We start from the raw sequence: 57,671 nt of genomic DNA, 5'->3' as shown, positions 1-57,671 counted from the left end.
CAGTCACGAGCTGAATCTGCGAGGCAGTGAACGGCTCCCACGTATAGCCCGTTAGCGTGCGTTGATAGCCTGCGTTTTCGATCTCAATACCAATCGAGGAATTATTCAGTCGACTAAATCCACGCCAGCTACTGGCTCCCGCATGCCAGGCAGCCTGAGACTCCGGCACCAGTTGCCAGGCAAGCGGCTTGCCGCGCCGCAGAGGTGGGTGTGCTGGAATCAGATAATGGGCGCTGACGTGATCATCCGTCAGAATATTCAGTGAGGTGGCAAAATCTTCCGCCGTATAGTGAATCACCAGAAAGCGGATACGGGATTCCTGCGCCCGAGATTGCAATGCGGTCTCCAGCACATAATTATTCTGTTCTTTCAGCGAGGAAGCTGATTGGCAACCCGCCAACAGCCCCAACGCTATGCAGACCATCCATTTCAACATCGTTATTCCACTCTATACGTTCTTCCACACCATCTCTTCGCCAACTCACCCTCTTATCCAGGCGATTCTCGCTGCTAGCGACGAACTTTTACTGCGGTACCGCTAACGGTCACCATCAGCATGCTGCCATCCTTCCCGACAGTTTCATAGTCAAGATCGATGCCCACAATGGCATTCGCTCCTAAATCTTCGGCCTGCTCCTGTAACTCTTTGAACGCAATTTGCCGCGCCTTACGTAGCTCCTTCTCATAGGCACCAGACCGGCCGCCGACGACATCGCGAATACTGGCAAAAAAGTCACGGAAGATGTTCGCGCCCAGAATGGCTTCGCCAGTCACGACGCCACAATATTCAGTAATGGTGAAGCCTTCCAGATTCGGCGTAGTGGATAATTGCATGTCGTCTCCTTTCACTGCTTTTTAATGTCAATGCTCAGCGCTGCTGATGAGAAAGCGCGAGCTCAGCGGTAAGTCACTATTTTGTGCTATTATTTAACCAACAAATCGCTTATTGGCAAATTTTAACCCACGGTGATTGCATAACTATTCTGCCGACGTTAACATTCGCCGCATCAATGTCTATTCAATTCTTACGCATGAGTATTCAACTAAACGGCATTAACTGTTTCTACGGTACATACCAGGCGCTATTTGATATCACCCTCGATTGTCCTGCGGGTGAAACGCTGGTTCTTCTTGGTCCCAGCGGTGCGGGAAAGAGCTCGCTGATACGCGTTCTTAATCTGTTGGAAATGCCACGTTCTGGCAAGCTTTCCATCGCCGGTAATCAGTTTGATTTTCAGCGCACGCCATCTGACAACGCGATCCGTGAATTGCGTCAGAATGTCGGGATGGTGTTTCAGCAATATAATTTGTGGCCGCATTTGACCGTGGTGCAGAACCTGATCGAAGCGCCCTGCCGCGTGCTGGGGCTGAGTAAGGAAGAAGCGAAAGCGCGGGCAGACAAGCTGCTCACGCGCCTGCGCCTCAATGACTTTGCCGATCGCTTCCCTCTTCATCTTTCTGGCGGACAGCAACAGCGTGTCGCGATTGCCCGTGCGCTGATGATGGAACCTCAGGTTCTACTGTTTGATGAACCGACTGCCGCGCTGGATCCAGAAATTACCGCTCAGGTTGTCAACATCATCCGTGAATTGGCAGAAACCGGGATTACGCAGGTGATTGTGACCCACGAAGTTGAATTTGCCCGTAAAACGGCCAGCCGTGTGGTGTATATGGAAAACGGCCGCATCGTTGAACAAGGGGATGCGACGCACTTTACCCAGCCGCAGACGCCTGAATTCGCTGGCTATTTGTCACATTGATTACTATCAGGAAAATGATAATGAAAAAATTGATTGTTGCAGCCTTATTCGCCGTTGGTGCGGCCTCTGCTAATGCCGCAGACACTATCCGTTTCGCGACTGAAGCCTCCTACCCTCCGTTCGAATTTGTCGATGCCAATAACCAGATCCAAGGTTTTGATATCGATCTGGCGAATGCACTGTGCAAAGAAATGCAGGCGACCTGTACGTTCAGCAATCAGGCTTTCGACAGCCTGATCCCCGGCCTGAAATTCCGTCGTTTCGAAGCTGTCATCGCGGGAATGGATATTACCCCTGAGCGTCAGCAGCAGGTGTCGTTCACCCAGCCTTACTATGACAACTCCGCTCAGTTTATTGCCCAGAAAGGGAAAGTGGCCGATATCGCCGCGCTGACAGGCAAACGCGTTGGCGTACAGAATGGCACCACCCACCAGAAATACCTGATGGAAAAGCATAGCGATATTAAAACTGTGCCTTACGACAGCTACCAGAATGCCGTGCTGGACCTGAAAAATGGTCGTCTGGATGCCGTGTTCGGTGACACCGCTGTGGTTAACGAATGGCTGAAACAGAACGATGCGCTGGCAACCGTGGGTCAGAAAGTGACGGATAAAGGTTACTTCGGTATCGGTCTGGGCATCGCCGTGCGCCAGAACAATGATGAGCTGCTGAAGAAATTCGACACTGCGCTCAACAAAATCAAGCAGGATGGCACTTACGAGACCATCTACAAAAAATGGTTCCAGCAGTAATCTGACGCTCAATGATTGAATTTCAACCTCTTGCAAGCGCCGCTGGGATGACCGTCGGCCTTGCCGTTTGTGCACTGGTGCTCGGCCTCGTGCTGGCGATGCTGTTTGCCGTTTGGGAAACTGTCCGCTGGAAAGCTGTTAGCTGGACGGGAACCGCCGTCGTGACGCTGCTGCGCGGCTTGCCAGAAATTCTGGTCGTGCTGTTTATCTATTTCGGCTCTTCTCAGCTGCTGATGATGCTGGCAGACGGGTTTACCCTGAATCTCTTCATCGTGCAGATTCCGGTAAAACTGGATATCGGCATGTTTGAAATCAGCCCATTCCTGTGCGGCGTGATTGCGCTGGCGCTGCTGTATGCTGCCTACGCCTCCCAAACGCTGCGCGGTGCGCTGAAAGCGGTTCCGCAAGGGCAATGGGAATCAGGTCAGGCGTTAGGGCTCAGTAAATCCGCGATCTTTTTCCGTCTGATCATGCCGCAGATGTGGCGGCACGCCCTGCCGGGATTGGGCAATCAGTGGCTGGTATTGCTGAAAGATACCGCGCTGGTATCGCTGATCAGCGTGAACGATTTGATGCTGCAAACCAAAAGTATTGCGACACGGACGCAGGAGCCCTTCACTTGGTACGTTGTCGCGGCGGCGATCTATTTGATTATTACGCTGTTAAGTCAGTATGTGCTGAAACGCATTGAACTGCGCACCACGCGTTTTGAGCGGAGGCCTTCCTGATGCTCGCTTATTTACCTGAGCTAGTAAAAGGCCTGCATACCAGCTTGACCTTAACCGCTGTCTCCATCGTCGTGGCGCTGGTGTTATCACTGCTGCTGACTGTGGTGCTGACGCTCAAAACGCCGGTCATATCGCTGTTGGCGAAAGGCTACATTACGCTGTTTACCGGTACGCCGCTGCTGGTGCAAATCTTTCTGATTTACTACGGGCCAGGGCAATTTACCTCTATCCAGCAAATCCCCTGGCTATGGAGCCTGCTTTCGCAGCCGTGGCTGTGTGCAATGGTGGCGCTAGCGCTCAATAGTGCGGCTTATACTACGCAGCTGTTCTATGGTGCGGTAAAAGCGATCCCCGCCGGACAGTGGCAATCCTGTGCCGCGTTGGGCATGGATCAGAAGCAGACATTGCGTATTTTGCTGCCGTTCGCGTTTAAACGCGCGCTGTCTTCTTATTCAAATGAAGTGGTGCTGGTGTTTAAGAGTACCTCACTGGCTTACACCATCACGTTGATGGAAGTCATGGGCTACAGCCAACTGATGTACGGCCGGACGTATGATGTGATGGTGTTTGGTGCCGCTGGGATTATCTACCTGTGCGTCAACGGGTTACTGACACTACTGATGCGCTGGGTCGAGCGTCGTTCTCTGGCATTCGAACGCCGTAATTAATCCTTATCGTATTTATCCACTTAGAAAGCAGGCTTTGATAGCCTGCTTTTTTTATGGCGAGCCATCCCTGCCCATTACCTTCTGATGTAAAAACATACAACAAACCGACTTATTAATCATTTTAATTGCATATAAATTCAATAAATGGCATGGTAATCGCCATGACGTCGGAACTCTTCCGCACATATATTCATACCCTAAATAATTCGAGTTTCAGGAAGGCGGCAAGAGAAGGCATCCCGATGAGCTTACTCAGGTAAGTGATTCGGGTGCGTGAACGCAGCCAACGCACATGCAACTTGAAGTATGACGGGTATGCACTATAAGAAAAACAGACAGGAGTAGGTAATGAAAAAATTAGTGCTCGCCACGTTACTGGCAGGAATCGCCTTCAGCGCCACCGCCGCAGACACCATCCGTTTTGCATCATCAGCTACCTACCCGCCATTTGAGTCATTGGATGCCAGCAACGAAATCGTCGGTTTCGATATGGATCTGGCGAAAGCGCTGTGTAAGCAAATGCAGGCGACCTGTACGTTCACCAATCAGGCGTTTGACAGCCTGATCCCTGCTCTGAAATTCCGCCGCTATGATGCGGTGATTTCCGGTATGGATATCACCCCAGAGCGCAGCAAGCAGGTCGCGTTCACGCAGCCTTACTATGCCAACTCAGCCGTGGTTATCGCGCAAAAAGGGAAATTCAGCGACTTTGCCGCGATGAAGGGCAAACGCATTGGTATGGAAAACGGCACGACGCACCAGAAGTACATGCACGATAAGCACCCGGAAGTGCAAACCGTTTCTTATGACAGTTACCAGAACGCGGTACTGGATCTGAAAAACGGTCGTATTGATGGTGTATTCGGTGATACCGCTGTCGTCAACGAGTGGATCAAGACGAACCCTGAACTGGCAACGGTTGGCGAACACGTGACTGATGCGGAATACTTCGGCACCGGATTAGGTATCGCCGTTCGTCCTGATGACAAAGCGCTGCTGGAGAAACTGAATAAAGCGCTGGACGCCATCAAAGCGGACGGCACGTACAAAACCATCAACGACAAGTGGTTCCCGCAATAAGGTTCACTTCGCGTAGCGCGGTGTGAATGCACCGCGTTAAGATGTCGATAAAGTGCGTAGCGCGGTGATAATGGATAGATCGTAAAGACGCTGTAAATACGTCCCTGTACGCTCGGATTGCGCAGATATGAATCTCATCCCTGAGATTCACCCTTGCAGGGCCGTCGCTAGCTACGTTCAAAAACGTTCCTGACGTTTTTGTCCATGGCGCAAATGCTTTACTCTTCTATTCCATTATCACCGTTCTCGTTCCGCAAATGGTTTTATCAATACGGTTCTACACTTCCACTTTTTACGCCTACGGTAGCAAACACCGTAAAGTATTCAGATGTCCTGACTTTGCCTTAGCCATCCTCACGCTTCAATAACGTCAGAACTTCGTAGTGCGCCGTATGCGGGAACATGTCGAACAGCTGTACGCGCAACGCACGGTAATTCGTCAGCTCGGTCATGTCTTTCGCCATGCTTTCCGCGTTACAGCTGGAATAGAGAATATAGTCCGGTGCCATGCGACTCAGGTAGGCGCACAGTTCACTACCAATACCGCGGCGTGGCGGATTGACTAATACCAGATCTGGAATTTCCGCTTTAGCTATCGCGAACTGCGTCGAATCCAGCGCCTGAAACTCCACCTGCTTCAATCCTAACTGTTCCGCAGAGCGACGCGCGCAGGCTATCGCCTCGGCGCTGATTTCAATGCCCGTCAGACGCATCTCCGATGATGCACAGTGCAGACCAAAACCCCCGACCCCGCAAAACAGATCCCACATGCTGGTAATATTCAGCTCTGCCACCCAATCGCGCGCCGTCGCATACAGCGCGGCTGCCATCTGCGGGTTCGTCTGGAAAAAACTTTGTGGACGGATATACAGCGGCACCTGATTGAACTGTTCAGCCAGCGCGGCGGCATCACTCAGGATAATCTCCGTATTCCCTTCCATAATCGCCTGATGCACAGGCTGAATATTGGCGGATATCACCTCAAGCTGGGGCAACTGCTGCTGTAGCCAGGGCAATGCGGCACGCAGCTGAACCAGCTTGGTTTCCGAGCGTAAGACAAAGCGCAGCATGAACGTACCGTGCTGCGTACTTTCCGTCAGCAGCAGGTATTTCAGCTCCCCGCGGCGTCGAGCCACGTTATAAGGCGTCAGTCCCGCCCGAGCGATGAAGACTTTAAGCACGTCGAAAATCGGTGCGAAGCTGGACGGATAAAGCGGGCAATCGCAGAGATCCACCGCCGTTCCATCACGATGCAGCATCCCCAGCAGCGGGCGTTCCACGCTGCCGCTCACCACCATTTTGGCTTTATTACGAAATGCAGACTGCGCAGAAGGTTGCACGGGCAACCAGCACTGCACGGCGTGCGGTTGCAGCAAACCTTCAAGGTGCTGTTGCTTATCAGACAATTGCTGCGGGTAGGCTTTTTCCAACCATTGGCAGGAACGACAGGTTCCCGTGCTGTAGCGGGCACAATGCATAGAAATCTAACTATTAAAATAATACGGAATGCGAGGATTATATCACTCTGATGGCGTCACCCTGCGACCTTTTGCCGATTTATGGGCGACGCCAGCGGCCAGATTGGCTTATAAGAGAGAAATGTCTATTTCTGACGCATAAAGAAACGCTTACTGCGTCGTGGCAGAAACAGTAAAACAATCACCAGAAGATCTGGGATCTTTTGCAACAGAAGTTGATGCAGTACGGCAGCGTTGTTCTCTCCTGAGATATGGAATATCGCCGGCATAAATTCACTCAGTGATGCCAGCAGCAGGTAACACACCACGACGGCCTGACAGACCACATAGCCCCATCGTCCCCCGTTCACTCCGGCCAAAACGGCAAAGCCACAGCGAATTTCAACACCGACGATAACCAGCGACAGCAGTAACACCAGCGTCGAATCCCAAGACTCCGCGTTACTGCCAATCCAGCCGCTCAAATCGCTGAACCCTAGCTCCCAGACAAGCAGCAGAATCCCCAAAATACGGGTAGCAATAATCGCAATCCCCGCCACCATCACAGGTACCGGGGCATAAACTTTGCGTTGCGTTATTTCCTTCTTCATATACAGAATTTCAACGCTCTCCCTTCATGCGGCATTTACCCGCTAAAAATACAGCATCAATATAAAGTCTGATGCCAATATAAAACTTGCTCGTCATACAAAACTTGATTGCCATACAAAACTTGATTGCCATACAAAACTTGATTGCCATACAAAACAGCAACGCCCCCATACTCTGGCGGCGTTGCTGGAAATCTTCGCTAGGCTAACAAATTACGATGAGAGATCGAATCAGCCGCGTCTCGCTTTTTGCATATCGCGATAGCGCTGCTTCTCTGCTCTCGCCATAAACCACCAGGCGATAAATCCAATAATACCAACGACTAACAATATCAGGGAAGCCAACGCGTTAATTTGTGGATTAACGCCCATTCTGACGCTGGAGAACACCAGCATTGGCAGCGTTGTCGAGCCGGGCCCTGCAACGAAACTGGCGATAACCAGATCGTCCAGCGACAACGTAAACGCCAGCAGCCAGCCGGAAAACAGCGCGGGAGCAATCATCGGCACCGTAATAATGAAGAACACCTTGAGCGGATTCGCACCCAGATCCATCGCCGCTTCTTCAATCGAACGATCCAGCTCACGCAGGCGAGCGCTGATCACCACGGTGACATACGCGGTACAGAACGTGACGTGCGCCAACCAGATGGTGAACATCCCCCGCTCTGCTGGCCACCCAATGGCATGCCCTAATGCGACAAAGAGCAACAGCAGCGACAGACCGGTAATCACATCTGGCATGACCAACGGTGCCGTCAGCATAAAAGCAAACCCATTGGAGCCACGGAAACGACCAAAACGCACCATGACCACGGCGGCGATCGTCCCAAGAATCACGGCCATGGTGGCCGATGCGGCAGCAATCGTCAGGCTCAGGAGCACCGCGCTGATCATCGCCGTATTGTGGAACAGCTCGACGTACCAACGTGCCGACCAGCCAGCCCATACAGTCACCAGCTTGGAGCTGTTGAACGAGTAGATCACCAGCATCAACATCGGCGCATAGAGGAACGTAAAGCACAGCACCAAAATCACAATACGCCACGGTGAGCGAACGACAGGTAAATTATTCACGCTTCACCCTCCGCCGTTTTACTCTGATGTTTGTGGAACCAGATAATCGGCATAATCAACAGCAGCAGCATGACGACGGCAACGGCAGATGCCACTGGCCAATCGCGGTTATTGAAGAATTCCTGCCACAGGATACGGCCAATCATAATACTGTCCGGCCCGCCGAGCAGTTCTGGAATCACGTACTCCCCCACCGCAGGGATGAAGACCAGCATCGAGCCCGCAATGATTCCGCCTTTCGTTAAGGGGACGATCACGCTGAAGAAGGTTTTCAGCGGCCGCGCGCCCAGATCCAACGACGCTTCCACTAACGAATAGTCCAGACGCATCAGCGCGGTATAGATAGGCAGCACCATAAACGGCAGATAGGAATACACAACGCCGATATACACCGCCAAATTGGTATGCAGAATAACCAACGGTTCATCGATCACGCCCAGCCACAGCAGGAAGTTATTCAAGATACCGTTATTTTTCAGAATCCCCATCCAGGCATAGACGCGAATCAGGAATGACGTCCACGATGGAAGAATCACCAGCAACAACAGGATATTACGCGTTGACGGTTTACTGTGCGCCACCGCCCAGGCTAGCGGGTAGCCGATAAACAGACAGCACAGCGTCGACACGGCAGCAACCTGAAGCGATTGCATATAGGCATCGAAATACAGCGGGTCGTCCAACAAATGCAGGTAGTTCCCAAGGTTCAGGGAAATATCCAGCTTGCCGTCCAGCCACGAGACCAGATCGGTATAAGGCGGGATCGCCCGCGCCATCTCTGCAAGACTGATTTTGAACACGATCAGGAATGGCAGCATGAATAGCAGCAGCAGCCATAGATATGGCAGTGCGATGACTAGCTTGCGCCCATGTTTTTGACGCCAGCGCGCCATCAGTACACGAAGCCAGAGTCTGGCCTTGCCTGGTGGTTCCGCCGTGTTATGTTCGGGAAATAAAGTCATGACATTCTTCCTCGCTACACCGTCAGAACCACACAGCTATCCGCATCCCAACATAACCGAACCTCATCTCCCCAGGTCGGCATGCCTTTGCGATAGCGGTAGGCATTTTGTAACTGCGCGCTGATGATTTGCCCGCTGTTGAGCCTGACGTGGTAAATCGACAGGTCGCCCAGGTAGGCGATATGGACCACTTCCCCTACCGCGAAGTTACAACCGTCGGCCGGCACCTCTTCGCACAGCATGATTTTCTCAGGACGCAACGCGATGTAGACCGGAACGCCATCGACCACCGAGACATCCGAATCCACCTTCAGCGGATGCACCAATCCGGGGCTTTTGATGATCAGCGCATCATCCTGACGTTCCTGTAAGATCCCTTCAAACATATTGACCGAGCCGATGAACTCCGCGCTGAAACGCGTGTTCGGGTGCTCATAAATCTCTTCCGGCTCGCCAATCTGTACGAATTTACCGCGATTCATAATGGCAATTCGACCCGCCATCGTCATCGCTTCTTCCTGATCGTGCGTCACCATCACGCAGGTCACGCCCACGCGTTCCAGAATATCGACGACTTCAAGCTGCATGCGGTCGCGCAATTTTTTGTCCAGCGCGCCCATCGGTTCGTCCAGCAGCAGCAGTTTGGGACGCTTCGCCAGACTACGAGCCAACGCAACACGCTGACGTTGACCGCCGGAAAGCTGATGCGGTTTACGGTTAGCGAACTCTTGCATGTGCACCAGCGACAGCATCTCTTCCACACGATCTTTGATTTCCGCACGCGGGAGCTTGTCCTGCTTCAGACCAAACGCAATATTCTTTTCCACCGTCATGTGTGGGAACAGCGCATAAGACTGGAACATCATATTGATGGGGCGCTGGTAAGGCGGCACCAATGACAAATCCTGACCATCCAGAACAATCTGCCCCTGCGTGGGGAGCTCAAAACCTGCCAGCATACGCAGCAGCGTGGATTTCCCACAGCCAGATGCCCCCAGCAGCGCAAAAATTTCGCCTTTATAAATAGTCAGACTGACATCATCGACGGCGGCCTGGCCGTCGAACGACTTCGTCAGGTTACGCACTTCCAGCAGCGGCGTGGCCGCTTTGGGAGGTTTTGATTGAGGGCGGGGGATCGCGTCATTCACTTCGCATTGCTCTCCGGCAAAAGCAGAACAAGCCACACCGCAGATGCCGCCATTTGGCGCTTTTTGCATTCAGCGGTGTGACACAATATAGAGCGCGAACAGGCGGATTATCCGCCTGTTCGCCACATTTTATACCCCTCCATTCTCCGGTTGCCGACACCAGCAACCGTCAAGCGAGTGGGTAACGATTCAGATCAAAGAGGCTATTTGCCGCTTTTAACCTTAGTCCATGCGCGAGTACGCGTACGGTCAATCTGAGGAGATTGCACTTTGAGCGTAAACAGTTTGGCACGCACATCCGCTGGCGGATAAACGCCTGGGTTATTACGAATCTCTGCGTTCACCAACGGCAAGGAGGCCAGGTTTCCGCTCGCGTAATACACGTGGTTACTGATTCCCGCCATCACTTCCGGCTTCATCAGGTAATCCAGAAACGCATAGGCTTCATCCAGATTTTTAGCATCTTTTGGAATAGCGAGGACATCAAAGAATGCCAGTGCGCCCTCTTTCGGAATGCTGTATTGGATATTCACCCCGTTCTTAGCTTCTTTCGCACGGTTTCCTGCCTGCAGGATATCGCCCGCCCAGCCGACTGCGACGCAGATATCGCCGTTTGCCAGGTCGTTGATGTACTGAGACGAATGGAAGTAGCGAATGCTCGGACGCAGTTTCAGCAGCAGGTCGGTTGCAGACGTGGTGTAATCACCTGGTTTGGTGCTGTTCGGATCTTTACCCTGATAGTTCAGCACGGTCGCAAAGATCTCTTCCGGTGCATCCAGGAAGGAGACGCCGCAGCTTTTCAGTTTTTCCAGGTTCTCTGGCTTCAATACCAGATCCCAGCTGTCAACCGGTGCATCGGCACCCAGCGCGGCTTTCACTTTCTCAACGTTATAGCCGATGCCCGTGGTCGCCCACAGGTAAGGCAGGGCATATTTATTGTCTGGATCGTGCTGTGCGATCAATTTCATCAGCTCAGGATCCAGATTTTTGTAATTCGGTAACTTGCTCTTGTCTAATGGCTGAAACACTCCCGCAGAGAGCTGGCGCTCCAGGAAGCTGGCAGAAGGCACCACCAGATCAAAACCCGTGCTGCCCGCCATGAGCTTGCCTTCCAACACTTCGTTGGAGTCAAACACGTCATAGACGACTTTAATACCGGTTTCTTTCTGGAAATTGGCTAACGTGTCCGGCGCGATATAGTCGGACCAGTTATAAACATGCAGCGTTTTCTCTTCCGCAGATGCGGTGACGGACGCGGCCATCAGCAAGCCGGTAACAACACCCGATAGCCATTTTTTACGTTGGGTGAACATCCGTTCCTTCCTCCATTCAAGGGGGTGATTCATGGGAGTTAATCTGTATCGTTCCGATACAAAATATGTCCTGCCGCGCTCTCCAATCGGTGAATGAGTATGCACCGATTTTTATTCGCCCAGACACAGACATAGCCCTGATTCCGCTGTCTGTGTCTTACAGGAATAAAGCATAACCCCACAACATCATGTGCACCATACTTGAACGTAAAAAATGGGTTTTAACGATTATTTATTCACATTTTATCGATGTGATGAAGGCGTTTAGCGGCAAACAAAGAGAAATATCTGGCAATAATGCGAAATAACCAGAATAAATGGCGGTGAAAGGAAAATAAGTAAAACCAATTGCTGCCGTTGGCAGCAACCGTATCAATGCAGATGAGAGGTGGTGACTCTCGCAGCAGAGCCCTCTTCTTCCTCACCGATAAACAGCAGATTATTAGCGCCAGCCTCAAGGATCACCATTGAGATTTGTTCTTCGGACTGCTGCATGAAATGTCTGAATTGTTCCAGCGTCATGCCAGCGGCCACGCTAAATGACTGGCAGACAATCAACTTCGGCAAATTATCGTCCTGAACGTCGATAAACGCCTTAACGGTCAACGAGCTGGCATTGATTTGGCTCAGGTCACCGACCAGAGGAATCAACGCGCTGGGCTTCACTTCGGCAAGGGCAGAAAACAGGATCACGTTGTCTACCAGATCAACTTTCGCATCGAACACGCCATCAAAATTTTGCATATGAGGAAGATGGAGCGCCTGACAGGAATCACATTCGAAATACAGAATGTTCAGTTGATCCAGCCACCGCCGTAGCATAGCCAAATCAGGAACGATGAGTGAATCCATCATGTTTGCCTCATACCTGCCGCCGTACAGACAGCGTTGTTGAAAAGAAAACACCGTTTACGCAGAAGCGATGTTAAAACAGAAAGAGCCTTAAAAACGGCCCATAGCTTACGGAATATTGCGCGCCGATGCCATGATAAAAGCGCCCCGCCACCCGCTTTCCTCGTCCCGCTGCACGGTGACACATCGGATAGCGCCGCTGTCCGCTGCCTGTACGTCAAAATAAGGAACATCATATTTTACGGCGCTGTCCCTGTTTCAGAAAGCTAACTTTTGCTTATTGTTGCCGGTATTGCGAGACGCCTCTGGGTATTTTGCTCAATAAATTCAATCATCATGTCAGCAATATCGAGTCCGGTCGTCGTTTCAATCCCTTCCAACCCCGGCGAGGCGTTGACTTCCATCACCAGCGGCCCCCGATCGGCACGCAAAATATCGACGCCCGCGATATTCAGCCCTAGTGTTTTTGTCGCCTTGATAGCAATCGCACGCTCCTTCGCCGTAATTTTCACTTTATTCGCCGAGCCGCCGCGATGCAGGTTTGAACGGAACTCCCCCGCTTTCGCCTGTCGCTCAATCGCCGCAACAACGCGGTTGCCGATCACAAAACAGCGGATATCTTTACCCTGCGCTTCATGCACATATTCCTGCACCAGAATGTGCGCATTCAGCCCGCGAAAGGCATCAATCACGCTTTCCGCCGCCTGTCGCGTCTCGGCTAATACCACACCAATCCCCTGTGTGCCCTCCACCAGTTTTACGACCAGTGGCGCACCGCCCACCATCGCAATCAAATCGCCAGTATCATCCGGCGAATGAGCAAATCCGGTGATCGGCAGGTCAATTCCCTCACGGGCAAGCAGTTGCAGAGAATGCAGTTTGTCGCGGGCGCGAATGATGGCGACAGAATTATTCAGCGGGTAGCTGCCCAGCATTTCAAACTGGCGTAATACCGCCGTACCATAGAACGTGATCTGTGAACCGATACGCGGAATAACTGCATCAAATTTATCCAGCCGACGCCCGCGATAATGCACCGACGGCGCTGCCGAATTGATATTCATGTAGCAGGAAAGCGGGTCAATAATTTCAATGCTGTGCTGGCGCGCCTCAGCCGCTTCACGCAGACGTTTGCAGGAATATAACGACCCATCACGAGACAGAATGGCTATCTTCATAAATATCCTACGGATACTAGCGTATCGCCCATCCTTGTTGATGTAAGTAGTCCAGCATAAATGGACGTAACTCTTTTTTCAGCGTCCGTTCCACGTGCTCGCTCCAGCTTTCACGACGGCTGCCAGTACGTTCCAGATAATACTCCACCATTTGCTGGTCATATTGTGCCAGCACATCGCGGTCAAGCGGCTGATAGACATTCTCATGCAGCATCATCGCGGTTGGCATGCGCGGTTTTAGCATGGGTTCCGCGTCTGGGTGCCCCAGACACAGGCCAAACAACGGCAGAACTAACGGTGGCAGTTGCAACAGCTGCGTCACGTCAGCGATTCGATTACGGATCCCGCCGATAAATACCCCACCTAACCCCAGCGACTCGGCGGCAATTAGCGCATTCTGCGCCATGAGCGCGGTATCGACGCAGCCAATCAGCAATTGCTCAGCCAGCCCGGTTTCTGCCTGTGGGAAGATCTCTACATGCCGATGAAAATCGGTACAAAAGACCCAAAATTCTGCCGCCTGCGCCACATAGCCTTGCTCGCCGGTATAATGAACGAGCGTTTCACGCACCGCAGGATCGGTAATACGGATAATTGAGCTGCATTGTAAAAAGCTGGAGCTGGACGCACTTTGTGCGGCGGTAATGATGGCGTGGCGTTGCTCATCCGTTATGGCCTGAGACGTAAACGCGCGAATAGAACGGTGGCGCTGTAGCAAATCAATCGTTGGTGTCACACTGGCATCCTTCAGTCGGTAAAGTACATCTCATAGGCAGCTTGAAGTATGACGGAATTATATCGTAGCTCAGGCGGAATCTGCATTACTCCACCACCTAATCGCTTCGGCAAATCGTTGTAACAGGTAATGACTACTTTTTTTCATCAATGAATACAGGCATAGTAGCGCGATTCGCAGTAACCTCATTAACCGTAACACTTTTAGCCGTGACCTTGTTTGTAATAGGCGTCACGCTATACGTTTCAAGAATGAGAACATTTTTCTAATTTTACAAAGGAGTTTACATGTTCGCTGTAATTTTCGGGCGCCCAGCTTGCCCTTATTGTGTACGTGCGAAAGAACTGGCAGAGAAATTGGCCGAGCAACGTGATGACTTCAGCTTCCGCTATGTAGACATCCACGCAGAAGGCATTTCGAAAGAAGATTTGTCCAAGACGGTAGGAAAGCCGGTTGAAACCGTACCGCAGATTTTTCTGGATGAAAAACACATCGGCGGCTGCACCGATTTTGAAGCCTATGCCAAAGAGCACCTGGCTCTGTTCCAGTCATAATCACCCGATTGGCAGAACACCTAGATCATCGAACTGACAAACAATAGCGCGGCGACAGTCCGCGCTTTTTTATGGGTTCGGAATAGAACCCATTCAACGAAGATAGCGCCGATACAGACTCCGTAAACACAACACGCCCATCGCCCCCAACACACACCAAAAGACTGCACTCATCACGTAAGCCAGCTCTTGCCAGAAAGAGCGCATTGGGGTATTCCACAGGTGGAGCACCAACAAGCACACGGGCATTGCCGCCAGCGCGCCAAACAGCGGGTAAAGCAGGCGACCGCGCGCAGAAAGAAAACAGGCCACCATGCCGGGCAACAGAAAAAGCAACATCCCTGGACTACCGCGTAACCCATCACTCACCGCAACTTCTGATGCCTCAATCTTTTGACTCAGAAACACGACGGTGAACAATAAAAAACAGCAGGTCGCACCCACCCAACCTTTATTTCTTGCCATAAATCGCCCCCACTCAATATGCCTCCCAACCTGCATCAACCAGATACCGAAAATATGCGGCATGGTAAAAATGATTGGTGTATCTATTCCCCGATATGAAAAACATGAGGCTTCGCTACGATTTATTCGACACGCTGGCCGTCCACAGAAAAAGACGATAACCCGACGCATTTCGTCAACAGCGACACCACAATCATTAAATTAAACAATAATTACACTGAACAATTTTTATCGGATAAATTATACTGAACGAGGCTGATTCCTTTCAGCTGACGCGTATTGATACCGTCACGGGAATTCATGCATTTCATGGCTAAATCTAGCCGCTATAATGAATAACATCAAGAACTTACTGGTAAACAACAAGTTACATTCCATGAATATAAACGTCGCTGATTTGTTAAATGGGAATTACATTCTACTTTTATTCGTGGTTCTTTCATTAGGACTCTGCCTGGGGAAATTGCGCCTTGGGCCAGTACAACTCGGTAATTCCATTGGAGTTTTAGTTGTTTCTTTATTACTCGGCCAGCAGCATTTTTCGATTAATACCGAAGCGCTGAGCCTCGGCTTTATGTTATTTATTTTTTGCGTGGGCGTGGAAGCCGGGCCGAATTTCTTTTCTATTTTCTTCCGTGACGGAAAGAATTATTTCATGCTAGCGCTGGTGATGGTCGGCAGTGCCATGTTACTCGCGTTAGGCTTAGGCAAATTCTTTGGTTGGGGCATTGGCCTGACGGCGGGGATGCTGGCCGGATCCATGACCTCAACGCCGGTGCTGGTCGGTGCGGGTGACACGCTGCGCAACACCGCCAGCTTGGGTAACCAGCTCGGTATTGAGCAAGATCATCTGAGTTTGGGCTATGCGCTGACGTATCTGGTCGGACTGGTCAGCCTCATTTTTGGCGCACGCTACCTGCCCAAACTCCAGCACCAGGATTTGCCTACCAGCGCTCAGCAGATTGCACGCGAACGCGGATTAGACCCAGACAGCCAGAGAAAAGTGTACCTGCCGGTGATTCGCGCCTATCGCGTCGGGCCGGAATTGGTTGACTGGGCGGACGGCAAGAATCTGCGCGAACTGGGAATTTATCGCCAGACCGGCTGCTACATCGAGCGTATCCGACGCAACGGGATTTTGGCTAGCCCTGACGGTGACGCCGTCTTGCAAATCGGCGATGAGATCGCGCTGGTCGGCTATCCCGACGCCCATTCTCGCCTGAACTCTAATTTCCGCGATGGCAAAGAGGTTTTCGACCGCGATTTGCTGGATATGCGCATCGTAACGGAAGAGATTGTCGTCAAGAACCACAATGCCGTCGGCAAACGCCTGAGCCAATTGAAGCTGACCGATCACGGCTGTTTCCTCAACCGTATTGTCCGTAGCCAAATTGAAATGCCGATTGACGATAACGTCGTGCTGAATAAAGGCGATGTCTTGCAGGTCAGCGGGGACGCGCGACGGGTAAAAAGTATTGCTGACAGAATCGGGTTCATTTCTATTCATAGTCAGGTCACCGATCTGCTGGCCTTCTGCGCCTTTTTCGTCATCGGCGTGATGGTCGGGCTGATCACTATCCAATTCAGCAACTTCACCTTTGGCATCGGTAACGCGGCTGGGTTGCTGTTCGCCGGTATCATGCTGGGGTTCCTGCGCGCCAACCACCCGACCTTCGGCTATATCCCGCAAGGCGCACTTAACATGGTCAAAGAGTTCGGCCTGATGGTTTTTATGGCCGGCGTTGGCCTGAGCGCAGGTAGCACCATCAACAGTAGTCTGGGAGAAGTCGGTATTCAGATGCTGGCTTCAGGGCTAATTGTTAGCCTGCTGCCAGTGGTGATTTGCTTTCTGTTTGGTGCGTATGTGCTGAAAATGAACCGTGCACTGCTGTTTGGCGCCATGATGGGTGCACGAACCTGCGCCCCCGCGATGGAAATTATCAGCGATACGGCGCGCAGTAACATCCCTGCGCTCGGCTATGCGGGTACCTATGCCATCGCTAACGTGCTACTTACCTTAGCAGGTTCACTTATCGTGGTTATCTGGCCTGAACTGCCCGGCTGAGAAAGTGTAAAAAATCGTCAATATTATTTTCTAAAAGCCAGAACTTTTTCTTTGCCCTACAGTCTGAATAAGTGCCACTGCTTTTCTTTGATTCCCCTTATTGAGGAGCCCATCGTTCCCGCCTTTCAGGTTCAAGAACGATGGGCGTTTTCTTTTCTGCTCTACGTCAGCCAAAACACCTCCTCTTCTCACTCATCATGCACCCACTATCACATCCGCTTCATTTTTTGTTATTAAAATAACAAAAATTAATTTCATTGTTATTTTTGTGACATAAAAATCATTGAGTGTCATAATCACGCTATATGATTTCTTATCGCTACCTCTAAGGATTTGCCATGACTGACTACGCTCGCTATATCGACCACACACTGCTGGCAGCCAATGCCACCGAACAGCAAATTGCCACCCTGTGCGATGAAGCGATCGCTCACCGTTTTTATGCAGTCTGTGTTAACTCAGGTTACGTTCCCTTAGTGGCCGAAAAGCTGAAAGGCACTGAAGTACAGGTATGTTCTGTTATCGGTTTCCCTCTTGGTGCAGGCCTGACATCCAGCAAGGCGTTTGAAGCGAAAGCCGCGATTGATGCCGGTGCGCAAGAAATCGATATGGTGATTAACGTTGGCTGGCTGAAAAGCGGGAATGTTGCCGCCGTCAAAGCGGATATTCAGGCCGTGCGTGAGGTTTGCGCCGCTATACCGTTGAAGGTAATATTGGAAACCTGTCTGCTTGATGACGAACAGATTGTCCTGGTGTGTGAAATGTGTCGTCAGTTGGATGTCGCATTCGTCAAAACGTCTACCGGTTTCAGCACGGGCGGCGCTCGTGAAGAACACGTTCGACTGATGCGTAGCACCGTCGGCAGCGAGATGGGTGTCAAAGCATCCGGCGCGGTTCGCGATCGCCAAACGGCACAGCGTATGATCGAAGCAGGCGCCACACGTATCGGCACGAGCTCAGGCGTCGCTATCGTTTCAGGTGAAACGGCCGCAGCAGGAAACTACTAACAACAAAAATATAGCTTACTAGCAGGGAATTTTATGGAAACGCGGCGCGACGAACGAATCGGCAGACTGGCTCAGGCATTAAAGAAAACCGATAAACTCCATCTTAAAGACGCCGCACAGCTACTCGGCGTGTCCGAGATGACCGTGCGCCGCGATCTGAATGCAGATTCCACCAGCGTCATGCTGCTCGGCGGCTACGTCGTAAGCGACCTGAAGAATAACGGTGTCACAAATTATTTTGTCTCCGACCAGCAGACCAAACACGTAAGAGAGAAGCAGGCTATCGGTATTGCGGCTGCCTATTTGGTGGAAGCAAACGATACCGTTTTTTTCGACTGTGGCACCACAATTCCCTTCATCATTGATGCCATTCCTGATGAGTTACCCTTTACTGCGATTTGCTATTCCCTGAACACCTTTTTAGCGCTACAGGAAAAAAAGGCGTGCAGAGTAATTTTGTGCGGCGGGGAATACCATCCTGATAACGCGATCTTTACCCCGCTCAACCAGAGAAGCGAGCTGGACAACGTCTGTCCGAATAAAGCCTTTATCTCTGCGGCGGGTATCGAACTGACTGCGGGCGCCACCTGCTTTAACTTTGCCGAGCTGGGCATGAAGCAACGCGCGATGGCGACCGCACAGCGAATCATTATTGTGGCGGACAGCAGCAAGTTCGGTCAGATTAAACGCGCCTGCATTGGCCCGATGACGCTGTTTGATACCGTCATTTCCGACAGCGCCCCGAACGATTCCTACTTACGCTATTTTTCCAACAACGGCATTCAGTTAATCCACCCTGGAAATTAGAGTCTGTCCGAGTAGGCGTTATTAGTGCAGCCAGTTTGGACACGGACAGCGCGCAAAAACCGGAGCGTACACGTAGTACGTGAGGATTTTGAGCACTGCCCAGGTTCAAAATGGCAAATAAAATAGCCCTAATGGGATAGACTCTTAACCGAATATCCCGCCGAACCACTGCTGCACCTTCATCACCACCGTATCCCAGAGGCGGCTAAAGAAACCAGCCTCGGGGATATCATCCATCGCGACTAGTTCGCGCTGTCCGATGCTCTTACCGTCCAGTTGGAAGTCAATAGTGCCGACAACCTGATTCTTGGTCAGTGGTGCGGAAAGCTGCGGCTGATTTAGCGTAAAGCTGGCTTTCAGGTTCTTCATTTGCCCTTTCGGGATGGTCAGCGCAGCATCCTGTGCGACGCCGAGCCGGGCCTCTTTCTCAGTACCAAACCAGACCCGTTGCGTGGTAAAAGGCGCATCCGTCTTGATAGGCGTTACCGTTTCGAAAAAGCGGAAGCCCCAGGTGAGCAGTTTTTCACTTTCACGGAAGCGAATGGCATCTGTTTGCGCCCCCAGCACCACGGAAATCAGGCGCATATTGCCTTCGGTGGCCGAGGCTACCAGATTGTGCCCCGCGCCGTTGGTATGGCCGGTTTTCACACCGTCTACATTCAGATTAGTGCTCCACAGCAGACGGTTACGATTAGGCTGGCGAATGTTATTGAAGGTGAACTCTTTTTCTTTGTGCAATGCGTATTCTTCCGGCACATCGCGAATCAGCGCCTGCCCTAACAGGGCCATATCACGTGCGGTGCTGTATTGCCCCGGCGCATCGAGACCGTGCACAGTCAGAAAATGCGTATTTGTCAGGTTAAGTGCCTTCGCATAATTGTTCATCAGGCTAACGAACGCATCCTGACTACCCGCGACATAATCCGCCAGCGCGATACTGGCATCATTGCCTGACTGAATGACTATGCCTTTATTTAACTCAGAAACGGGGATGCGGTCGCCCGGCTTAAGGAACATCAGCGACGAGCCACGCAGTGCCGGATTGCCGGTTGCCCAGGCATCTTTTCCTACGGTCACTTCATCCGTCGGACGAATTTTACCGGATTTGATCGCCTGCCCAATCACATAGCTCGCCATAATTTTTGTCAGGCTGGCAGGGTCAAGGCGCTCATCGGCATTGCTTTCCGCCAGCACTTTACCGCTGTGGTGATCGATCAAGACATAGGCTTTGGCATCAATCTGCGGCACCGCTGGCAACTGTTCCGCATAGGTGAATGGCACTAAACCAACAAGCAATACCGTACCTACAGAGAAAGACGTGAGTCTGGTCAGGAAAGGGGTTGTTTTCATGAGTTCGCCGCGATATCCATCAGTCGTTAAAAATTCTTAATTTTCAATATGTTTTGAAAACTTTAGTAACATACAAAGGTAACGCGTCATCTCTGGGATGAAAACCGTTCATTCTGTAAAGATAGTCAAAGAAATGAAAGTTTCTAAAAAAACGCAGATAAAAAAAGGACTTAGAAAAATTAAGGAATGTCTGAAAATGCAGACAGCAGGACTACCAGAAAAATAGCGGATAGCACGAGGGACATAGCAGCGTAGCCTCCCTCGTGCCAGTGATGAACATTCCCTTAGCGGCGTTCGCGCTTATCGGCACGTTTTGACAGCCAGTCACCCAGCGTCTGTACCACCTGAACCAGAATAACCAGCGCAATAACGGTAATCACCATCACCTCGGTTTCATAGCGGTAATAGCCGAAGCGGATCGCCAAATCCCCCACCCCGCCGCCGCCGACAATGCCCGCCATCGCCGAATAGCCAATGAGGCTCACTAGCGTGATCGTCAGGCCGCGCAATAGTCCCGCTTTCGCCTCCGGCAGCAGCACCGTGCCGATAATACGCATCGGGCTGGCACCAAACGCTTCAGCCGCTTCCACGATACCAGGATCGATTTCACGCAGTGCGCTATCCACCAAACGCGCATAGAACGCGATCGCGGCGACCGACATCGGCACCGCCGCTGCCACAGGTCCAATCGTATTCCCCAACAGGATCTGCGTCAGCGGTAACAGTAAGACCAGCAAAATCACGAAAGGAATAGAGCGGATAATATTCACCAGCACCGTGCCAAACAGATAAACGGCGCGGTTTTGCCAGAACAGGTTCCTGTCGGTAACGTAAATCAGCAGCCCCAGCGGTAAACCGCCAATCACGGCAAATAGCGTGGAAATCCCCACCATCTGGAACGTTTCGCCGAACGCCGCGACCAGATCGATCCATAAATCAGCCATGCAGCACCTCCACATTTGCCGTTCTTACCTGAATATGTTCTACCGCTTCCGTCACTTTTCCGGGATCGGAAGGATGAGTCAGTAGTGCGACAAGTATGCCTAGCGCACGGTTACCGATGTATTCGATCTTGCCGTGCAGGATATTGACGGACACGCCAAAGCGCGTCGCAACGTCCGACAGCACGGGTTGCTCCGCCGATTCGCCGACGAACAGGATCTTCAGTAGTGTGCCCTGTAAATCCACCAGCAAGCGAGGCGGCAGCGCGAGATCGAGCGTATGGGACACCAGTTGACGCGTAAATGCATGCTGCGGCGTCGCAAAGATATCGAAAACATCGCCCTCTTCCACGACCCGACCGCCCGTCATCACCGCCACCCGATCGCAAACCGCCTTAATCACGCTCATTTCATGAGAAATCAGCACGATGGTAATGCCCAGTTTCTCGTTAATCTCTTTCAGCAGCGCCAGAATAGCCGCTGAGGTTTCCAGATCGAGTGCCGAGGTCGGTTCATCACACAGCAATACTTCGGGATCGTTGGCAATCGCCCTGGCGATACCGACACGCTGTTTCTGGCCACCGCTGAGCTGCGCCGGATAAGACGACGCTTTATCCGTCAGCCCCACCAGCGTCAGAATTTCCGGCACCCGGGCAGCAATGACCGCACTGGATTTCCCAGCGGCTTTCAGGCTGAACGCCACGTTTTCCGCCACGGTACGCGTCTGCATCAGGTTGAAATGCTGAAAGATCATACCGATTTTTTGCCGCTGTTCCCGCAGCAGTTGCCCGGCTAATTCGCTGATGAGAACGCCATTGACGAGCACACGGCCGGCAGTCGGTCGCTGCAAGAGATTAATGGTCCGCAGCAGCGTGCTTTTCCCTGCGCCGCTGGTGCCGACAATCCCGTAAACCTCGCCACGTTGGATGTGCAACGACACGTTGTCTACCGCAAGATTTTCTGGTTGCTTCCCTTGCGAGAAGTCAACGCTTACCCCTTCTAGCTGAATCATTATCCGCAAACTCCTGGCCTGAGCGGAAAAGAAGAAAGCCGGTCATAGACCGGCCAAAGGATATTCTGTGTAGCCTGAAACTTACTGTGCGGGCGCTGGCGTTTTCGCCTGCATCCACTCTGGTTTCTGGAATTGGCTATACATCAACGCAGGATCGTTGATCACCGCGGCATACGCAGGTGATTCCACAATCGCTTTGGTATCTTTAACAAAGGGCTTATCAAGATCGTCGGTACGCACGGCAATAATATTTTTCAGGTTCTCATCCAGCGTTTCCAGCCTGATGGCCGATGACAGTTTCATACCGGACGCCAGCGCAAAATTACCGTTCACCAGCGATGCCGTCACGCTATCCAGCGTACGGGGCAACTGCGCCGCTTCCATCGGTTTGAAGACCAAGCCGCGCGGGTTTTCAAGAATATCTTTCTCAGATGCTTTGGTCGGATCGATGTCGGCCTTGATCGTAATCAGCCCCATCGATTGCAGGAAACGCAGACCGCGCGCCAGATTGGTGGCATCGTTAGAGAGCGTGACTACGTCTCCTTTTTTCAGCTCATCCAGCGATTTGATCTTCTTCGAATAGAAGCCCATGCTGGCAGTAGGTACGATAATCAGTGGGGAAATTTTTAACCCTTTATCGGCGGCAAATTTTTCCAGATACAGCGTATGCTGGAAAAGGTTGGCATCAATGCTGCCGTTGGCCAGTGCCAGATTGGGCTGAACGTAATCGCTGAATTCACGCACGACGACCTTGTAGCCTTTTTTTACCAGCTCAGGTTTGATCGCCAGATTCACCATGTCGCCATACGGCCCGGGTGCCACGCCAAACGTGATCGTCTGTGGATCGCTGCTGGCCAACGCCAGTTGCATGCCAGCGGCAAGCAGTGTGATGCCCAGCGCGGCGCGAACAGAATGCGTTAATTTCATTGTGTAACTTTCCTGTCTGAATGTAACTTGCTGTCATTATTAAGAATGACAAGTTAAATCATAAAGACTAAAAAGGCATATCATTATTTCTCATCGGCTGTCGCGGATAATCGGGGCAGGCTTCACGAAGAAAGGGGGCAACTATGATAACGATTTGGGGTCGTGATAACTCGACCAACGTAAAGAAAGTCCTGTGGTGTGCGGAAGAACTTGCACTGCCTTATCAGCATATTGCGGCGGGCGGACAATTCGGTCTTAACCATGAGGTCGATTATCTGGCGATGAATCCTAATGGCCTCATCCCGTGTTTGCGGGACGACGATCTGGTGCTGTGGGAATCCAATACCATCGTCCGTTATCTGGCGGCACAGTACGGTCAGGATTCGCTGTATCTTGCCGATCCGGGCAAGCGCGCCAGTGCCGAAAAATGGATGGACTGGGCGACATCCTTCGCCGTGTCTTTCGGGCCAGTATTCATTAATATAGTCCGCGTCGCACCGGAAAAACGCGATATGGCATTGGTCCAGAAAGGCATCGCCGAATGCGAACGTCTGTTCGATATTGTTGATACCGTTCTGGCTAATCAGCCGTGGCTATCCGGCGATCAATTTGGCGTTGGCGACATTCCGTTAGGCTGTATTGCTTACGGCTGGCTGAATATGCCGATTGAGCAGCAGCCACATCCTCATCTGGAACGCTGGTACCAGCAACTCACCGAGCGTCCGGCGTATCAGAAACACGTCATGATTCCACTGTCTTAAGTGAAGCAGGCACCGTAAGGTGCCTGATTTCTTACTCCAGCCCGACTTTCAGCAATTTGCCATTGTCGTGATCGGTCAGCAAATAGAGGTAGCCGTCTGGCCCCAGTCTTACGTCGCGGATGCGCTCACCGCGATCGCCCAGCAAACGCTCTTGGGACGCGACTTTGTCGCCATCAAGCGTCAACCGAATCAGGTTCTTCTCTGCCAGCGCGCCGATAAAGACTGAGTTTTTCCACTGCGGGAAACGGTCGCTGTTATAGAAAGCCATGCCGCTAATGCCCGGTGATTTCTCCCAGTAAAAATCAGGATTCGCCATATTCGCGATTTCTTTTCCTTTCGCTTCTGGAATCTTCAGCCCGGAATAGTTAATGCCATGCGTTGCAATCGGCCAGCCGTAATTTTCGCCCGCTTTGGGAATGTTGATTTCATCGCCGCCTTTCGGACCATGCTCATTTTCCCACAGCACACCAGACCACGGATTAATCGCCAATCCCTGTGGGTTGCGGTGGCCGTAAGACCAGATTTCCGGTCGCGCGTTAGGCGTATTCACAAACGGGTTATCGGGCGGCACTTTACCCTCCGCAGTCAGGCGAACAATTTTGCCCTGTAATTTATCCAGATCTTGTGCGGTCGGGCGTTCGTTGTTTTCGCCCAGTGCAATAAACAGGTGCCCTTGTCGATCAAAGGCCAGCTTGCCGCCGAAATGGTTACCCGTTGACAGTTTCGGTTCCTGACGGAAGAAGACCGTAAAATTCTCTAACCGCTTATTATCCTCGGAGAGTTTACCGTAGCCGACAGCGGTTCCCGCTTTACCTTCGCTCCCTTCTTCGGCAAAGCTCAGGTAGATGCGTCGATTCTGCGCAAAATCCGGCGATAGCGCGACCTCCAGCAATCCGCCCTGAGATTTAGCAAAGACCTTCGGTACACCAGTTATCGGTGCAGACAGCGCGCTGCCCGCTTTCCATAAGCGCAAATTCCCGGCGCGTTCCGTAATCAGAATCCCCTGTTCTTCCGGCAAAAACGCTAATGACCACGGGTGATCCAGCTTATCCTGCAATTCCGTCACCTTCGGTTCCGCCGCCAAGAGCTGGCTGGAAAACAGCAGCGTTGCGCTAAGCAGCAGCCAATGTGGCGCAGCAGAAAATCGTCGTAACAGGGAGTGTGAAGCAGAATTGCGAGGCATCAGGCGATAGGGCATAGCGTTGTCTCCATCCAACAAAAGTCCTGTAAATTTAGGCGGCAGGCCGTGTTTGTGCAAAAAAACGTGGCAAGGTTTACATTTATTGAAGAAATTCAGAGAAACCAGAAGCTAAAGCGGCGGATGATGAGTTGGATTATCTCGGCTGAATCGTCCTGATTTTGTTTTCATCCCACGACATCATCACATTTTTGTACAACCAGATAGGCTGCACGTTATCAAACGCTTCCTCTACGATATCAAGAAAGCCATCCGGCGTAACCTCACCAAGAAACGTCAGTGTAGTCGTTGAATTATCGAAGAAGTAAGCGCGATGGCAGAGTCGGATCATCTCGGAGAGATACATCAAGCTACGCTGATAACGCCCAAAAACCTTATCCTTTGGCACACTATGCCCGCCTAATGCGACACGCTGAGTTATTCGCTCCTCGTTGAGTTCTGGATCTGACGTACAAACATAGTAAAGATAGGGTTTATAGCCGCTTTTTCTTGCCGCCTTTACAAAATCGAGGTGACTTTCGTGACTCATCACGGACTCATAGGTAAAAGAAAGCCGATCGCGAATCCAGTCCTCTCTCAAACCTAAGGAAATTCTCTGTGCCAGCCTGGCGGCTGATTCATCGGACAACAGTGTTTTATCGACCGTTTCCCCCAGCAACACAGGGAGATCAATATGCTTTGCAATATCATCAGGGTTAAGGTACTGCCCCAAAGGAACGGCGTACGTTTCTCTCAATTCTTTAGTCAACGTCGTTTTTCCCGATCCATTCGGGCCTGCAACCAGTCTCAAGCTCGGCAAAGCAATTCCCTAAGCTTAATTGGCGGTTGACCGTCCACGGGTTTAATTTCTGAGAGCGTACCATCTGGTGCTTGACTGACCAGCCAGCCATCTTTGATATAAGCGATTGATACACCGGAATCCAACGCTTCTTTGATCGCCTGCTTTGAAGCACGGGCACCGATCTGCATTAAGGTCCGATTATCATCAATCTTGCTTTTACGCTGATGTTTCCGCACGACTTTAATTCGCTGCACCATCATGCCTCCTGAATCATGGTAATGATGAAAAAGTATACCATAACGTTCTGTGCACATTTACTATTTAGCCCCTCTTTGCGAAGCGCCTTCCACAAAAATCATCATCTCCACGGCGATAAAATGCTGAGTTTTACACCACTGACTATAAGGATAATCAACTATGGTGTAGAATCCTCCGGTTTTTATTTTCTGTTTATTTTGTGAGCGAATAATATGCAACAACCACGTATCGGCTTTGTTTCCCTCGGTTGCCCGAAAAACCTCGTCGACTCCGAGAGGATTCTGACCGAACTGCGTACTGAAGGTTATCAGGTCGTCCCACGTTATGACGACGCTGAACTGGTGATCGTCAATACCTGTGGTTTTATTGACAGCGCCGTACAAGAGTCGCTGGAAGCCATCGGCGAAGCGCTGAATGAGAACGGTAAAGTCATCGTAACGGGCTGTCTGGGTGCCAAAGAAAACCAAATACGCGAAGTGCACCCCAAGGTTCTGGAAATTACCGGTCCGCACAGCTATGAGCAGGTGCTGTCGCACGTGCATCAATACGTCCCTAAACCAACACACAACCCGTTTACCAGCCTGGTTCCCGAGCAGGGAGTCAAACTCACGCCGCGCCATTACGCGTATCTGAAAATTTCAGAAGGCTGTAACCACCGCTGTACGTTCTGCATCATCCCTTCTATGCGTGGCGATTTGGACAGCCGTCCAATCGGCTCGGTGTTGGATGAAGCGAAACGTCTGGTTGATGCCGGAGTAAAAGAGCTGCTGGTGATTTCTCAGGATACCTCAGCGTACGGCGCGGATGTGAAGCAACGTACCGGCTTTTGGAACGGGCAACCGGTCAAAACCAGTATGGTCAGCCTGTGTGAGCAACTGGCATCGCTCGGCGTGTGGGTGCGCCTACACTATGTCTACCCGTATCCGCACGTAGACGATGTGATCCCGTTAATGGCCGAAGGCAAAATCCTGCCTTACCTGGACATTCCGCTCCAGCACGCCAGCCCGAAAATTCTCAAGCTGATGAAGCGCCCTGGCGCGGTAGAAAGAACGCTGGAGCGCATTAAGCGCTGGCGCGAAATCTGCCCGGACTTAACGCTGCGTTCTACCTTTATTGTCGGCTTCCCCGGCGAAACAGAAGAAGATTTCCAGATGCTGCTCGACTTCCTGACAGAAGCCAAGCTTGACCGCGTAGGCTGCTTTAAATTCAGCCCGGTCGAAGGCGCGTCGGCAAATGAATTGCCAGATCAGGTACCGGAAGAGATCAAAGAAGAGCGTTTCCACCGCTTCATGCAGCTTCAGCAGGCGATTTCTACCCAGCGTTTGCAGGATAAAATTGGCCGTGAAGTGCTGGTGCTGATCGATGAAATCGACGAAGAAGGCGCGATCGGTCGCAGCATGGCCGATGCCCCTGAGATTGACGGCGCGGTTTACCTAAACGGCGAAACCGGCGTGAAAGTCGGCGATATCGTCAAAGTAAAAGTTGAACACGCAGACGAGTACGATTTGTGGGGTAGCAGAGTTTAACGATCCCATCACGCCAGCTTTTCCGCCCGAAAGGCTGGCGTTTTATTTTTACGCCATCTCGTCCCGAACGCTGAAAATTCAATCAATAAACCGCCTGTTCCTCGCCTTCGTCTTGCGTCCCCCGGTCAGGTAAAGTAGCCTTGGGGCATGATTAATCTACTCGCCTTACCTGAGGCATAAGCATGTGGAAACGCCTGACATTCGGTTTGTTAGCCCTCATTGGCGTGCTGCTGCTCTCTGCTTTTGCCCTCGATCGTTGGATCAGCTGGAAAACCGCGCCATTTATTTACGATGAGCTTCAGACCTTGCCGAAACGTCAGGTTGGCGTCGTATTGGGGACAGCGAAATACTACCGTACCGGCGTAATCAATCAGTATTACCTGTTCCGCATGCAAGGGACGATTAACGCTTACAACAGCGGTAAAGTCAGCTATCTGCTATTAAGCGGTGATAACGCGCTACAAAGTTACAATGAACCAATGACGATGCGTCGTGATTTGATCGCCGCAGGCGTTCCGCCTTCAGATATCGTGCTGGACTATGCGGGGTTCCGTACGCTGGATTCCATTATCAGGACGCGCAAGGTATTTGATACCAACGATTTCACCATCATCACGCAGCGTTTCCACTGCGAGCGTGCGCTATTCATCGCGCTGCACCTTGGCATTCAGGCACAGTGTTACGCCGTGCCCTCCCCGAAAAATATGATGACCGTGCGGGTTCGTGAGTTTGGTGCTCGTTTGGGCGCACTGTTCGACCTGTATATCCTTAAACGCGAACCACGCTTTTTAGGGCCGCAGGTGCCGATTCCCGCTGAGCATACCATTCCAGACGATGCCCCAGATTATCCTGCCGTCCTGCCGGAGCAGGTACTTCCAGCGCCAGAGCATCAGGCTAAACCGGGGCAACCAGCAACAACCGATCCCGAATCCGAACCGCACCACGAGCACGCTGCTCCGTAGCGTCTATCGCGACGCCGTTTTGCCTATCGCATTGGTGAGCGTGCGCCATAACCATTCAAGCGGCCCCTGACGAAAATAGCGCAGCCAGTAGTGAGAAAAGACCAGATTGACGATCCAAATAGCGGGAACCAGTGCCAGCAGTTGCAGGCGGCTGAGCGCCATAAACAGGCCAAGCTGATTAAACAACGCGACGCAAATCAGTGTTTGCAGCAAATAGTTGGTTAACGCCATGCGCCCGACATCCGTAATCCAGTACGTGATGCGCCATTGGCACAGCGTAGCCCAAAAGCCATAACACAGCGCCAGATACCCTATCGCCTGCAAAGGTGAACTCAGCTCGCGCGGAATCTGCAATAACAGCCCGCTCCAGCGATATTCCCAGTCCACCAGCCACTGCCCCACCACACCAATGCTGTTAATTGCCACACCCAGCGGAATCAACCACAGCGCAACCTTACGATAGTGTGCCGTACTGAACTCACCTTTCAGCCATCCACTGCGCATCAACCCTGCCCCCAGCAGCATGGATCCCGCCAGCAGCCAGCCGTACTGCACACCCAGCGACAACAGGCTTTCCGTTAGAAGGTCGACACGATTCCCCCACGCTTCCGGCCCGCCTAACGCCCGCCAGTAGGCTTCATAGGCGATATCCGCCATGCCCGGCAGCCAAAATCGTCCAGGTTGCAGGCTCAAAATCTGGCTCAGCACAAACAGTACGCCGATGCCCACCAGATACAGAACCGCCCCTGTCCGCATTAACAGTCGGCTACTTTCCGCATGACGAATCATGCCGTAACACACCAGTCCAATCAGCGCATAGTCGAGTAAAATGTCGCCATCCCACAGGAAAATGGCATGAATCAGCCCGATGATCATCAACCAGAACAGACGTGCATGTACCCAGCGTTTCCCCCGCGACAGCAGCAGCTGTAAACCTGCACCAAACAGAAGCGAAAACAGCGTCAGAAATTTTGCCTGCGCAAGCAGATCCATCGCCGCCCAGGTTAAGACGTCAGACAGCGTGGGTTCCCCTTGCCAGGCAGGATTCAGGTAGGCCGCATGCGGTAAACCAAACGCCGTAATATTCAGCAGTAAAATGCCCAAGATGGCGACGCCGCGCGCAAAATCCAGCGCAACGATCCGTGAGGGTGGCGAATGAGGTGACGGTATAGTGTGAGAAGGCATACAAATTACATTTTCAAATCATCGAAGTAGCGATTGTATGCACATACAGAGAAAAAGCGAAGATGCTTGCTGATTTGACGATGACCGATTTGACGATGACGAAGTATATTTTCTTCATCATCGTCAATAAGAGGGCTTAATTGTGGTGACGTACCGCGCGCAAGAATTCCTGACGTGTATTTTGGCTGGATTTAAACAGCCCACCGAGCGATGTCGTGGTCGTGGCGCTGGTCGCATCACGAATGCCGCGTGCCTTCACGCAGTAGTGCACCGCATCAATCGAGACCGCAACGTTGTTGGTTCCCAACAGCGTTTGTAGCGCAACAAGAATCTGCTGCGTTAAGCGTTCCTGCACCTGAGGGCGCTGAGAGAAAAACTGGACGATACGATTGAGCTTCGACAAGCCGATGACGCCATCTTTCGGAATATACGCCACCGTCGCTTTCCCATCGATCGTCACGAAATGGTGTTCACAGGTGCTGGTCAGCGTGATGTCCCGTACGGTGACCATTTCATCGACCTTCATTTTGTTTTCAATGATGGTGATTTTGGGGAAATTGGCGTAGTCCAAGCCGGAGAATATTTCATCAACGTACATTTTAGCGATACGAGTCGGTGTTTCAGCCAGGCTGTCATCGCTCAGATCGAGACTCAGCAAATTCATAATTTCCGTCATATGCTCGGCAATACGTTGCTTACGCGTATCCCGATCCAACAACGCCCCACGCAGCGGCGTTTCCAGACCGCGTGCCAGCAGCGCTTCGTGCACCATAACGGCTTCTTTACTTAGTGATGACATTATTATTCTCCTGCAGGTGTAACTATGCCTATCGCACTATCACGGCCTTGGTCAGACCCTAGCGCCGTCAACACTCTAGTTGAGAGAGTCACGATTATCCAGCGATTGTATGTCATGATTGTTGAAATAGATTCAAGTTATCAAGCGTGGCGGATATGCCTGTACGCAGTAACAAGGTCGAATCATATGCACAAAAAAACGCCTGTTCAGACTTAACTATTCAGTGATAAACAAAAAAGTCAGTGATAAATAAAAAAGCACCGGGAGGATATCCCAGTGCTTTTAACGGTAAATCACCTGACTTTTGCGGCTGTCAGCGCCCTGATGCCGCGTGTTGTCGGGTTATCAGAAGGTTTCCCAGTTATCGTTCGCGTTGCCTTTTTTACCGCCAGCGGCGGCTAATAACATCGGCTTCTGTACTGCTGATGCGCTCTCCGCCAGACGCTGCTGAGGACGACGAGGGGCATCTGCGGCCGACAGCTGGAATACCGATACAGCTTCAGTTAACTGACGGGCCTGATCTTCGAGCGATGCAGCAGCGGCGGCAGATTCCTGTACCAGTGCGGAGTTCTGCTGTGTGACGCCATCCATCTCGGTAACAGCCTGACCAATCTGGGTAATACCACGGCTCTGTTCATCCGATGCAGAGGCGATTTCGCCCATCAGATCGTTCACTCGGGTAATGGCGGAAATGATGGAATCCATCGCTTCGCCGGTTTGTGTAACCTGATTCGAACCCACGTTAATACGTGCAACCGATTCGGTGATCAGGCTTTCAATTTCTTTCGCTGCCTGCGCGCTGCGCTGCGCCAGATTACGAACTTCACCCGCAACCACCGCAAAACCACGCCCTTGTTCACCGGCTCTGGCGGCTTCTACGGCTGCGTTCAACGCCAGAATATTGGTCTGGAAGGCAATGCCGTTAATGACACTGGTGATATCGGCAATTTTCTTCGAGCTGGTCGTAATACTTGCCATCGTCGCCATCACATCTGCCGTGACGTCGCCGCCTTTCTTCGCCGCAACAGAAGCGTCCTGCGCCAGCTTGGTAGCCTGATGGACGTTATCGGCATTCTGTTTCACCGTCGCGCTCAACTCTTCCATACTGGCAGCGGTCTGCTCCAGTGCGGCCGCCTGCTGCTCGGTACGTGCGGACAGATCGTTGTTGCCGCTTTTAATTTCGCTTGAGCCCTGATGAATCGATGCAGAACTGTCGCGGATGATGGAAACGGTATTAACCAAACTTCCCTGCATCTCTTTCAGGTAAGGAATCAGCTGTCCGGCACAGTTGCGGCCAAACTCTTCAAGCGGGTGACCAAGCTGCCCAGCAGCCAGAACCTGGAAATAGCCTTTGATCATATTTAACGGCTTGACCAAATAGTGAACCAGATAGCGGTCTGTCAACAGCAGGATAAGCAACCCAATAACCGCCGCACCCAGCAGAATACGATTACTCCAGTCAACCAGGCCGTAGACCTCGCTCATCGACGCCTCTGACGACGACATAATCGCGATCTGGTATTTATCCATGTTCGCGCCGAATGCCACGCTCAGCGGTGGGTAAGTTTTACGGAAAAGCTGACGAAAATCCTCTTGACGATTCTCACGCGCAGCGTTCAGCATCGGCGTCAACCCGTTATCCAATATCTGGGTCCACGCGGCGATCATATTGTCTGCCGTTTCTTTATCGACGCCGACATGCCCAACGGCTTTAAACGCAGCCAGTTGATCTGACGTGTTTTTAAATGCGGTGGTTGCTGCCGTAAATACTTTTTCTGCTTCCGCAGTTTCGCCTGTTTGCTGGAAATCCATAGAACGCAATAAGCGAGTAACCGTACGAAAATACTGGTCATTGCCTTTTACCAACATCTCTACGTTTTTACGCTGAGTTTCGCCGGATTCCAATAGTTTGGTCATGCTGTTTAATGAGGTAGTGGTAAAGAAAGACGCTCCACCCCATACAATCAGAAACAGACCCAATATTGTTAAAAGCATTGCCCTGATGGTGATATTTTTTAAAAAATTCACAGAAGACTCCTATAAATTATCTGGCGATTTTCCTCTGCGCTTTCTGCAAGACAGCCGCACATTTTTAATTGGAAATACGCCGGGTGTTACGTCATTTAATGAAGAGCAGAGGCTCTCATTAGTTAGAGTTATTTTCCTTTAATGACAAAAAGACACACTTCCTTACAATAATGATAAAGCATTCCTACCATACATTAACATTATCGGCACTTTAGGCGGGCACTTTACGCCTTCCCATCAACAAATGCGATAAAAATGAAGAATTGCGATAGTTTCTGGCTATTGCTCCGATACAACAATTTATCTTCACATTTAACTGTTTATTTTAATTATCTATTTATTTCCACGCTTCCGCTATGCGTCAGGGTAAAATACGATTTTATTTTTCTGTGATTATTCTTATTTTTTCATTCTGCCCTATTCATTAGAAAATATGACCCTATTCGAGGTAATAGTTGATTGTGGTGCTATTAATTCCGGCCGCGATCATTTTATCGCTTTCTTCTCTTTCTCATCTCCCCACTATTAATCCTGATGATAATTACGTCCGTCATTTTTATCATTCAGAGCACATCTCATCACGCTGGGTTTACGTTACGTTCACATCAGTGTGGCGTAAGCCAGTTGCGAAATGCGCTGCTTGCCGCTACACTTCACAAAAAGTGAATAATCAAACACCAGTTCATTACGAAAAGAGAAAGATATGGATTTGACCCAGTTGCGCATGTTCTGCCTCGTTGCCGAAACGGGTTCCGTCGCGCGCGCCGCAGAGCAGCTTCATCGGGTACCCTCCAATCTGACCACGCGGTTGCGCCAGTTGGAACTGGAACTGGGCACCGATCTGTTTATCCGTGAGAAACAGCGCCTGCGCCTGTCCCCGATTGGGCACAATTTCTTATGTTATGCACAGCGTATCCTGGCTCTTAGTGAGGAAGCGATCAGCATGACGCGCACGGGGGAACCCGCCGGTAACTTCGCGCTCGGCTCGATGGAAAGCACTGCGGCAACCCGTTTGCCTACGCTATTAGCGGCTTACCATCAGCGTTACCCCAACGTTTCGCTGTCCCTGAATACCGGTACATCGGGGGAAATCATCGAACGTGTGCGGGCGGGAACGCTGGCTGCCGCGTTAGTCGATGGGCCTGTCGTCTACGATGAGCTGAATGGGTGTTCGTGTTTTGCGGAACGATTAGTACTGATATCTGACCCTGCACACGCGCCGATTACCCATGCGCGGGATGCCATCAACGATACGTTGTTTGCTTTCCGCCCCAGCTGTTCTTATAGAAAGCGCCTTGAGAACTGGTTCCGGCAGGATGGCGTGGTGCCCGGTACTATCATGGAAATCCATTCATACCATGCCATGCTTGCCTGTGTCGCCAGCGGCGCCGGGCTAGCCATGCTCCCGTATGCCGTCCTCGAATCACTGCCCGCAGGCACGCGCGTTCAGGTGCATGAATTACCGCCCGACATCGCCGCCGCGTCCACCTGGCTCGTCTGGCGACGCGACGCCTTCGGCCCGAATGTCGAGGCGCTTAAAAAGCTCATTATTGAACAGGGCAGCACTATTGAACCACCCGCTCAGTCGGAATGAGCCCTTTACTGCCGATGAACGACACTTTTCAAGAGAGGACGACACAGCGATCAATGCCACGTCCTATCATTTAATTTACCACCCATAACGGAATGCCATTAGGAGTCACCACCATGCAAATGATTAAAACCCGCGCCGCCATCGCCTGGGGTCCAAACCAGCCACTGTCGGTTGAAGAAGTGGACCTGATGCCACCGCAGAAAGGTGAAGTGTTGGTGCGCATCGTCGCAACTGGCGTATGCCACACTGACGCCTACACGCTGTCCGGCAAAGATCCTGAAGGCGTGTTCCCAGCGATTCTTGGCCATGAAGGCGGTGGGATTGTCGAAGCCATCGGGGAAGGCGTGACCAGCGTTGCCGTTGGCGATCATGTTATTCCGCTATACACCCCAGAATGTGGCGAATGTAAATTCTGTCGCTCCGGCAAAACCAACCTGTGTCAGGCTATTCGCTCCACGCAGGGTAAAGGTCTGATGCCAGACGGCACCACCCGTTTCTCCAAAAACGGTCAGCCGATTTTCCATTACATGGGCACATCCACCTTCGCAGAGCACACCGTTGTGCCTGAGATTTCACTGGCGAAAGTGAATAAAGAAGCACCACTGGAAGAAGTCTGCTTGCTGGGCTGTGGCGTCACCACCGGGATGGGTGCCGTGCTGAATACTGCAAAAGTGAAATCGGGCGATACGGTTGCGATTTTCGGCCTTGGCGGCATTGGTCTGTCAGCGATTATCGGTGCGCAAATGGCCGGTGCCGGACGCATCATCGGTATCGATCTCAACACCAGCAAATTCGATCTGGCGCGTAAACTGGGTGCCACCGATCTGCTCAACCCGAAAGATTACGATAAGCCGATTCAGGACGTCATCGTTGAACTGACCGATGGCGGCGTGGACTTCTCCTTCGAATGTATCGGTAACGTTAATGTTATGCGTTCTGCACTAGAGTGCTGTCATAAAGGCTGGGGTGAATCCATCATCATCGGTGTGGCAGGTGCTGGCGAAGAAATCGCAACCCGTCCGTTCCAACTAGTGACCGGTCGCGTATGGCGCGGTTCTGCTTTCGGCGGCGTGAAAGGCCGTAGCGAGCTGCCAGGCATTGTCGATCGTTACCTGAAAGGCGAATTCCCACTGAATGACTTCATCACCCACACCATGGGGCTGGACGAGATCAACACGGCATTCGATTTAATGCACGAAGGCAAATCGATTCGCTCTGTGATTCATTTCGGTTAATTGCGCTACTGTCAGGAACAGAATAAAGGAGGCTGTACAGCGATGACATCATCACTGGAACTGCTGGAAGAACACCGTATGTTTGGTGGCTGGCAACAGCGCTACCGCCATGTGTCAGAAACGCTGAACACCGCGATGACGTTCAGCATTTATCTGCCACCAACACAGGATGACACACCGCCGCCCGTGCTTTACTGGCTGTCTGGGTTAACCTGCAACGACGAAAACTTTACGACGAAAGCCGGTGCGCAGCGCGTTGCTTCCGAGCTGGGTCTGGTGCTGGTCATGCCGGACACCAGCCCGCGCGGCGATGGCGTCGCAGACGACGCAGGGTACGATCTAGGCCAAGGTGCGGGATTCTACGTGAATGCCACGCAAGCGCCTTGGGCAGCACACTACCGGATGTATGACTACATCAGCAGCGAATTACCAGCGCTGATCCAGCAGCATTTTAACGTGAACGGCCGTCAGTCCATCAGTGGACATTCGATGGGCGGGCACGGTGCACTGATGCTGGCGCTACGCAACCCGGATCAATTTCTGTCTGCGTCAGCGTTCGCACCGATCGTTAACCCAAGTCAGGTTCCCTGGGGTCGCAAGGCGCTTACCGCCTACCTCGGCGAGGATGAAACGCAGTGGTTGCAGTATGATAGCTGCCATTTGCTGGCAAATAGTCAGAAGAAGCTGCCCATGTTGGTCGATCAGGGCGATTGCGATCAGTTCCTCCCCGATCAGCTACAACCGGCGAAACTGGAAGCACTGGCAAGCCAGTATGACTGGCCGCTGACGCTGCGGACCCAGTCTGGCTATGACCACAGCTATTTCTTCATCGCCAGTTTCATCGAAGATCACCTGCGCTTCCACGCTCAGTATTTATTGGAAGAATAGGTGTTTGCCGAATAGCGGTTGGCTTAAACAGCGCAACGAATAATGAGCTATGCTCATCTAGCTGATAACAGCACTCGGGGATGGATACCTACGGTTCCCGAGTGCTATTTCCCTTCTCTATTACAGCAAATCACAGTAAAAACGATCACACCTGCCCGTGCTGAATGACGGAACCAAGACAAACAAAAAGGAAACCTTGATGATACACGTTCATCACCTCGAGAAATCCCGTTCGACCCGCGCGACCTGGCTACTGGAAGAGCTGGGCGTTGACTATGAAATCATTCGCTACGCACGTGATCCAAAAACGTTTAGCGCCCCGGCATCACTTAAACAAATCCATCCGTTAGGGAAATCGCCAGTGATTACCGATGGCGAACTGACGATTGCCGAATCCGGGGCCATTGTGGAATACCTGATTGAGACTTACGGCAACGGCAGACTCCGCCCACAGAGCGGACAAGCGCTGTTGGATTATCGCTTCTGGCTGCATTTCGCGGAAGGTTCCCTCATGCCGCTGCTGGTGATGCGTTTAGTCTTGGCGAAAACAGAATCCGCGCCGATGCCATTTTTCATCCGCCCCATCGCACGCAAAATTGTACAAAGCATCGAGCAGGCCTTTATTGTGCCGCGATTGACGACGCAACTTCAGTTCATCGAACAGCATTTGAGTAAACAAGACTGGTTTGCAGGAGAATCGCTCAGCGGTGCCGATATCCAAATGGCCGTCCCGCTGGTTTTGGCGAAAACGCGTTTGGATTTCAGCCACTACCCGCATATCAAGCAATACATTGAACGGATAGAAAGCCAGCCAGCGTTTCAGCGGGCTCTCGCTCAGGATTAACAATCCGATCGGGATATCACCTCATCGACAACAACAAACAAAGCGGGTCGATGGGCGACAGAGCAAGAATTCTGTGAGCGTTTACTGATTATTCATGAACTGATAACGATATGCTGTTGTTTACCCCCGATATACTTCGAGCTATAACACGATATAGCTAAAAAGGTGGTATACCGTCAGGATGCGGCATTGATACGTTGGGAGTGATTAATTTTGCAGAGAAAGCGAGTTTCATCAACAGAGTTGTTTTCAGTCGGATACGATGCAGAAAAAAGCCAATTGGAAGTCGAATTGCTAAATGGGAGCATCTATCTCTACAGCGGCGTAGCACGCATGATTTATGAAGAGCTGATGGCAAGCAAGACGAAGTACCGTTACTACGCCAGCTTTATCAAAAATTCATTCCCCTACGAGAAAACGCAGTAGTTTTTGAAGATAAAGAATAACCCTTAGGGCGGAGAATACTCTCCGCCCTTCGCTTTTTCCTACCCGCTTATTTTCCAGCAGATTCAACGGTGTTAAACGCGGCCAGCAGGACCTCTTCATTGAGCGTCAACGGTAGATAATGAATAGATTCCCCCGCCTGCAAGGTGCGGGCAATAACCGCCTGAAGCGCGGCATGATCGTGAATATCCACATCCAGCGCGGCCAGCGAGGTCGGCAAACCAAACGCCTTAAACGCTTCCTTCAACTGGAGTAACGTGTCGCTATCCCCTAACAAGGCGCTCTGCACCAGGATGCCATAAGCCACCTTGGTGCCGTGCAGGAAGCGTTCGGTTTGTGGCAACACCGTCAAACCATTATGCACCGCATGCGCCGCCGCCACGCGGGTATAGCGCTCTCCCAACCCGCCAACCATGCCGCCACCGGCAATGATCGCATCCACGACATCCAGAAAATCCTGCGTCAATTCGCCACGCTCGACGGCTTCCAGCGCTGCCGCACTTTGTTGCAGCAACACATTACGGATATCCAGCGCGGCCTGTAAGCCCAATCGAACAGAAAGCGGCAGCGTTTCCGGCTGAGGACTGAGAACGACAGCTTCATACCACTTCGCCAGCGTATCACCGACGCCAGCCAGCAGGTATTCCACCGGTGCCGCCAGCATAATCCGCGGTTCCACCAGCACCAGATGGTTCGCATCAGTGAAAATCTCGAAGCGCAGTGCTTGTCCGGCATCGTTATACCACACGGACAGCGGTGTCCAGGCTGCACAGGTCGCTGCAATAGTCGGTATTGCCACCAGCGGCACACCAATATGGCGCGCGGCGACCTTCGCGGTATCCAGCACCGCCCCGCCGCCGACGCCGATGACGACCTGACATTCATCGCCCGCCTGCGCGACCAGTTTTGCCACTTCCCCTTCGCTGCAATGCGCACCAAACTGAACGCGTCGGGCTGAAGGCGCATCGAATTCGGCCGGTAAATACGGTCGAGCCGCAGCAATCGCCCGCTCGCCGTAGATCCACAGCGCGTTTTTCAGCACCTCCGGTGGATAAAACTCCAGCAGCTTATCGATAGCGCCGGGGAAAGAGAAATAGTTAGCAGGGCCAACCTGTACGCGGACTGTCGTTGTGTGCATGTTTGAATCTTCCTCGCCGCGCCCTCTCTTGAGTACGGCTCTTATCTTATGTTTGTCTGATAGATGAATCTGCTGCGCTACCCTATTGATAAACCCATCTTATTCACTTGCCTGCGCCAGCTTAAGAACTTTTTTATTTAATTTATGCCTTTTCGTTCATAGCCAATAACTCTCAAACACTTGAAGCTGTATTAAATTCTCTGGGATATGTGCTACCTTTCTTTTCCGTTATTTCATGACCTTGACCGCCAAGAGCGTTACCGACCATGATTCCTACCTCCCAAAGCCGACTGGAAATGCACAACATTTCCATCTCCTTTTCTGGTTTCCACGCCCTCAAGCAGGTTAATTTCACACTGGAAGGTGGTTCGATTCATGCCCTGACTGGCGCAAACGGCGCGGGTAAATCCACGCTAATGACGATCTTATCGGGCGCTTACGATCACTATCAGGGCGATATTCTGATTAATGGTAAGCAGGTCGATGTCCATTCACCGCGTGATGCCAAGCGGTACGGCATTCATCTGGTGCAGCAGGAAGTCGATGTCGCGCTGGTTCCCACGCTGTCCGTAGCGGAAAACATTATGCTGGATACGCTGGCACAGGACGGACATCTGCTGAGTTGGCCGCAGATCTATCGTCAGGCGCAGGCGCTGCTTGACCAGCTTGGCGTTCACCTCAATGTTCGTCAACGGCTGGATACCTGCTCGCTCGCTGAGAAACAGCAAATTCTGCTCGCCCGCGCGTTATCTCACGAATGTCGCTTCCTGATTCTGGATGAACCCACTGCCCCGCTGGATCAGGCCGAAAGCGCACGCCTCTTCGAGGTGGTACGCCGTTTACAGGCCGATGGCATCGGGATTGTGTTTATTTCCCACCGTATTCATGAGCTGAGTGAAATCTGCGATACGTTGACTGTTCTGCGTGACGGCGAGTTTGTCAGCAGCGGTGCGATGCAGGGACTCAGCGGCGAAGAGATCGTAGAGAGAATGCTGGGGCACCGGCTTGACGATATCTTCCCACCGCGCCGAACGACGCCTGCCGCAGAGACGCTGCTTCAGGTCACTGGTTTGCACGACGAAACGCTGCTGCACAATATTTCGCTTACGCTGCGCAAAGGGGAAATTCTGGGTATTGCCGGGCTGGCTGGCGCGGGGAAAACCGAGCTGTGTAAAGCGCTGTTCGGCGCGGAACCCTGCCAGATCGCGCAGGGAGAATATCGTGGTAAACCCTGGCGACCGCATTCACCGCACCAGTCGGTTGAACAGGGGCTGGCGCTGGTTCCTGAAGAGCGGCGCAAAGAAGGCATTTTTATTGATGAGTCCGTCACCATGAATCTCAGCATCACTGCCACCGATAGCTTTTCCCGCTGGGGCCTGTTCAGCCGTCGCAAGGCATTAGTCTGGGCGAAACAGATCGTTGAACGGCTGGCAGTTCGCACCACGGGTCCGGCGCAAAAGCTGGCGCGCCTGTCGGGCGGGAATCAGCAGAAAGTGGCTATCGGCAAGTGGCTACGCAGTGAAGCACAGGTTTTGATTTTTGACGAACCCACCAAAGGCGTGGATATCAAGGCCAAACAGGACTTGTTCACCCTGATTGATGGCCTCGCCCGTCAGGGTAAAGGCATTATTTATGCGTCGGGCGAGTTCTCTGAACTTGTCGGGCTCTGCGATCGCATCTGCGTGCTATGGGATGGCCGCATTGTCGCAGAGTTAAATGCCGCTGAGATTGACGAAGAAACCCTACTTTTATATTCAACTGGAGGAACTCCCGCGTGAGTCACCCACTTTCATCTAACGGGGCGCTCCCCTTCCGCCACCACGTTTTCGAGTTTCTCTATAAGTGGGGCATGCTGATCACCGTCGTCGCGCTGATTGCCCTCTTTGGGCTGGCGTCGGAAAATTTTCTCGATCCATATAACATCATCAATATCCTGCGTTCTATCGCCATCGTTACGGTGATTGCCATTGGCGTCTCCATTTCGCTGTCCGTAGGCGGATTCGATCTTTCCGTAGGATCGACTGCCTCGCTGGCTAATGCGCTGGTTATCTCGCTTTTCGTCTGGCATGGATTCGGTACCACCGGAGCGATTGTCCTGACGCTGCTGCTGTGTACGCTGGTCGGGCTATTCAACGCCTTCCTCATCGTCGTGCTGAAGATTCCCGATATGCTGGCGACGCTCGCCAGCCTGTTCGTCATTCAGGGCGTGGCGATGACCTACAGCTATGGCGGTTCCATCACGCAGAACATGGTGCTGCCTAGCGGCGAAATGGCGGAAGGCGTCATTCCTGAATTCTTTGCCACGCTGGGTCAGGTGCCGGTCATTGTTGTCATCATGCTGGCGGTAACGGTACTGGTGCAGTTGTATCTGTCCCTTACCAAGCACGGTCGCCGGATGTATGCCATCGGCGGCAACCCAGAAGCCGCGCGACTGGCAGGCATTCGCACGGCGCGTTATCGGGTACAAGCGTACGTGTTTTCTTCACTACTCGCAGCGCTGGGCGGGATCTTACTGGCATCGCGCATCGGCTCTTCGCAGGTCAATGCCGGGGGCGGCTATTTGATGGATGCCGTTGCCGCAGCCTATATCGGTTTCTCGCTGGCGGGATCCGGCAAGCCGAATGCGCTGGGTACGCTGCTCGGTGCCGTTATTCTTGGCGTTTTGCAGAATGGGCTGGTGATGCTCTCCGTGCCTTATTACGCGATGGATATCATCAAAGGTCTGGTTCTGGCACTCGCGCTAGCCATGACGTATATCCAGAAACGCTAATCGCTCTCGTTTTCAGTAACGTCTCGCTTTCAGTACCTTCTCGCTTCCGCCCCATTCAGATGATCTGGGGCGGATGACAATACAGCCCACCAATGCCTTCTCTCATTAATCGGCGTTTTACCGCCGACAAATATTGCTGCACTCGCTCTATTATTTACTTCCGTTATTATTAAGAAATAAATATTCCCTAGCACAACCAAGAGGCATTCGGAATAATCACAAATAATAACGCTTTCACTTTAGATCTGACGTGCGCTGTTTTCATTCCCCGTCGATATAGCGAGACCGACAGAGATAATCGATAGAGAAAGATTCAACTCGCTGAAACGTTCAATTTTGATAATCAATTAAAATTGATGAATATCATCATTCCTCTGCCGGGCTATATTCCTTCATACCCGGCGAAATCAAATTACCTCTTATTATCGATGTCCGTTCTGCTGAGCATACTCATCAATATTTTCAATCGTCTTTTCCATCAACAGCTGCAGTGATGAGGCAGACGTCCAGGAGATATGCGGGGTAATCAGAAGATTAGGCAGGGTTTTCGCCGCAACCATTAATGGGTTGTCTTTTTCTGGCGGTTCCTGTGTCAGGCAGTCTAGCGCGGCACCGGCAATGGCGCGCTGCTGCAAGGCTTCTGCCAGCGCGCGCTCATCAATCAGCCCGCCTCTGGCGGTGTTAATAATAAACGCGGTGGGCTTACACAGGGCGAGCGTCTCTGCATTAATCAGATGCTGCGTGCTCTCATTCAGCGGGCAGTTGAGTGAAATCACATTCGCTAACCGCAGAACGTCTTCAAACGGCAGATACCCAGCGCGACACTGTGAGGCACCTCTGCGCTCGGCAAAAATCACCTTCATTCCCAGCGCCTGCGCCAGCCGCGCGACTTCCCGCCCAATCGTACCCGCGCCGATGATGCCCAGCGTCGCACCAGCGATGTCCTTAACCGGATGATCAAAATAAGCAAATTGCGACTGGCTGGCCCAGCGGTCACTCAGCTGATCGCGATACCACGCCATCAGGCTGTGCTTTAGCGCAAAGATCATGGCAATCACGTGCTCGGATACGGCTTGCGTCGAGTAGCCCGGTACATTTTTGACCGTGATACCCAGTTCTTTAGCAGCAACAAGATCGATATTGTCGGTGCCTGTTGCCGTTACAGCAATCAGCTTCAACGCAGGTAACGCGGCCAAAGTGTCTCGCGTTAATAGGGCTTTATTCGTGATGATAACGTGGGTGTCTTTTGCTCGGGCGATAACTTGATCGGGCGAGGTATAGTTATATTCAACCCATTCATGGCGGCACTGCGGACGCCTAAAACTCGTCTTTTTCAGGAAAATGGTTTCAGGCAGTGAGCCTTTATCCAAAAAGGTAATTTTTAACATCATCGTGCCCTGGTTGCTATTCATACACTGATTTCCGCTTGCAGATATCAAAGGCTCCGCAGTCGGCAATCACGACAGGTATTCTCATACAAAAATAATGAATTAAATTCTCTGTATGACACAAGACAACGAACGTATTAATAACGTTACACTTCCTGCCTCATTGGAAATCCATCACTCCGTAACGTGAAGCGTAGTCAGCATTAAAGCAATTAACAATACCTAATATAATGAATTTCATTCATCGACATTGTTAGCCACGATATTCAGAAATATCACAAAAACAATAAAGTCTGCTGCTCATTGTTATCATGACACCGGCAAAGAGATAACCGTAATAGCGGGTCACAACGAAGCCCCGTTGTTAATCAGCAAGAATACATTCGCGAGAAAAACCGCAGAAGTGGTGCCATGTCGTTGGAGAGAGGAAGTAAGCGAGGGTCATAATGCCCCGGAACGAGCTGGCCCATTCCGGGGAGGTGCTACATCAGAAGTTGACGTTTACCGATAGCCAGTAGTTACGACCTGGCAGTACGGAACCCGTAGTCACCTGGCTTGACGTAAAGTAATCGCCAGCCGTCGTGGTATCCGTACCAACAGGGAAAACATAGGTTTTGGTGAAGTCTTTATCTAACAGGTTATTAACTGACCCGTTCAACGTTACATCTTTAGAGATCTTATACGATCCGCCCAGATTCACGACGGTAAACGATTTGAAATCCGAGCCAAGATTGTCATAGACGACTCTGTTTGCTTGATTGCTCGCTGCGGCAAGCGTGGAATAATTCTCCGTAAAGCGTGCTGTTTTACCCCGATATTCAGCCTTAAGCCAGGTGGTCAATTGCTCGTTAACATTCCAGTTTAAACGGGCATTTGCCATGTGCTTAGGCGTATTGGTCAAGCGAGCACCGGGATTTTCTCCGCCTTTTTGCTCGCTGTCAGTAAAGGTGTAATTCACATTCAGCGTCCAGCTATCCGACCATAGCGGGATCGTCGAACCCAGTTCCAAACCTTGCGTGTTAGCTTTACCGATATTGCGATAGCTAGACGTTACCGCATCTATTTCGTAACTATCGATCTTATTGCGGAAGCGGTTATGGAAAAGCGTAGCGTTAGTAGAGAAACCGCTAAAATGCTCATAGTACGCACCCAGTTCCGTATTCACGCTTTCTTCTGGCTTCAGATTTGGGTTGCCAATCGTATTGCGCGTACCTTGCCCAGTTACGCCACTTATCCCGTTATGTAACCGCGCCAATGACGGTGTCTTATAGCCTGTACTTACCCCACCTTTGATCGTTAATTCATCCAGCGCATTCCACACTAAATAGGCACGCGGGCTCACATGACCACCAAATGCTTCATGATGTTCATAACGAGCACCTGTCGTTAGCGCAAGCGAATCAACAATACGCCATTCATCTTCAGCAAAAAGTGACCACGAATTCTGTTCGAATTTTTCGCCCGTATTCGCCAGCACAATCCCGTCTTTCATGACGGCATTCCAGTATTGCCCACCTAACGTCAGTAAATGACTGTCTCCTAGCGGGCTCACCAGTTTCGTATCAAGGATGTAGTTAGTGTTTTTAAGCTCGCGCTTTTGCCCTGCCGTTGCTGAGCCCGCTGGTACCGTAGAGCGAGGGATCAAACGTCCTTTATTTTCAGTCTGGTTGAAGGACAAGCTTGAATTCCATGTACCAAAATCGAGTTGATTATCGCTACCCAGCGTAATCTTGCGACGCTCATAACGCAGTGTATCTTCATAACCGCCGCCCCGAGTTGCGGCACCCGCTCCCAGCGCACCGAGTTGTTCTTCCTTGTTATCATATTTCTGATTGGAGACTTCACCATCCAGCCATAGGGTATTACGACTATCCAGCAGCCAGGATAGTTTGCCACCGAGGAGGTAATTATCTGACTTAACGGGATTCGGGCCGCGTGTACTGAGTTCCTGCCCAGTTGAAGACGAACTCACCTCTGATGCATCACGGCGTAAAATATTGCCGCGCAGGGCAAGCCCCAGCTTGTCTTCAATCAGCGCACCACTGGAATAAATCGAAAACTTGGATGCATCACCATAGGCGGTATCTTCCTGGAAGGTGTGATCCAGCGTGATATTCCCAACCCACTCTTTCGACGCTTTTTTGGTGATGATATTTACCACACCGCCCATCGCATCAGAGCCATATAACGTTGACATCGGCCCACGGATAACTTCAATACGCTCTATCGCCGCCAACGGTGGAATGAAACCTGTGTTCATCGTACCAAACCCATTCGGGGTGACATCCGATGAACCATTCTGGCGAATACCATCCACCAGAATCAGCGTGTAGTCACTTGGCATGCCGCGAATGCTGATGTCCAGACCGCCCGTTTTCCCCGTTGAACTACGCACATCCACGCCTTCCACGTCGCTGAGCGCTTCGCCAAGATCGTTATACTTACGCTTCGTTAGTTCATCCTGACTGACAACTGAAATACTCGCAGCCGCCTCGGTGATTTTTTGTTCATAGCCAGAAGCCGTCACTACCATCGTATCGTCCTGTGCGGCGATAACGGGTGCGGATACGGTTGTAGCAAGCGCCAATGCCACCGATTTTCTTATATTTATTGCCATGCGTCTGTGTCCTCAGAACGAATAACTTACATTGAGTTTTTTTGTCGGACACATTGTAATGATCGGGAAATAATTGTAAATGAAAATTAAAATCATTTGCATGCGCAATAAAAACAAGAAGTAATTAATATAAAATCATTAATAAACAATAAATTAATCGTTATTTTCAATCATTAAATCGAGTTAATGTAAAATACCCCTAGAAAATCAATGTGAATAAATTTGATTTAAATCAACATGCGTAGGTAAAGAAAGACATGGGGCGTAACGACAGAACAGAAAAAAACCAATAAAAAGGCGACACCCGTCAGGGAGTCGCCCGTTAACCGCATTCTTACGATTTAGTCTTTATGATCGGGGTACGTCATCTCTTGATACTTGATGAAGTGCGTTCCACGATACAGCTTATAACCGAACCAAATCAGCAGGAACAACGGAATACCGATGTACGTCGCCGTCACGCCATACCAGTCGATGTTATCTTCCAGAAACGCCTGATAGTTCTGCCCCAGCGTGATGATCAGACAGAGCACAAACGCGAAGATCGGCCCGAGCGGGAAGAAACGCGATTGATAAGGCAGACGATTCAGATCATGCCCTTGCATGACATAGCCACGACGGAAACGGTAATGGCTGATCGCAATCCCCAGCCAGGCAATAAAGCCTGTCATGCCGGAGGTATTCAACAGCCACAGGTAAACCGTTTGGTTGCCATATAAAGAAGACAGGAAACACAGCGCCGCCACCACGGTGGTAGCGTACAGCGCATTACGCGGCACGCCGCCTTTTGACAGTCTGGCGAAAATGCGCGGTGCTTTACCTTCCGATGCCAGCGTAAACAGCATACGCGTAGAGGCGTACATCCCGGAGTTACCCGCCGACAGCACCGCCGTCAGGATAACCGCATTCATGACTGCCGCAGCAGACAGCAGGCCCGCGTTCTCAAACACCAGCGTGAACGGGCTCACCGTAATGTCTTTTACATCATTACGCAGCAGGTTCGGATCGGTATACGGAATGATTAAGCTGATAATCAGAATCGCGAAGATATAGAACAACAGAATGCGCCAGAAAACCTGACGGATGGCACGCGGAATGTTTTTACTTGGTTCCTGAGATTCCCCAGCAGCGATACCGATCAGTTCCGTTCCCTGAAAAGAGAAGCCGACGATCATCGCCACACCAATCATGGCAGAGAAACCACCAGCAAAGGGCGCATCGCCAATTTCCCAGTTATGGAATCCCGCATTTTCTGCGCCGCTCATGATGCCCGTAATCATCATCACGCCAACGGCAATGAAAACAACGACCGTGACCACTTTAATCAGTGAGAACCAGTACTCTGCTTCGCCAAATCCTTTCACGGAAATGTAGTTAAGCAGGAACATCAGCGCCAGAAACAGCGCGCTCCATATCCAGCCGGAGACGTCAGGGAACCAATATCCCATCACCAGCTGCGCCGCCACCAGATCAACCGCGATAGTCACCGCCCAGTTGTACCAGTAGTTCCAACCCAGCGCGAAGCCGAACCCTTCTTCTACATAGCGGGAACCGTAGCTGGAGAACGAACCAGAAACCGGCATAAATGCCGCCAGCTCACCCAGACTGGTCATCAGGAAGTAAACCATCAGCCCAATCAGGGCATAAGACAGAAGTGCGCCACCCGGGCCTGCTTGTGAAACCGTCGCACCAGACGCGACAAATAACCCGGTGCCAATCGATCCGCCAATGGCGATCATCGTTAAATGCCGTGCTTTCAGTTCACGGCGCAGGGTCGGTGCGCCCTGTGTAGTTTGTTGAATATCGTGCTGAGCCATTGTTATCCTGCATGCTCGTGCTAAAAATCGAGGCGGGATTGTAGCAAATAGCGTTGTGCTGAATAGTTAAGATCGTCGAGTTATAAGAGAGGTTAATAACTCACGCTCGATCATTAGCAGCAGAAAATATTTTCGCTATGCCGTTTCGCAGCAATAACTCAAGAAACGCTGTAGCACATTTGAAAGATGTTTCTGTCGGTGATGAACCAGATACAACGTCCGCGTGAGTTTAGGCAGCGGCACCTTCAACTCCACCAGCGAACCTGACGCTAACTGCTCGGCAATGACATGCCGCGACAGGCAGCTAATACCAATCCCGTGGCGAACCGCATGCTTAATCGCCTCTGAATTACCTAACTCCATCACCAGATGGAAATGCGACAGGTGCGTCAACAGCAGATGATCCAGCACTTCGCGCGTGCCCGAGCCACGTTCACGCAGGATCCAGTGCGCATCCGCCAGCGCCGTTAATGAGGCAGAACCGCGGCTGAGCGGATGTTCGGGAGAACAAAACACCACCAGCTCATCTTCCAGCCAGGGCTGCGTAATCAAATCAGGGTGATGGCAAGGCCCTTCGATCAAACCCAAATCGACACTGAATTCAGACACACGGGTGATCACATCTTTCGTATTGCCAACATGCAGCTCCAGCGGAATGTCAGGGTAGTCATGACGATAGCGGGCAATCATGGCAGGCAATAAATAGTTGCCGATGGTGCTGCTGGCATACACACGTAGCGCCCCATTATCACGCCGGAACAGTTGCTCAATTTCCATCGACTGTTCAAGCAGTGCCAATGCCTTGGGATACAGCAGGCGGCCATGTTCATTAACCACCAGACGTTTACCCACGCGGTCGAAAAGTTGGACACCCAACTGCCCTTCTAAATCCGCCAGAGCCGCGCTGACAGCCGATTGAGACAGGGCAAGCACCACCGAGGCCTGCGTGGTTGAACCACTTTTCAGGACTTCGGCAAAGACTTCCAGTTGACGTAACGTGATATGCATAGTGCGCTCTTTATCTGAAATACTTATAGGTTATAAATATATAATCAATTTCTCTTTTAATCTCATGGATTATAAGCTGGCTTCTCAATTTTCGGTACGGTCAGAATAGGCACCAAACCCATGGCTCTTCCTGCGACATTACACACGATAGACCCGCCCGATGGAGCAAAAGCGCGATTACCCGGTCTGCTGTTAGTAAGTTTAATAACTTTTTCGCTCCTCTGGCTGGCAAATATTCCGAAAATCGCCCATTGGGGACCCGGCTCGCTGACATTGGCGATCCTAAGTGGGATCGTGCTGGGAAATAGCGTTTATCCGCGCCTTCATCCTCTGTGTGACCCAGGCGTGCAATGGGTCAAGCAGCATTTACTTCGCTGGGGCATCATACTTTATGGTTTTCGCCTCAACTTTCAGCAGGTTGCGGCCGTTGGCTTTACCGGTGTTGCAGTCGATCTTACCGTCGTCACGTTGACGTTTTTACTCGCCTGCTGGGTCGGCAAGCGCTGGTTGAAACTCGACAATCAGACCGTGATTCTCATCGGTGCTGGCAGCAGCATCTGCGGTGCGGCGGCGATCATGGCAACCGCACCCGTTGTCAAAGCGTCCAGCAATGCGATTGCCGTCTCCGTTTCCACCGTGGTGATTTTCGGTACGACGGCGATGTTTTTGTATCCGTGGCTCTATCAGCTCAATCTCGAACATCACTGGATTGACGTCACACCGCAGATCGTCGGTCTGTACTTCGGCTCGACGATACATGAAGTTGCTCAGGTCGTTGCTGCCGGACATGCCGTCGATGGTGCGACGGAAAACATCGCCGTCATCAGCAAGATGCTGCGCGTGATGATGTTGGCCCCTTTCCTTCTCATTCTTGGGTTTTACCTGAAAAAAACGACGCACAAAAGTGACGCGCAAGACGCGATTCCACTGATGTTCCCGTGGTTTGCACTGGGGTTTATCGCCGTAGCTGCCTTCAATTCCTTCAAGCTACTTCCTCCTGCGCTCGTCACGCAGCTGGTACAGTTCGATAATGTACTGTTGACCATGGCGATGGTGGCGCTGGGGCTCACAACCCGATTCAACGCCATCCGTCAGGCTGGAGCAAAACCGCTGCTACTGGCTCTCGTTCTGTTTCTCTGGCTGGTCGTTGGCGGTGCGGGCATCAATCTGTTCTTCGAGCATTTATTCGGCTAACGATAAATTATTTACCTGTTAATGTCCGATTAGCCTATACCCTAAATAATTCGAGTTTCAGGAAGGCGGCAAGGGAAGGAATCCCGATGAGCTTACTCAAGTAAGTGATTCGGGTGACTAAGCGCAGCCAACGCACATGCAACTTGAAGTATGACGGGTATGCATGACGATGCCATAATGTCTCCGTTACCAAAGGAGACCAACATGAAATACATCGGGGCGCACGTTAGCGCATCTGGCGGGGTCGATCAGGCCGTGATTCGCGCACATGAGATAAAGGCGACGGCTTTCGCTTTATTTACCAAGAATCAGCGCCAATGGCAGGCCGCACCGCTCAGCGCCGAGGTCATCGACCGTTTTAAAGCCGCCTGTGAGCAATACGCGTATACGTCAGCACAGATTCTGCCGCACGATAGCTATCTGATTAATCTGGGTCACCCCGACGCCGAGGCGCTGGAGAAGTCACGCCTCGCGTTTATTGATGAAATGTCGCGCTGCCAGCAGCTTGGGCTAAGCCTGCTGAATTTTCACCCCGGCAGCCATCTAAAGCAGATAGAAGAAGCTGACTGTCTGGCACGCATCGCCGACTCCATCAACATCGCGCTGGCGGAAACGGATGGCGTCACCGCGGTGATTGAAAATACTGCCGGCCAAGGCAGCAATTTGGGTTTCCGCTTTGAGCATCTGGCGGCCATCATCGATGGTGTTGAAGATAAAAGCCGCGTCGGTGTCTGTATCGATACCTGTCACGCCTTCGCTGGCGGCTACGACCTGCGGACAGAAGCCGATTGCGAAACCACCTTCGCTGAATTCGATCGCATTGTTGGGTTTCGCTATCTGCGCGGAATGCATTTGAATGATGCCAAAAGCGCGTTTGCCAGTCGCGTTGACCGACACCATAGCTTGGGGGAAGGCAATATCGGCAAAAACGCTTTCAGCTATATCATGAAAGATGCCCGTTTTGATGGTATCCCGATGATTCTGGAAACGATCAACCCCGATATCTGGGCCGACGAAATCGCCTGGCTCAAGTCCGAAGCCCAGTGCTGATTATACTCTAAATAATTCAAGTTTCAGGAAGGCGGCAAGAGAGTGAATCCCGATGAGCTTACTCAAGTAAGTGATTCGGGTGAATGAACGTAGCCAACGCACATGCAACTTGAAGTATGACGAGTATATACATAAAAAAGCGCCAGATGGTGAATACCAACTGGCGCTATCTCATCCACATCCTTGTGTTATGGCATTACTTTTTATTCACGACGATGATCAAACTTACGCAACTTTCGCCAGTTGTTCATCAGAGCGTTTCAGCAGCGCGTACAGCACGCCAGCAACCGCGGTTCCCGCAATGATCGCTAACAGGTAGCCGATAACCGGGGTAATCGCGCCAGGAATCAGCAGTACGAACAGACCGCCGTGTGGTGCCATCAACTTAGCGCCCACCGCCATTGACAGCGCACCCGTCAGTGCCCCACCGATGATGCAGCAAGGCAGAACGCGCATTGGATCACGCGCCGCGTAAGGAATCGCCCCTTCGGAGATAAAGCACAGGCCCAGTACAAATGCCGCTTTGCCCCCTTCACGCTCGGTCGGGTTGAATTTTTTGCTTGCCAGCACAGTCGCCAGACCCATTGCCAACGGTGGCACCATACCGGCTGCCATAACGGCGGCCATCGGCGCGTAAATCTGGCTACTGAGTAAGGTCGTACCGAAGACGTAAGCCACTTTGTTAACTGGCCCGCCCATATCCGTACACATCATCGCACCCAGGATCGCCCCCAGAATCACCGCATTCGCCGTGCCCATGGATTGCAGCCAGCCTGTCAGGCCAGTCAGGATTTTCGCCACTGGCGTGCCAACGACGTAAATCATGATAAGACCCGTCGCCAACGTGGCGAACAGCGGAATGATCAGGATCGGTTTTAGCGCAGTCAAACTTTGCGGCAGAATCAGTTTATTGTTGATCGCTCTGGCAATATAGCCCGCAAGGAAACCGGCAATGATCCCACCGAGGAAGCCTGCTCCCGTACTCACTGCCAACATCCCGCCAACCAGACCTGGCGTTAAGCCCGGACGATCCGCAATGGAGAACGCGATATAGCCCGCCAGTACCGGCACCATCAGCGCAAAGGCAGAACCGCCACCGATCTTCATCAGCGCCGCTGCCAGCGTACCTTCTTGTTTAAAGGCTTCGATACCAAAGACAAACGACAGTGCGATACACAAACCGCCCGCGACAACCATCGGCAGCATGTAAGACACGCCGGTCAACAGGTGACGATACGGGCCTGCTCCGCCTTTCTGACCAGACTCGCTAGCGCTTGACGCACTGGCTTGACCGGATGGCTGATACACTTTAGCTTCAGCCTGCGCTTTATCTAACTCCTGCGCCGTCTTCTTCAGTGCCAGCCCGGTCGACGTGCGATACATTTTCTTACCGGCAAACTTCGCCAGATCGACTTCAATGTCCGCAGCGACGATCACCAGATCGGCCTGTTCCACTTCTTCAGGAGTAATCGCGTTGCCCGCACCAACGGAGCCGCGCGTTTCCACTTTGACCCACCAGCCGCGTTTTTTCGCTTCGCTTTCAATCGCTTCTGCCGCCATAAACGTGTGCGCGACGCCCGTCGGGCACGCCGTTATCGCTACAATACGCTTGGCAGTTGCGGGCTGCTGAACAGGTGCTGACGCAGCGGCCTGATAGACCGAGGCTTCAGTCTGTGCTTTCTCCAAGAAGGCTTCCGGCTGCGAAACGGCCAGTTCGATGTCACCGACATAAACCCGCTTGCCATTCAGTGCGCTGTCCGCCGCAGCGGATGCACCCAGAACGATCGCCAGTTCAGCGTCGTTAGCCTGTTCTGTAAACGTCACCCCTGCTTTCGCAGCGGCAGCGCCGAGTAGGTTCTTCACCAGTTGGCTTCTCGCCAGGCCCAGTGATTTATCCAAAATCAGCAGCGTTTTCATTGTTTATCTCCTGCTGTATCAGTTAAAGGGTTTGAGGTCGACACGCGCCATCATTGCGGCCAACTGAGGACGATCGGTAATACCAACATTGCTTTGGCTGACGGCCAGTGCTGAAACCGCCGTAGCTAAACGCAGAGTGTGCTCACTGGACTCACGCATTAATAAGCCATAAATCAACCCCCCAACCATGGAGTCGCCTGCACCTACCGTACTTACCACATCACAGGCCGGTGGCAATGCCCGCCAGGCACCCGATGCATTCACCCACAGTGCGCCTTCCGCACCCAGTGAGATCACAACATGCGCGATACCCTGCTCACGCAGCGCGTGGGCGGCATCCACCACATCAGCCAGCGTAGGTAATTTACGCCCAGCCCATATCTCCAGCTCCCGGCGGTTTGGTTTCACCAACCAAGGAGAGGCTTTCAGTCCCGCCACCAGCGCTTCACGGCTGCTGTCGAAAATAATGCAAGGACACTGCGTGCGCAGACGCGACATCCAGTCGGTAAATGCATCCGGATCGACGCCAGCAGGCAGACTGCCGCTCACCGCGACCATGTCGAACTGCCCCAGCCAGCTCAGCGAATCATTAACGAAACGCTGCCAATCCTGCTGTGTCACTTCAAAACCGGAAAAGTTGAAGTCAGTTACGTCGCCATCTTTTTCGGTTAATTTGACATTAATACGCGTACGTCCTGGCACAACCTGGAAACGGTTGGCAATGCCCAGCTCGCTGAACAATTGCTGAAAACCATCCTGATTGTCTTTACCCAGAAAGCCACCTACCGTGACATCAATCCCGAGATCTTTCAGCACCTTGGCAACGTTGATACCTTTGCCTGCGGCGTGCAGACCCGCTGTCTGAATCAGATTGACTTCGCCTTTCTCAACTTCTGGGCAATAGCCAACCAGGTCATAAGCTGGATTCAGGGTGATTGTGGCTACTCTCCTGCTCATGCTGCCCCCTCGCCCAAACCGGACGTAATCGCGTCGCCAATAGCGGCTAGCGCTTGTTCTGCATCGCTACCGCTCGCGGTGAAACGCAATTTGTGACCTTTCTTCACGCCCAGCGCGACGACTTTCATCAGGCTGCGGCCATTTGCCGGTTTGCCTGTGCCATCCAGATTGGTGACGGTGATGTCACTGCTGAACTGCTTGATCACGTTCACTAGCATGGTGCCCGGACGTGCGTGCAGGCCGTGTTCGTTGCGAATGCTAAATTCTGCCGTCAGCACTTCACTTTCTTCCGGTACGTCGCTGGTCAAAAGGGCCAGCAGCGTCGGTGCGTCAGCCGTCAGCAGACGTTCCGCTTTTTGCGCAATCAGCAGGTTGCTCAGGTAATCGATCGGCGCAAAAGCCTGATCGTCAGCCGCAGCTACCGTCACCAGTAAGGCGACGTTTTCGCCGTCAACGCTGAAAGGCGTAGCCGGACGTGCCACCGCAGCCGCGCTGCTGAGGTTACCGACAGCGCTATCGCTGAACCACACGCCTTGCCCCAGATTCAGCGGCTTGTTGCTGACTGCGGTGCTGACGAAGCTGGCGTCTGCTGCCCCAACCTGCTGAAGACGACCGGCGTTCAGCGCCTGAAGTGTCAACAGATTATCGGTCGCCACATCCAGCGTAATCAGTGAGGTATCAAAGCGGAACTCCGCTAGTTGCTGCTCGCCCATCAGCAGGCTGCGCAGTTCTTCTGCTGACGTTGTGCTTGCCAAACGTGCCGCTACGCGATCGTCACTCAGGACGTGAGTCAGCTGACGCAGCAACGCAAGGTGTTCATCAGAACGGGCTGCAATCCCCAACACCACGTAGGCGGTTTGATCTTCACCCCAGGAAATACCCTGAGGAAATTGAAATACTTGAACCCCGGTCTTCAATACCAGATCGCGGGTATCGGTTGTGCCGTGAGGGATAGCAATGCCGCTTCCCAAATAGGTGGATGTTTGCTGTTCGCGCTGTAGCATGCCATCGACATACCCTGCGTTAACGCACCCGGCCTCGGTCAGTGCTGAAGCAACAAGCTGGATAGCTTCCTGCTTAGTACTGGCCGCTGCGCCCAAATGAATATCTTGCTGTGACAACTGGAACATGGCACTCCTCTCTTGCTGAAAGTTGAATCGTTTCAGCTTTTATGAGAAAAAAATGTGTCGATTGTTAGGGCGTTTCAAAAAAAATTCCGCTGAAACGTTTCAAAAGTCTCATTCTATTACGTCATTTATGCAAGCTTTCTACGCTGCTGACGTAACAGAATTTTGACATCACGCACATTTTAACGTGGATAACGCGCTGCCTGCCAACAAAAATCACCGAATGGCTGAAGCCGTGCTGACGAAAAATAATGAAACAAGATTTCTGTTTCATTATAAACCCGAGTACTATGTCGCGCTCGACAGCCTCTGCCTATTTTCCAAGCGCTATCAATTTATGTTCACTCCTGCAAACACAACGCGACGTCCGCTCGACCTGACATCGTCAGCATTTTTAGTTATTGCCTTCCTGACCGGAACGGCCGGTGCCCTGCAACTTCCGACACTCAGCCTCTTTCTTTCCAGCGAAGTACAGGTTCGTCCTTTCTTGGTTGGAATGTTTTATACCGGCAGCGCGGTTATCGGTATTGTCGTCAGCCAAATGCTGGCCACGCGTTCGGACCGTCAGGGCGATCGCAAATCGCTGATTTTCGTCTGCTGCCTGCTGGGCGCACTCGCCTGCATGCTGTTTGCATGGAACCGTAACTACTTTATTCTGCTCTTTATCGGTGTGTTGCTGAGCAGCTTTGGCTCGACTGCGAACCCGCAGCTTTTTGCGCTGGCGCGGGAGCATGCGGATAAAACCGGTCGTGAAGCAGCGATGTTCAGCTCCATACTCCGCGCGCAAATTTCTCTCGCCTGGGTTGTCGGCCCGCCTATCGCCTTTGCGCTGGCACTGGGATTCGGCTTCACAACGATGTATCTGACCGCCGCGGTCGTCTTTATCCTATGTGGCATTCTGGTCAAACTCTTTCTGCCTTCCATGCCCAAAGCCGTGGAAAAGACCACTTCTACGCTGGAATCACCGCGCCGTAACCGCCGGGACACGCTCTTGCTGTTCGTGGCGTGTACCTTGATGTGGACCTGCAACGGCATTTACCTCATTAATATGCCGCTGTATCTGGTGCATGAGCTGCATCTGCCGGAAAAACTGGCGGGTATCATGATGGGCGTTGCGGCTGGATTAGAAATTCCGGTGATGTTGATTGCTGGCTACGTTGCCAAACGCTTCGGTAAACGCTTCCTGATGCGGCTTGCCGTTGCCTCCGGTTTACTGTTCTTCGGCGGCTTGCTGGTTCTCAATGGCGAAATAGCACTGCTGGCGTTACAGGTACTGAACGCGATCTTTATTGGCATTCTGGCCGGAATCGGCATGCTTTATTTTCAGGACTTGATGCCCGGACAGGCAGGTGCGGCAACCACGCTGTTTACCAATACGACGCGCGTTGGCTGGATCATCTCTGGCTCACTGGCTGGGATTGTTGCTGAAATCTGGAACTATCACGCCGTCTTCTTCTTCGCGCTGCTGATGATCACCGGTTCTATCTATTGTATGTGGCGCATCAAAGACGCCTGATCGCTGCACATTAAGGGGCGGTGTCGGCTTCCAGTTTCAGCAGATAAATCATCGCCTCATCACGATGGCTGAAACACATATCCGCGCGCGGTTTTAGCCCCGCGCAAACCGCAGGTCGCAGTGGAGAATGGAACAGCCCGCAACGCATCGCCTCATCGAGATGAATACAGGGCGTGTTTGCAGGCTTGCCGTGCGGCAGACCCGGCATCGGCGTTGAAATCGATGCCGCGATACAGCAGGCACCGCAATGGGGGCGACAGTCCATCAGCAAGCTCTCCGGTGGGCTGACAAGAAGTAGAGAGCGCCACGATAGCAGCCCCGTCGTAAAAAACCAATATCAGCCCTTTTTTCCTTATACTCTAAATAATTCAAATTTCAGGAAGGCGGCAAGCGAAGGAATCCCGATGAGCTTACACAAGTAAGTGATTCGGGTGAGTGAGCGTAGCCAACGTACATGAAATTTGAAGGATGACGAGTATATACTTGCCTGAACTCTTCGGCGCGAGTAACGTGTCGCCACAAAAATCACACTCCTTATAGCAGGTAATTTTTATGGCAAGAGCGAACGAAGTTAAACGCGGAATGGTCGTTAACTATAACGACAAGTTATTGCTGGTAAAGGACATCGACGTCCAGAGTCCCAGCGCCCGCGGAGCCAGCACGCTGTACAAAATGCGTTTTTCTGATGTCCGTACAGGTTTGAAAGTGGAAGAGCGTTTTAAAGGCGATGACATTATCGATACCATCACGCTGACACGCCGCACGGTCACTTTCTCCTATATTGACGGCGACGAATACGTCTTTATGGATGATGAGGATTACGCGCCTTACCTCTTCAAAAAAGATCAAATAGAAGAAGAGCTGCTGTTTATCCCTGAAGGCGGCATGCCGGGGATTCAGGTATTGAGCTGGGACGGCCAAATCATCGCGCTGGAACTGCCACAAACGGTCGATCTGGAAATTGTTGAGACGGCACCGGGCATTAAAGGCGCCTCTGCCAGTTCACGCAACAAACCTGCGACCATGAGCACCGGTCTGGTTATCCCCGTTCCAGAATATCTGAGCGCGGGTGAAAAAATCCGTATTCATATTCCAGAACGTCGCTACATGGGTCGCGCAGACTAACATTCTACCTTGTGCTTCCCGCACAATACTTGTCGCCGGATGACCTATCCGGCACACGTCAACCCTCCCCCGCATTAGGAGCCTGCCATGCTAA

At 51.9% G+C, this 57,671-nt stretch carries 55 protein-coding genes (2 of these 55 only partly in view); 24 read left to right on the top strand and 31 right to left on the bottom strand.

The genetic code is table 11. The annotated features are described in order from the left end of the window. Together BJJ97_RS14025 and BJJ97_RS14020 are read right to left on the bottom strand one after the other, a co-directional pair. Positions 1-436, bottom strand: partial view of an N-acetylmuramoyl-L-alanine amidase gene (locus BJJ97_RS14025; protein ID WP_095994337.1) — the 5' portion only. 392 nt of this gene lie to the left of the window's left edge; 436 of the gene's 828 nt are visible here — the first part of the coding sequence; its start codon is at positions 434-436; its stop codon lies off the left edge, out of view. A gap of 74 nt (positions 437-510) precedes the next feature. Beyond that, a complete protein-coding gene (locus tag BJJ97_RS14020) occupies positions 511-834 on the bottom strand; it encodes a heavy metal-binding domain-containing protein (RefSeq protein WP_005967367.1) in 324 nt (107 codons plus the stop codon). A gap of 197 nt (positions 835-1,031) precedes the next feature. On the opposite strand from BJJ97_RS14020, the gene artP reads away from it, so the two are divergent. From artP to artJ (BJJ97_RS13995), 5 genes are all read left to right on the top strand, one after another. Further along, positions 1,032-1,760 carry an arginine ABC transporter ATP-binding protein ArtP gene (gene artP, locus BJJ97_RS14015; protein ID WP_193438339.1) on the top strand — a complete coding sequence of 243 codons (729 nt, stop codon included), beginning with the start codon at positions 1,032-1,034 and terminating at the stop codon, positions 1,758-1,760. A 20-nt stretch (positions 1,761-1,780) separates the two neighbouring features. After that, positions 1,781-2,512 (top strand): arginine ABC transporter substrate-binding protein, encoded by a 732-nt coding sequence (gene artJ, locus BJJ97_RS14010; protein ID WP_039472655.1) that lies wholly within the window; start codon positions 1,781-1,783, stop codon positions 2,510-2,512. 11 nt (positions 2,513-2,523) lie between these two features. Further along, on the top strand, positions 2,524-3,240 hold the full coding sequence (artQ, locus tag BJJ97_RS14005; protein WP_015839956.1) for an arginine ABC transporter permease ArtQ: 717 nt from the start codon (positions 2,524-2,526) through the stop codon (positions 3,238-3,240). Beyond that, positions 3,240-3,908 (top strand): arginine ABC transporter permease ArtM, encoded by a 669-nt coding sequence (artM, locus tag BJJ97_RS14000; RefSeq protein ID WP_039489914.1) that lies wholly within the window; start codon positions 3,240-3,242, stop codon positions 3,906-3,908. Before artQ ends, artM begins: the two co-directional genes overlap by 1 nt. Before the next feature lie 348 nt (positions 3,909-4,256). Beyond that, a complete protein-coding gene (gene artJ, locus BJJ97_RS13995) occupies positions 4,257-4,988 on the top strand; it encodes an arginine ABC transporter substrate-binding protein (protein WP_010306608.1) in 732 nt (243 codons plus the stop codon). Positions 4,989-5,332: 344 nt separating this feature from the next. Here artJ (BJJ97_RS13995) and rlmC read toward each other — a convergent pair whose 3' ends face one another. The 9 genes from rlmC to nfsA all read right to left on the bottom strand — a co-directional run bounded on the left by rlmC (position 5,333) and on the right by nfsA (position 14,322). Beyond that, positions 5,333-6,466, bottom strand: a complete 1,134-nt coding sequence (gene rlmC, locus BJJ97_RS13990; protein WP_095994335.1) for a 23S rRNA (uracil(747)-C(5))-methyltransferase RlmC — start codon at positions 6,464-6,466, stop codon at positions 5,333-5,335. 125 nt (positions 6,467-6,591) lie between these two features. Beyond that, a complete protein-coding gene (locus BJJ97_RS13985; RefSeq protein WP_039481454.1) occupies positions 6,592-7,044 on the bottom strand; it encodes a YbjO family protein in 453 nt (150 codons plus the stop codon). 243 nt (positions 7,045-7,287) lie between these two features. Continuing rightward, positions 7,288-8,133 (bottom strand): putrescine ABC transporter permease PotI, encoded by an 846-nt coding sequence (gene potI / locus BJJ97_RS13980; protein WP_039481457.1) that lies wholly within the window; start codon positions 8,131-8,133, stop codon positions 7,288-7,290. Then, a complete protein-coding gene (gene potH / locus BJJ97_RS13975) occupies positions 8,130-9,095 on the bottom strand; it encodes a putrescine ABC transporter permease PotH (protein WP_039357797.1) in 966 nt (321 codons plus the stop codon). Before potH ends, potI begins: the two co-directional genes overlap by 4 nt. Positions 9,096-9,109: 14 nt before the next feature. Then, positions 9,110-10,243 carry a putrescine ABC transporter ATP-binding subunit PotG gene (gene potG, locus BJJ97_RS13970; protein WP_095701893.1) on the bottom strand — a complete coding sequence of 378 codons (1,134 nt, stop codon included), beginning with the start codon at positions 10,241-10,243 and terminating at the stop codon, positions 9,110-9,112. A 203-nt stretch (positions 10,244-10,446) separates the two neighbouring features. Next, positions 10,447-11,556 (bottom strand): spermidine/putrescine ABC transporter substrate-binding protein PotF, encoded by a 1,110-nt coding sequence (gene potF / locus BJJ97_RS13965; protein ID WP_095994334.1) that lies wholly within the window; start codon positions 11,554-11,556, stop codon positions 10,447-10,449. Positions 11,557-11,928: 372 nt separating this feature from the next. Continuing rightward, positions 11,929-12,408 (bottom strand): type III secretion system chaperone family protein, encoded by a 480-nt coding sequence (locus BJJ97_RS13960; protein WP_039275494.1) that lies wholly within the window; start codon positions 12,406-12,408, stop codon positions 11,929-11,931. 266 nt (positions 12,409-12,674) lie between these two features. Continuing rightward, complete coding sequence (gene rimK / locus BJJ97_RS13955) at positions 12,675-13,586, bottom strand: 30S ribosomal protein S6--L-glutamate ligase (RefSeq protein ID WP_095699207.1); 912 nt, start codon at positions 13,584-13,586, stop codon at positions 12,675-12,677. Between the two features lie 16 nt (positions 13,587-13,602). After that, positions 13,603-14,322, bottom strand: coding sequence for an oxygen-insensitive NADPH nitroreductase (nfsA, locus tag BJJ97_RS13950; protein WP_095994333.1), 720 nt, complete (start codon positions 14,320-14,322; stop codon positions 13,603-13,605). 287 nt (positions 14,323-14,609) lie between these two features. On the opposite strand from nfsA, the gene BJJ97_RS13945 reads away from it, so the two are divergent. Then, positions 14,610-14,876: a GrxA family glutaredoxin gene (locus BJJ97_RS13945; protein WP_010277298.1), complete on the top strand. Its 267-nt coding sequence runs from the start codon at positions 14,610-14,612 to the stop codon at positions 14,874-14,876. Positions 14,877-14,969: 93 nt separating this feature from the next. On the opposite strand, the gene BJJ97_RS13940 is transcribed toward BJJ97_RS13945, so the two are convergent. Further along, positions 14,970-15,341, bottom strand: a complete 372-nt coding sequence (locus BJJ97_RS13940) for an inner membrane protein YbjM (RefSeq protein ID WP_014915047.1) — start codon at positions 15,339-15,341, stop codon at positions 14,970-14,972. Between the two features lie 376 nt (positions 15,342-15,717). Here BJJ97_RS13940 and BJJ97_RS13935 point away from each other — a divergent pair, with 376 nt between their 5' ends. The 3 genes from BJJ97_RS13935 to deoR all read left to right on the top strand — a co-directional run bounded on the left by BJJ97_RS13935 (position 15,718) and on the right by deoR (position 19,220). Then, positions 15,718-17,406 (top strand): aspartate:alanine antiporter, encoded by a 1,689-nt coding sequence (locus BJJ97_RS13935; RefSeq protein WP_039288083.1) that lies wholly within the window; start codon positions 15,718-15,720, stop codon positions 17,404-17,406. Positions 17,407-17,744: 338 nt separating this feature from the next. Beyond that, a complete protein-coding gene (gene deoC / locus BJJ97_RS13930; protein ID WP_095994332.1) occupies positions 17,745-18,413 on the top strand; it encodes a deoxyribose-phosphate aldolase in 669 nt (222 codons plus the stop codon). Between the two features lie 33 nt (positions 18,414-18,446). Next, positions 18,447-19,220: a DNA-binding transcriptional repressor DeoR gene (gene deoR, locus BJJ97_RS13925; RefSeq protein WP_095994331.1), complete on the top strand. Its 774-nt coding sequence runs from the start codon at positions 18,447-18,449 to the stop codon at positions 19,218-19,220. 144 nt (positions 19,221-19,364) lie between these two features. Here deoR and BJJ97_RS13915 read toward each other — a convergent pair whose 3' ends face one another. From BJJ97_RS13915 to BJJ97_RS13900, 4 genes are all read right to left on the bottom strand, one after another. Then, on the bottom strand, positions 19,365-20,570 hold the full coding sequence (locus BJJ97_RS13915) for a serine hydrolase (RefSeq protein WP_095994329.1): 1,206 nt from the start codon (positions 20,568-20,570) through the stop codon (positions 19,365-19,367). A 284-nt stretch (positions 20,571-20,854) separates the two neighbouring features. Continuing rightward, positions 20,855-21,514 (bottom strand): methionine ABC transporter permease, encoded by a 660-nt coding sequence (locus BJJ97_RS13910; RefSeq protein WP_010307323.1) that lies wholly within the window; start codon positions 21,512-21,514, stop codon positions 20,855-20,857. Next, on the bottom strand, positions 21,507-22,523 hold the full coding sequence (locus BJJ97_RS13905) for a methionine ABC transporter ATP-binding protein (protein ID WP_095994328.1): 1,017 nt from the start codon (positions 22,521-22,523) through the stop codon (positions 21,507-21,509). Before BJJ97_RS13905 ends, BJJ97_RS13910 begins: the two co-directional genes overlap by 8 nt. A gap of 81 nt (positions 22,524-22,604) precedes the next feature. Then, on the bottom strand, positions 22,605-23,450 hold the full coding sequence (locus BJJ97_RS13900) for a MetQ/NlpA family ABC transporter substrate-binding protein (protein WP_095994327.1): 846 nt from the start codon (positions 23,448-23,450) through the stop codon (positions 22,605-22,607). Between the two features lie 143 nt (positions 23,451-23,593). Between BJJ97_RS13900 and BJJ97_RS13895 the strand changes: the two genes are divergently transcribed. Then, positions 23,594-24,211, top strand: a complete 618-nt coding sequence (locus BJJ97_RS13895; protein WP_095994326.1) for a glutathione S-transferase family protein — start codon at positions 23,594-23,596, stop codon at positions 24,209-24,211. Positions 24,212-24,242: 31 nt separating this feature from the next. Here the strand turns inward: BJJ97_RS13895 and BJJ97_RS13890 are convergent, their stop codons facing one another. The 3 genes from BJJ97_RS13890 to BJJ97_RS13880 form a co-directional block, all read right to left on the bottom strand. After that, entirely contained in the window at positions 24,243-25,409 is a 1,167-nt protein-coding gene (locus BJJ97_RS13890) for a PQQ-dependent sugar dehydrogenase (protein WP_095994325.1), read from the bottom strand. Between the two features lie 136 nt (positions 25,410-25,545). Then, a complete protein-coding gene (locus BJJ97_RS13885; RefSeq protein ID WP_157910782.1) occupies positions 25,546-26,157 on the bottom strand; it encodes a zeta toxin family protein in 612 nt (203 codons plus the stop codon). A 38-nt stretch (positions 26,158-26,195) separates the two neighbouring features. Then, positions 26,196-26,450: a hypothetical protein gene (locus BJJ97_RS13880; RefSeq protein WP_157910781.1), complete on the bottom strand. Its 255-nt coding sequence runs from the start codon at positions 26,448-26,450 to the stop codon at positions 26,196-26,198. A gap of 210 nt (positions 26,451-26,660) precedes the next feature. Between BJJ97_RS13880 and rimO the strand changes: the two genes are divergently transcribed. Further along, complete coding sequence (gene rimO / locus BJJ97_RS13875) at positions 26,661-27,974, top strand: 30S ribosomal protein S12 methylthiotransferase RimO (RefSeq protein WP_039468904.1); 1,314 nt, start codon at positions 26,661-26,663, stop codon at positions 27,972-27,974. 182 nt (positions 27,975-28,156) lie between these two features. Next, complete coding sequence (gene sanA, locus BJJ97_RS13870) at positions 28,157-28,936, top strand: outer membrane permeability protein SanA (protein ID WP_095994323.1); 780 nt, start codon at positions 28,157-28,159, stop codon at positions 28,934-28,936. 3 nt (positions 28,937-28,939) lie between these two features. Here sanA and yeiB read toward each other — a convergent pair whose 3' ends face one another. From yeiB to BJJ97_RS13855, 3 genes are all read right to left on the bottom strand, one after another. Then, positions 28,940-30,121: a DUF418 domain-containing protein YeiB gene (yeiB, locus tag BJJ97_RS13865; RefSeq protein ID WP_095994322.1), complete on the bottom strand. Its 1,182-nt coding sequence runs from the start codon at positions 30,119-30,121 to the stop codon at positions 28,940-28,942. Positions 30,122-30,257: 136 nt separating this feature from the next. Beyond that, positions 30,258-30,920 (bottom strand): GTP cyclohydrolase I FolE, encoded by a 663-nt coding sequence (gene folE, locus BJJ97_RS13860; RefSeq protein ID WP_005967317.1) that lies wholly within the window; start codon positions 30,918-30,920, stop codon positions 30,258-30,260. A 345-nt stretch (positions 30,921-31,265) separates the two neighbouring features. Continuing rightward, complete coding sequence (locus BJJ97_RS13855) at positions 31,266-32,948, bottom strand: methyl-accepting chemotaxis protein (protein WP_095994321.1); 1,683 nt, start codon at positions 32,946-32,948, stop codon at positions 31,266-31,268. A gap of 703 nt (positions 32,949-33,651) precedes the next feature. On the opposite strand from BJJ97_RS13855, the gene ptrR reads away from it, so the two are divergent. The 5 genes from ptrR to BJJ97_RS13830 all read left to right on the top strand — a co-directional run bounded on the left by ptrR (position 33,652) and on the right by BJJ97_RS13830 (position 37,935). After that, on the top strand, positions 33,652-34,542 hold the full coding sequence (gene ptrR, locus BJJ97_RS13850; protein ID WP_095994320.1) for a putrescine utilization regulator PtrR: 891 nt from the start codon (positions 33,652-33,654) through the stop codon (positions 34,540-34,542). A gap of 113 nt (positions 34,543-34,655) precedes the next feature. Beyond that, positions 34,656-35,777, top strand: coding sequence for an S-(hydroxymethyl)glutathione dehydrogenase/class III alcohol dehydrogenase (locus tag BJJ97_RS13845; protein ID WP_167385199.1), 1,122 nt, complete (start codon positions 34,656-34,658; stop codon positions 35,775-35,777). A 42-nt stretch (positions 35,778-35,819) separates the two neighbouring features. After that, positions 35,820-36,665, top strand: a complete 846-nt coding sequence (gene fghA / locus BJJ97_RS13840) for an S-formylglutathione hydrolase (RefSeq protein WP_095994319.1) — start codon at positions 35,820-35,822, stop codon at positions 36,663-36,665. A 199-nt stretch (positions 36,666-36,864) separates the two neighbouring features. Next, positions 36,865-37,509 carry a glutathione S-transferase gene (locus tag BJJ97_RS13835; protein ID WP_095994318.1) on the top strand — a complete coding sequence of 215 codons (645 nt, stop codon included), beginning with the start codon at positions 36,865-36,867 and terminating at the stop codon, positions 37,507-37,509. Between the two features lie 213 nt (positions 37,510-37,722). After that, positions 37,723-37,935, top strand: a complete 213-nt coding sequence (locus BJJ97_RS13830; protein ID WP_039275478.1) for a KTSC domain-containing protein — start codon at positions 37,723-37,725, stop codon at positions 37,933-37,935. Positions 37,936-38,002: 67 nt separating this feature from the next. Here BJJ97_RS13830 and BJJ97_RS13825 read toward each other — a convergent pair whose 3' ends face one another. Beyond that, positions 38,003-39,091: an oxidoreductase gene (locus tag BJJ97_RS13825; protein WP_095994317.1), complete on the bottom strand. Its 1,089-nt coding sequence runs from the start codon at positions 39,089-39,091 to the stop codon at positions 38,003-38,005. A gap of 266 nt (positions 39,092-39,357) precedes the next feature. Here BJJ97_RS13825 and BJJ97_RS13820 point away from each other — a divergent pair, with 266 nt between their 5' ends. Together BJJ97_RS13820 and BJJ97_RS13815 are read left to right on the top strand one after the other, a co-directional pair. Further along, complete coding sequence (locus tag BJJ97_RS13820; RefSeq protein WP_095994316.1) at positions 39,358-40,869, top strand: sugar ABC transporter ATP-binding protein; 1,512 nt, start codon at positions 39,358-39,360, stop codon at positions 40,867-40,869. A gap of 71 nt (positions 40,870-40,940) precedes the next feature. Continuing rightward, on the top strand, positions 40,941-41,861 hold the full coding sequence (locus tag BJJ97_RS13815) for an ABC transporter permease (protein WP_207193806.1): 921 nt from the start codon (positions 40,941-40,943) through the stop codon (positions 41,859-41,861). A 422-nt stretch (positions 41,862-42,283) separates the two neighbouring features. Here the strand turns inward: BJJ97_RS13815 and BJJ97_RS13810 are convergent, their stop codons facing one another. From BJJ97_RS13810 to yieE, 4 genes are all read right to left on the bottom strand, one after another. Beyond that, on the bottom strand, positions 42,284-43,273 hold the full coding sequence (locus BJJ97_RS13810; RefSeq protein ID WP_095994315.1) for a 2-hydroxyacid dehydrogenase: 990 nt from the start codon (positions 43,271-43,273) through the stop codon (positions 42,284-42,286). Between the two features lie 463 nt (positions 43,274-43,736). Next, a complete protein-coding gene (locus BJJ97_RS13805; protein ID WP_095994314.1) occupies positions 43,737-45,866 on the bottom strand; it encodes a TonB-dependent receptor in 2,130 nt (709 codons plus the stop codon). A 341-nt stretch (positions 45,867-46,207) separates the two neighbouring features. Then, positions 46,208-47,683, bottom strand: coding sequence for an amino acid permease (locus tag BJJ97_RS13800; RefSeq protein ID WP_039485579.1), 1,476 nt, complete (start codon positions 47,681-47,683; stop codon positions 46,208-46,210). Between the two features lie 135 nt (positions 47,684-47,818). Beyond that, a complete protein-coding gene (yieE, locus tag BJJ97_RS13795) occupies positions 47,819-48,691 on the bottom strand; it encodes a DNA-binding transcriptional regulator YeiE (protein WP_039485583.1) in 873 nt (290 codons plus the stop codon). 120 nt (positions 48,692-48,811) lie between these two features. Between yieE and BJJ97_RS13790 the strand changes: the two genes are divergently transcribed. Continuing rightward, positions 48,812-49,885: a YeiH family protein gene (locus tag BJJ97_RS13790; RefSeq protein ID WP_095994313.1), complete on the top strand. Its 1,074-nt coding sequence runs from the start codon at positions 48,812-48,814 to the stop codon at positions 49,883-49,885. A 204-nt stretch (positions 49,886-50,089) separates the two neighbouring features. Then, on the top strand, positions 50,090-50,935 hold the full coding sequence (nfo, locus tag BJJ97_RS13785) for a deoxyribonuclease IV (RefSeq protein ID WP_095994312.1): 846 nt from the start codon (positions 50,090-50,092) through the stop codon (positions 50,933-50,935). Between the two features lie 225 nt (positions 50,936-51,160). Here the strand turns inward: nfo and fruA are convergent, their stop codons facing one another. Genes fruA through fruB form a run of 3 tightly spaced genes read right to left on the bottom strand, consistent with a single transcriptional unit; the run spans position 51,161 to position 54,939 of the window. Next, positions 51,161-52,852 carry a PTS fructose transporter subunit IIBC gene (gene fruA, locus BJJ97_RS13780; RefSeq protein WP_095994311.1) on the bottom strand — a complete coding sequence of 564 codons (1,692 nt, stop codon included), beginning with the start codon at positions 52,850-52,852 and terminating at the stop codon, positions 51,161-51,163. Positions 52,853-52,870: 18 nt separating this feature from the next. After that, positions 52,871-53,809: a 1-phosphofructokinase gene (gene fruK / locus BJJ97_RS13775; RefSeq protein ID WP_095994310.1), complete on the bottom strand. Its 939-nt coding sequence runs from the start codon at positions 53,807-53,809 to the stop codon at positions 52,871-52,873. Then, on the bottom strand, positions 53,806-54,939 hold the full coding sequence (gene fruB, locus BJJ97_RS13770) for a fused PTS fructose transporter subunit IIA/HPr protein (RefSeq protein WP_095994309.1): 1,134 nt from the start codon (positions 54,937-54,939) through the stop codon (positions 53,806-53,808). Before fruB ends, fruK begins: the two co-directional genes overlap by 4 nt. Before the next feature lie 334 nt (positions 54,940-55,273). On the opposite strand from fruB, the gene setB reads away from it, so the two are divergent. After that, the gene (gene setB / locus BJJ97_RS13765) at positions 55,274-56,452 is read left to right on the top strand and encodes a sugar efflux transporter SetB (RefSeq protein ID WP_040030963.1); all 1,179 of its coding nucleotides are present in this window, start codon (positions 55,274-55,276) and stop codon (positions 56,450-56,452) included. A gap of 10 nt (positions 56,453-56,462) precedes the next feature. Here the strand turns inward: setB and BJJ97_RS13760 are convergent, their stop codons facing one another. Beyond that, complete coding sequence (locus BJJ97_RS13760) at positions 56,463-56,717, bottom strand: hypothetical protein (protein WP_005967276.1); 255 nt, start codon at positions 56,715-56,717, stop codon at positions 56,463-56,465. Positions 56,718-57,004: 287 nt separating this feature from the next. Between BJJ97_RS13760 and yeiP the strand changes: the two genes are divergently transcribed. Both yeiP and BJJ97_RS13750 read left to right on the top strand, forming a co-directional pair. After that, positions 57,005-57,577, top strand: coding sequence for an elongation factor P-like protein YeiP (gene yeiP, locus BJJ97_RS13755; RefSeq protein ID WP_039485600.1), 573 nt, complete (start codon positions 57,005-57,007; stop codon positions 57,575-57,577). 87 nt (positions 57,578-57,664) lie between these two features. Continuing rightward, positions 57,665-57,671: the start of a CobW family GTP-binding protein gene (locus BJJ97_RS13750; protein ID WP_095994308.1), read on the top strand. Its footprint extends 995 nt past the window's final position; only the first 7 of its 1,002 coding nucleotides appear in the window; its start codon is at positions 57,665-57,667; the stop codon falls past the right edge of the window.

This window comes from Pectobacterium polaris (assembly GCF_002307355.1).
GTDB lineage: Bacteria > Pseudomonadota > Gammaproteobacteria > Enterobacterales > Enterobacteriaceae > Pectobacterium > Pectobacterium polare.
Note: the sequence above shows the minus strand (reverse complement) of the source record. Positions and strands in the feature narration are given on the sequence as shown.

Bases quoted from the DNA above. Each gene is read 5' to 3' on its own strand.
- artQ (WP_015839956.1), top strand. From the start codon at position 2,524: ATGATTGAATTTCAACCTCTTGCAAGCGCCGCTGGGATGACCGTCGGC.
- fruA (WP_095994311.1), bottom strand. From the start codon at position 52,852: ATGAAAACGCTGCTGATTTTGGATAAATCACTGGGCCTGGCGAGAAGC.
- BJJ97_RS13800 (WP_039485579.1), bottom strand. From the start codon at position 47,683: ATGGCTCAGCACGATATTCAACAAACTACACAGGGCGCACCGACCCTG.
- BJJ97_RS13900 (WP_095994327.1), bottom strand. From the start codon at position 23,450: ATGAAATTAACGCATTCTGTTCGCGCCGCGCTGGGCATCACACTGCTT.
- BJJ97_RS13820 (WP_095994316.1), top strand. From the start codon at position 39,358: ATGATTCCTACCTCCCAAAGCCGACTGGAAATGCACAACATTTCCATC.
- BJJ97_RS13895 (WP_095994326.1), top strand. From the start codon at position 23,594: ATGATAACGATTTGGGGTCGTGATAACTCGACCAACGTAAAGAAAGTC.
- artP (WP_193438339.1), top strand. From the start codon at position 1,032: ATGAGTATTCAACTAAACGGCATTAACTGTTTCTACGGTACATACCAG.
- BJJ97_RS13880 (WP_157910781.1), bottom strand. From the start codon at position 26,450: ATGATGGTGCAGCGAATTAAAGTCGTGCGGAAACATCAGCGTAAAAGC.
- BJJ97_RS13825 (WP_095994317.1), bottom strand. From the start codon at position 39,091: ATGCACACAACGACAGTCCGCGTACAGGTTGGCCCTGCTAACTATTTC.
- sanA (WP_095994323.1), top strand. From the start codon at position 28,157: ATGTGGAAACGCCTGACATTCGGTTTGTTAGCCCTCATTGGCGTGCTG.
- BJJ97_RS13940 (WP_014915047.1), bottom strand. From the start codon at position 15,341: ATGGCAAGAAATAAAGGTTGGGTGGGTGCGACCTGCTGTTTTTTATTG.
- rlmC (WP_095994335.1), bottom strand. From the start codon at position 6,466: ATGCATTGTGCCCGCTACAGCACGGGAACCTGTCGTTCCTGCCAATGG.
- yieE (WP_039485583.1), bottom strand. From the start codon at position 48,691: ATGCATATCACGTTACGTCAACTGGAAGTCTTTGCCGAAGTCCTGAAA.
- artM (WP_039489914.1), top strand. From the start codon at position 3,240: ATGCTCGCTTATTTACCTGAGCTAGTAAAAGGCCTGCATACCAGCTTG.
- BJJ97_RS13890 (WP_095994325.1), bottom strand. From the start codon at position 25,409: ATGCCCTATCGCCTGATGCCTCGCAATTCTGCTTCACACTCCCTGTTA.
- BJJ97_RS14020 (WP_005967367.1), bottom strand. From the start codon at position 834: ATGCAATTATCCACTACGCCGAATCTGGAAGGCTTCACCATTACTGAA.
- BJJ97_RS13945 (WP_010277298.1), top strand. From the start codon at position 14,610: ATGTTCGCTGTAATTTTCGGGCGCCCAGCTTGCCCTTATTGTGTACGT.
- potH (WP_039357797.1), bottom strand. From the start codon at position 9,095: ATGACTTTATTTCCCGAACATAACACGGCGGAACCACCAGGCAAGGCC.
- rimO (WP_039468904.1), top strand. From the start codon at position 26,661: ATGCAACAACCACGTATCGGCTTTGTTTCCCTCGGTTGCCCGAAAAAC.
- fghA (WP_095994319.1), top strand. From the start codon at position 35,820: ATGACATCATCACTGGAACTGCTGGAAGAACACCGTATGTTTGGTGGC.
- deoC (WP_095994332.1), top strand. From the start codon at position 17,745: ATGACTGACTACGCTCGCTATATCGACCACACACTGCTGGCAGCCAAT.
- fruB (WP_095994309.1), bottom strand. From the start codon at position 54,939: ATGTTCCAGTTGTCACAGCAAGATATTCATTTGGGCGCAGCGGCCAGT.
- folE (WP_005967317.1), bottom strand. From the start codon at position 30,920: ATGTCATCACTAAGTAAAGAAGCCGTTATGGTGCACGAAGCGCTGCTG.
- BJJ97_RS13935 (WP_039288083.1), top strand. From the start codon at position 15,718: ATGAATATAAACGTCGCTGATTTGTTAAATGGGAATTACATTCTACTT.
- BJJ97_RS13905 (WP_095994328.1), bottom strand. From the start codon at position 22,523: ATGATTCAGCTAGAAGGGGTAAGCGTTGACTTCTCGCAAGGGAAGCAA.
- fruK (WP_095994310.1), bottom strand. From the start codon at position 53,809: ATGAGCAGGAGAGTAGCCACAATCACCCTGAATCCAGCTTATGACCTG.
- BJJ97_RS13915 (WP_095994329.1), bottom strand. From the start codon at position 20,570: ATGAAAACAACCCCTTTCCTGACCAGACTCACGTCTTTCTCTGTAGGT.
- BJJ97_RS13835 (WP_095994318.1), top strand. From the start codon at position 36,865: ATGATACACGTTCATCACCTCGAGAAATCCCGTTCGACCCGCGCGACC.
- ptrR (WP_095994320.1), top strand. From the start codon at position 33,652: ATGGATTTGACCCAGTTGCGCATGTTCTGCCTCGTTGCCGAAACGGGT.
- artJ (WP_039472655.1), top strand. From the start codon at position 1,781: ATGAAAAAATTGATTGTTGCAGCCTTATTCGCCGTTGGTGCGGCCTCT.
- yeiP (WP_039485600.1), top strand. From the start codon at position 57,005: ATGGCAAGAGCGAACGAAGTTAAACGCGGAATGGTCGTTAACTATAAC.
- BJJ97_RS13815 (WP_207193806.1), top strand. From the start codon at position 40,941: ATGCTGATCACCGTCGTCGCGCTGATTGCCCTCTTTGGGCTGGCGTCG.
- yeiB (WP_095994322.1), bottom strand. From the start codon at position 30,121: ATGCCTTCTCACACTATACCGTCACCTCATTCGCCACCCTCACGGATC.
- BJJ97_RS13760 (WP_005967276.1), bottom strand. From the start codon at position 56,717: ATGGACTGTCGCCCCCATTGCGGTGCCTGCTGTATCGCGGCATCGATT.
- BJJ97_RS13790 (WP_095994313.1), top strand. From the start codon at position 48,812: ATGGCTCTTCCTGCGACATTACACACGATAGACCCGCCCGATGGAGCA.
- BJJ97_RS13910 (WP_010307323.1), bottom strand. From the start codon at position 21,514: ATGGCTGATTTATGGATCGATCTGGTCGCGGCGTTCGGCGAAACGTTC.
- BJJ97_RS13845 (WP_167385199.1), top strand. From the start codon at position 34,656: ATGCAAATGATTAAAACCCGCGCCGCCATCGCCTGGGGTCCAAACCAG.
- BJJ97_RS13810 (WP_095994315.1), bottom strand. From the start codon at position 43,273: ATGAATAGCAACCAGGGCACGATGATGTTAAAAATTACCTTTTTGGAT.
- BJJ97_RS13960 (WP_039275494.1), bottom strand. From the start codon at position 12,408: ATGGATTCACTCATCGTTCCTGATTTGGCTATGCTACGGCGGTGGCTG.
- potF (WP_095994334.1), bottom strand. From the start codon at position 11,556: ATGTTCACCCAACGTAAAAAATGGCTATCGGGTGTTGTTACCGGCTTG.
- BJJ97_RS13805 (WP_095994314.1), bottom strand. From the start codon at position 45,866: ATGGCAATAAATATAAGAAAATCGGTGGCATTGGCGCTTGCTACAACC.
- artJ (WP_010306608.1), top strand. From the start codon at position 4,257: ATGAAAAAATTAGTGCTCGCCACGTTACTGGCAGGAATCGCCTTCAGC.
- nfo (WP_095994312.1), top strand. From the start codon at position 50,090: ATGAAATACATCGGGGCGCACGTTAGCGCATCTGGCGGGGTCGATCAG.
- setB (WP_040030963.1), top strand. From the start codon at position 55,274: ATGTTCACTCCTGCAAACACAACGCGACGTCCGCTCGACCTGACATCG.
- deoR (WP_095994331.1), top strand. From the start codon at position 18,447: ATGGAAACGCGGCGCGACGAACGAATCGGCAGACTGGCTCAGGCATTA.
- rimK (WP_095699207.1), bottom strand. From the start codon at position 13,586: ATGAAGATAGCCATTCTGTCTCGTGATGGGTCGTTATATTCCTGCAAA.